Annotated in this window: 48 protein-coding genes, 1 other RNA gene and 1 pseudogene (2 of these 50 running past the window's edge); 28 read left to right on the forward strand and 22 right to left on the reverse strand. The window is 64.8% G+C overall.

What is annotated here, in order from left to right; translation table 11 throughout:
• Positions 1-52, reverse strand: the 5' portion of a protein-coding gene (locus AADZ78_RS07060) for an NADH-quinone oxidoreductase subunit A (RefSeq protein WP_085249770.1). 338 nt of this gene lie to the left of the window's left edge; the window shows 52 of its 390 coding nt (coding positions 1-52); it begins with the start codon at positions 50-52; its stop codon lies beyond the left edge, outside the window.
• A 365-nt stretch (positions 53-417) separates the two neighbouring features.
• Here AADZ78_RS07060 and AADZ78_RS07065 point away from each other — a divergent pair, with 365 nt between their 5' ends.
• A complete protein-coding gene (locus tag AADZ78_RS07065; RefSeq protein ID WP_085249771.1) occupies positions 418-1,725 on the forward strand; it encodes a PPE family protein in 1,308 nt (435 codons plus the stop codon).
• 8 nt (positions 1,726-1,733) lie between these two features.
• On the opposite strand, the gene AADZ78_RS07070 is transcribed toward AADZ78_RS07065, so the two are convergent.
• On the reverse strand, positions 1,734-2,135 hold the full coding sequence (locus tag AADZ78_RS07070; RefSeq protein WP_139828603.1) for a response regulator transcription factor: 402 nt from the start codon (positions 2,133-2,135) through the stop codon (positions 1,734-1,736).
• A gap of 89 nt (positions 2,136-2,224) precedes the next feature.
• Between AADZ78_RS07070 and AADZ78_RS07075 the strand changes: the two genes are divergently transcribed.
• Entirely contained in the window at positions 2,225-2,644 is a 420-nt protein-coding gene (locus tag AADZ78_RS07075; RefSeq protein ID WP_085249811.1) for a DUF6188 family protein, read from the forward strand.
• An 11-nt stretch (positions 2,645-2,655) separates the two neighbouring features.
• On the opposite strand, the gene AADZ78_RS07080 is transcribed toward AADZ78_RS07075, so the two are convergent.
• The 9 genes from AADZ78_RS07080 to AADZ78_RS07120 all read right to left on the reverse strand — a co-directional run bounded on the left by AADZ78_RS07080 (position 2,656) and on the right by AADZ78_RS07120 (position 10,452).
• Entirely contained in the window at positions 2,656-3,192 is a 537-nt protein-coding gene (locus tag AADZ78_RS07080) for a YceI family protein (protein ID WP_085249773.1), read from the reverse strand.
• Between the two features lie 7 nt (positions 3,193-3,199).
• Positions 3,200-3,604 carry a nuclear transport factor 2 family protein gene (locus AADZ78_RS07085; RefSeq protein ID WP_085249774.1) on the reverse strand — a complete coding sequence of 135 codons (405 nt, stop codon included), beginning with the start codon at positions 3,602-3,604 and terminating at the stop codon, positions 3,200-3,202.
• An 11-nt stretch (positions 3,605-3,615) separates the two neighbouring features.
• Positions 3,616-3,939 (reverse strand): DUF6285 domain-containing protein, encoded by a 324-nt coding sequence (locus tag AADZ78_RS07090; protein WP_085249775.1) that lies wholly within the window; start codon positions 3,937-3,939, stop codon positions 3,616-3,618.
• Entirely contained in the window at positions 3,936-4,895 is a 960-nt protein-coding gene (locus tag AADZ78_RS07095; RefSeq protein WP_085249776.1) for a phosphotransferase family protein, read from the reverse strand. Before AADZ78_RS07095 ends, AADZ78_RS07090 begins: the two co-directional genes overlap by 4 nt.
• Complete coding sequence (locus AADZ78_RS07100) at positions 4,892-6,130, reverse strand: acyl-CoA dehydrogenase family protein (RefSeq protein WP_085249777.1); 1,239 nt, start codon at positions 6,128-6,130, stop codon at positions 4,892-4,894. Before AADZ78_RS07100 ends, AADZ78_RS07095 begins: the two co-directional genes overlap by 4 nt.
• Before the next feature lie 10 nt (positions 6,131-6,140).
• The gene (locus AADZ78_RS07105) at positions 6,141-7,043 is read right to left on the reverse strand and encodes a hydroxymethylglutaryl-CoA lyase (RefSeq protein ID WP_085249778.1); all 903 of its coding nucleotides are present in this window, start codon (positions 7,041-7,043) and stop codon (positions 6,141-6,143) included.
• Complete coding sequence (locus tag AADZ78_RS07110; RefSeq protein WP_085249779.1) at positions 7,040-8,245, reverse strand: CaiB/BaiF CoA transferase family protein; 1,206 nt, start codon at positions 8,243-8,245, stop codon at positions 7,040-7,042. The genes AADZ78_RS07105 and AADZ78_RS07110 overlap by 4 nt, the downstream gene beginning before the upstream one ends.
• Before the next feature lie 206 nt (positions 8,246-8,451).
• Positions 8,452-9,423, reverse strand: coding sequence for an NADPH:quinone oxidoreductase family protein (locus tag AADZ78_RS07115; RefSeq protein ID WP_085249780.1), 972 nt, complete (start codon positions 9,421-9,423; stop codon positions 8,452-8,454).
• Positions 9,424-9,444: 21 nt separating this feature from the next.
• The gene (locus AADZ78_RS07120; protein WP_085249781.1) at positions 9,445-10,452 is read right to left on the reverse strand and encodes an acryloyl-CoA reductase; all 1,008 of its coding nucleotides are present in this window, start codon (positions 10,450-10,452) and stop codon (positions 9,445-9,447) included.
• 22 nt (positions 10,453-10,474) lie between these two features.
• Here AADZ78_RS07120 and AADZ78_RS07125 point away from each other — a divergent pair, with 22 nt between their 5' ends.
• The 7 genes from AADZ78_RS07125 to AADZ78_RS07155 all read left to right on the forward strand — a co-directional run bounded on the left by AADZ78_RS07125 (position 10,475) and on the right by AADZ78_RS07155 (position 28,709).
• Positions 10,475-11,341: an oxidoreductase gene (locus AADZ78_RS07125; RefSeq protein ID WP_085249782.1), complete on the forward strand. Its 867-nt coding sequence runs from the start codon at positions 10,475-10,477 to the stop codon at positions 11,339-11,341.
• 491 nt (positions 11,342-11,832) lie between these two features.
• Complete coding sequence (locus AADZ78_RS07130) at positions 11,833-12,378, forward strand: nitroreductase/quinone reductase family protein (protein WP_239655233.1); 546 nt, start codon at positions 11,833-11,835, stop codon at positions 12,376-12,378.
• Between the two features lie 454 nt (positions 12,379-12,832).
• Positions 12,833-19,198: a type I polyketide synthase gene (locus AADZ78_RS07135; RefSeq protein ID WP_085249783.1), complete on the forward strand. Its 6,366-nt coding sequence runs from the start codon at positions 12,833-12,835 to the stop codon at positions 19,196-19,198.
• On the forward strand, positions 19,195-20,577 hold the full coding sequence (locus AADZ78_RS07140) for an aminotransferase class I/II-fold pyridoxal phosphate-dependent enzyme (RefSeq protein WP_085249784.1): 1,383 nt from the start codon (positions 19,195-19,197) through the stop codon (positions 20,575-20,577). Before AADZ78_RS07135 ends, AADZ78_RS07140 begins: the two co-directional genes overlap by 4 nt.
• Positions 20,578-20,586: 9 nt before the next feature.
• Positions 20,587-23,451 (forward strand): RND family transporter, encoded by a 2,865-nt coding sequence (locus tag AADZ78_RS07145; protein ID WP_085249785.1) that lies wholly within the window; start codon positions 20,587-20,589, stop codon positions 23,449-23,451.
• Positions 23,448-24,290: a class I SAM-dependent methyltransferase gene (locus AADZ78_RS07150; protein WP_139828604.1), complete on the forward strand. Its 843-nt coding sequence runs from the start codon at positions 23,448-23,450 to the stop codon at positions 24,288-24,290. Before AADZ78_RS07145 ends, AADZ78_RS07150 begins: the two co-directional genes overlap by 4 nt.
• A 231-nt stretch (positions 24,291-24,521) precedes the next feature.
• Positions 24,522-28,709, forward strand: a complete 4,188-nt coding sequence (locus tag AADZ78_RS07155) for a cellulose binding domain-containing protein (RefSeq protein ID WP_275580681.1) — start codon at positions 24,522-24,524, stop codon at positions 28,707-28,709.
• A 12-nt stretch (positions 28,710-28,721) separates the two neighbouring features.
• Here the strand turns inward: AADZ78_RS07155 and AADZ78_RS07160 are convergent, their stop codons facing one another.
• The 3 genes from AADZ78_RS07160 to hisN all read right to left on the reverse strand — a co-directional run bounded on the left by AADZ78_RS07160 (position 28,722) and on the right by hisN (position 32,229).
• Complete coding sequence (locus AADZ78_RS07160) at positions 28,722-29,927, reverse strand: acyl-CoA dehydrogenase family protein (RefSeq protein ID WP_085249788.1); 1,206 nt, start codon at positions 29,925-29,927, stop codon at positions 28,722-28,724.
• Between the two features lie 21 nt (positions 29,928-29,948).
• Positions 29,949-31,355, reverse strand: a complete 1,407-nt coding sequence (locus tag AADZ78_RS07165) for an acyl-CoA dehydrogenase family protein (RefSeq protein ID WP_085249789.1) — start codon at positions 31,353-31,355, stop codon at positions 29,949-29,951.
• Positions 31,356-31,431: 76 nt separating this feature from the next.
• Positions 31,432-32,229, reverse strand: a complete 798-nt coding sequence (hisN, locus tag AADZ78_RS07170) for a histidinol-phosphatase (RefSeq protein ID WP_085249790.1) — start codon at positions 32,227-32,229, stop codon at positions 31,432-31,434.
• A gap of 24 nt (positions 32,230-32,253) precedes the next feature.
• Here hisN and AADZ78_RS07175 point away from each other — a divergent pair, with 24 nt between their 5' ends.
• From AADZ78_RS07175 to dosS, 4 genes are all read left to right on the forward strand, one after another.
• The gene (locus AADZ78_RS07175) at positions 32,254-32,595 is read left to right on the forward strand and encodes a hypothetical protein (RefSeq protein ID WP_372510557.1); all 342 of its coding nucleotides are present in this window, start codon (positions 32,254-32,256) and stop codon (positions 32,593-32,595) included.
• A 117-nt stretch (positions 32,596-32,712) separates the two neighbouring features.
• Positions 32,713-33,516, forward strand: coding sequence for a universal stress protein (locus tag AADZ78_RS07180; protein ID WP_085249792.1), 804 nt, complete (start codon positions 32,713-32,715; stop codon positions 33,514-33,516).
• Positions 33,517-33,552: 36 nt separating this feature from the next.
• Entirely contained in the window at positions 33,553-34,206 is a 654-nt protein-coding gene (gene dosR / locus AADZ78_RS07185) for a hypoxia response regulator transcription factor DosR/DevR (protein ID WP_085249793.1), read from the forward strand.
• Entirely contained in the window at positions 34,203-35,921 is a 1,719-nt protein-coding gene (dosS, locus tag AADZ78_RS07190) for a hypoxia sensor histidine kinase DosS/DevS (RefSeq protein ID WP_085249794.1), read from the forward strand. Before dosR ends, dosS begins: the two co-directional genes overlap by 4 nt.
• Here dosS and AADZ78_RS07195 read toward each other — a convergent pair.
• A complete protein-coding gene (locus AADZ78_RS07195; RefSeq protein ID WP_085249795.1) occupies positions 35,901-36,896 on the reverse strand; it encodes an Acg family FMN-binding oxidoreductase in 996 nt (331 codons plus the stop codon). The genes dosS and AADZ78_RS07195 overlap by 21 nt on opposite strands.
• Positions 36,897-37,080: 184 nt before the next feature.
• Between AADZ78_RS07195 and AADZ78_RS07200 the strand changes: the two genes are divergently transcribed.
• Positions 37,081-38,433: a WS/DGAT/MGAT family O-acyltransferase gene (locus tag AADZ78_RS07200; protein ID WP_085249796.1), complete on the forward strand. Its 1,353-nt coding sequence runs from the start codon at positions 37,081-37,083 to the stop codon at positions 38,431-38,433.
• 185 nt (positions 38,434-38,618) lie between these two features.
• Here the strand turns inward: AADZ78_RS07200 and AADZ78_RS07205 are convergent, their stop codons facing one another.
• Together AADZ78_RS07205 and AADZ78_RS07210 are read right to left on the reverse strand one after the other, a co-directional pair.
• Positions 38,619-40,385 carry an IS1634 family transposase gene (locus AADZ78_RS07205; protein WP_239655096.1) on the reverse strand — a complete coding sequence of 589 codons (1,767 nt, stop codon included), beginning with the start codon at positions 40,383-40,385 and terminating at the stop codon, positions 38,619-38,621.
• A 129-nt stretch (positions 40,386-40,514) separates the two neighbouring features.
• Positions 40,515-41,432: an Acg family FMN-binding oxidoreductase gene (locus tag AADZ78_RS07210; protein ID WP_085252757.1), complete on the reverse strand. Its 918-nt coding sequence runs from the start codon at positions 41,430-41,432 to the stop codon at positions 40,515-40,517.
• Positions 41,433-41,573: 141 nt separating this feature from the next.
• On the opposite strand from AADZ78_RS07210, the gene AADZ78_RS07215 reads away from it, so the two are divergent.
• From AADZ78_RS07215 to AADZ78_RS07225, 4 genes and pseudogenes are all read left to right on the forward strand, one after another.
• Positions 41,574-42,938, forward strand: coding sequence for an HNH endonuclease signature motif containing protein (locus AADZ78_RS07215; protein ID WP_341343632.1), 1,365 nt, complete (start codon positions 41,574-41,576; stop codon positions 42,936-42,938).
• A gap of 137 nt (positions 42,939-43,075) precedes the next feature.
• A complete protein-coding gene (locus AADZ78_RS07220) occupies positions 43,076-43,330 on the forward strand; it encodes a squalene/phytoene synthase family protein (protein WP_264033278.1) in 255 nt (84 codons plus the stop codon).
• A gap of 54 nt (positions 43,331-43,384) precedes the next feature.
• The gene (locus AADZ78_RS28965) at positions 43,385-43,684 is read left to right on the forward strand and encodes a squalene/phytoene synthase family protein (RefSeq protein WP_372510537.1); all 300 of its coding nucleotides are present in this window, start codon (positions 43,385-43,387) and stop codon (positions 43,682-43,684) included.
• Positions 43,576-43,974, forward strand: a pseudogene (locus AADZ78_RS07225) (squalene/phytoene synthase family protein); the annotation flags it as partial. The gene AADZ78_RS28965 and the pseudogene AADZ78_RS07225, both read left to right, overlap by 109 nt.
• On the opposite strand, the gene idi reads toward AADZ78_RS07225, so the two are convergent.
• Positions 43,897-44,583: an isopentenyl-diphosphate Delta-isomerase gene (gene idi / locus AADZ78_RS07230; RefSeq protein WP_085252754.1), complete on the reverse strand. Its 687-nt coding sequence runs from the start codon at positions 44,581-44,583 to the stop codon at positions 43,897-43,899. The pseudogene AADZ78_RS07225 and the gene idi sit on opposite strands and share 78 nt — an antisense overlap.
• Positions 44,577-45,761 (reverse strand): glycosyltransferase, encoded by a 1,185-nt coding sequence (locus AADZ78_RS07235; RefSeq protein ID WP_139829002.1) that lies wholly within the window; start codon positions 45,759-45,761, stop codon positions 44,577-44,579. The genes idi and AADZ78_RS07235 overlap by 7 nt, the downstream gene beginning before the upstream one ends.
• A 228-nt stretch (positions 45,762-45,989) precedes the next feature.
• On the opposite strand from AADZ78_RS07235, the gene AADZ78_RS07240 reads away from it, so the two are divergent.
• Together AADZ78_RS07240 and AADZ78_RS07245 are read left to right on the forward strand one after the other, a co-directional pair.
• The gene (locus tag AADZ78_RS07240) at positions 45,990-46,193 is read left to right on the forward strand and encodes a hypothetical protein (protein WP_085252752.1); all 204 of its coding nucleotides are present in this window, start codon (positions 45,990-45,992) and stop codon (positions 46,191-46,193) included.
• Between the two features lie 9 nt (positions 46,194-46,202).
• Entirely contained in the window at positions 46,203-47,792 is a 1,590-nt protein-coding gene (locus AADZ78_RS07245; protein WP_085252751.1) for an FAD-binding oxidoreductase, read from the forward strand.
• A 135-nt stretch (positions 47,793-47,927) separates the two neighbouring features.
• Here AADZ78_RS07245 and AADZ78_RS07250 read toward each other — a convergent pair whose 3' ends face one another.
• Entirely contained in the window at positions 47,928-49,286 is a 1,359-nt protein-coding gene (locus AADZ78_RS07250; protein WP_085252750.1) for an FAD-dependent oxidoreductase, read from the reverse strand.
• Between the two features lie 113 nt (positions 49,287-49,399).
• Here AADZ78_RS07250 and prfB point away from each other — a divergent pair, with 113 nt between their 5' ends.
• Entirely contained in the window at positions 49,400-50,515 is a 1,116-nt protein-coding gene (gene prfB, locus AADZ78_RS07255; RefSeq protein ID WP_085252749.1) for a peptide chain release factor 2, read from the forward strand.
• Between the two features lie 118 nt (positions 50,516-50,633).
• On the opposite strand, the gene AADZ78_RS07260 is transcribed toward prfB, so the two are convergent.
• Entirely contained in the window at positions 50,634-52,073 is a 1,440-nt protein-coding gene (locus AADZ78_RS07260) for an ISNCY family transposase (protein ID WP_085251832.1), read from the reverse strand.
• Positions 52,074-52,233: 160 nt separating this feature from the next.
• On the opposite strand from AADZ78_RS07260, the gene AADZ78_RS07265 reads away from it, so the two are divergent.
• The 7 genes from AADZ78_RS07265 (at position 52,234) to ssrA (ending at position 57,056) form a co-directional block, all read left to right on the forward strand.
• Positions 52,234-53,100 (forward strand): mechanosensitive ion channel family protein, encoded by an 867-nt coding sequence (locus tag AADZ78_RS07265; protein ID WP_085249225.1) that lies wholly within the window; start codon positions 52,234-52,236, stop codon positions 53,098-53,100.
• Complete coding sequence (locus AADZ78_RS07270) at positions 53,097-53,561, forward strand: hypothetical protein (protein ID WP_085249226.1); 465 nt, start codon at positions 53,097-53,099, stop codon at positions 53,559-53,561. Before AADZ78_RS07265 ends, AADZ78_RS07270 begins: the two co-directional genes overlap by 4 nt.
• A 44-nt stretch (positions 53,562-53,605) precedes the next feature.
• Positions 53,606-54,295, forward strand: a complete 690-nt coding sequence (ftsE, locus tag AADZ78_RS07275; protein ID WP_085249227.1) for a cell division ATP-binding protein FtsE — start codon at positions 53,606-53,608, stop codon at positions 54,293-54,295.
• Entirely contained in the window at positions 54,296-55,189 is an 894-nt protein-coding gene (ftsX, locus tag AADZ78_RS07280) for a permease-like cell division protein FtsX (protein ID WP_085249228.1), read from the forward strand.
• A gap of 2 nt (positions 55,190-55,191) precedes the next feature.
• Positions 55,192-55,692 carry an SsrA-binding protein SmpB gene (gene smpB / locus AADZ78_RS07285; RefSeq protein WP_085249229.1) on the forward strand — a complete coding sequence of 167 codons (501 nt, stop codon included), beginning with the start codon at positions 55,192-55,194 and terminating at the stop codon, positions 55,690-55,692.
• Between the two features lie 20 nt (positions 55,693-55,712).
• Positions 55,713-56,558: a maleylpyruvate isomerase family mycothiol-dependent enzyme gene (locus AADZ78_RS07290; RefSeq protein ID WP_085249230.1), complete on the forward strand. Its 846-nt coding sequence runs from the start codon at positions 55,713-55,715 to the stop codon at positions 56,556-56,558.
• 130 nt (positions 56,559-56,688) lie between these two features.
• Positions 56,689-57,056: a transfer-messenger RNA gene (gene ssrA, locus AADZ78_RS07295) on the forward strand.
• A gap of 180 nt (positions 57,057-57,236) precedes the next feature.
• On the opposite strand, the gene AADZ78_RS07300 is transcribed toward ssrA, so the two are convergent.
• Positions 57,237-57,671, reverse strand: the end of a protein-coding gene (locus AADZ78_RS07300; protein WP_204803814.1) for an SDR family oxidoreductase. The gene runs 687 nt beyond the window's last position; the window shows 435 of its 1,122 coding nt (coding positions 688-1,122); its start codon lies beyond the right edge, outside the window; the stop codon is at positions 57,237-57,239.

Here is a 57,671-nt window from a genome sequence, read left to right on the forward strand (position 1 = left end):
CAAAGGCTGCGGCGAGTGCCGCCAGCACCAAGATGGGTATGTAGACGTTCAACTCGCTCCATGATCCGTCGTACGGGCCGCCAGCACGGCGGCCAGGCGGTGGCTGGGCTGCCGTGACGGACCGGGCTTGGGGGCCGTCACAGTGACCTTCAACATAGTCGCGCGACGGCCGGAGCACATGGCCGGGGTCCAGGTGCGGAGCGGTTAACTCACCTTGGCGAAAAGCAGCGATACTTATGAGGCGAGTTAAAGATGCACATTTTGGCATTGCGGGAGGACTAGCGGCGGGATTATATGGATGTCGGGCGAACCGGCCGACGGACGGAGCGATCGTTGTTACTCTCAGGTCTCATCGGGTAATCGCATCGTAATCGCGAGGTCAGTGGGGTGCGGCAGCTGATCTGGAAGGACTGAGCTGTGAGTTTTTTTACGCTGCCACCGGAGATCAATTCGTTGCGAATGTTCATCGGCGCAGGCACTGCGCCCATGTTGCAGGCGGCGGCGGCTTGGGAGGGGCTTGCCGAAGAATTGGGGGCTGCGGCGAATTCGTTTGCCTCAGTGACGGCAGGGTTGGCCGGACAGGCGTGGCAGGGTGCAGCGGCGGCGGCGATGGCCGCTGCGGCGGCTCCGTACGCCGGGTGGCTTGCCGCAGCGGCGGCTCAGTCTGCCGGAGCGGCGGGACAGGCGCGCACCGTGGCCAGCATTTTCGAGGCAGCCCAGGCGGCCACCATCCATCCGGGTGCGATAGAGGCCAACCGCAACGCATTCGTGCAACTGGTGATGACGAATTTGTTCGGCCAGAACGCGGGGTTGATCGCGGCTGCCGAGAGCATGTACGAGGAGATGTGGGCCGCGGACGTGGCCGCCATGGCCGGGTACTACTCCGGGGCGTCGGCGGTGGCCCAGCAGATGATGCCGTGGGCGGGTGTGCTCAAGGGCCTTCCCGGTCTGGGCGCTGGTGTTGCCGGCGGCGGCGTTGGCGGTGGTAACACGGGCATCGCCGGCGTGGGCACCGGCAACGCAGGCGCCGGCAGCGCAGGCAGCGGCAGCGCGGGCGTTGGTGATGGTAGCTCCGGGTCTGGTGGTGTGGGCACCGCTAACGTCAGCGGCGGCTACGTTGCCGGCAACGTCGGCAGTGCAGCGGGGACATACGGCGTCGACGGCGCCAGCATTGGCGATCCAACCGTTGGTACTGCGAACGCTACCAGCACCACTAGCCCGACTATGGGCGCCGCTACCGGGTCCTATGCGGGGTCGGTTAATCCCGGGGTCGGCTTCGTTCCGGCCGCGATGATAGCCGGCAGCGCGATGATGGCCGGCAGCAATAGTGCCAGTGCCGGGTTGATCAGCGATAAACCGGCGGTGGCTGGTGACCCGAAGCCGGGAACTGAAAATGCCGGCCCCGCCGCACCGGCACCGGAAGCACCGGCTGCTGAAACTCCAGAAGCCGAAACATCGCTGCCGCAAATCGGTGTATTGCCAACTGCGATGCCGGACGCCGCCGCGAAGGCAGCTCCGTCCTCGGTAACGCGCGCAACACAGGCAACCGTTTCTGGAATTCCGGAGTCGACACTGCGGGCGGCCACACCGCAGGATGCGGAAGCTCCGGAGAATTCGACGGAGGCAGCGGAAACGGTGGCGCCGTTAAGGCCGGAAGCGGCCAAAGGGGAGTTGCGGCCTCGGGTCACGGAAGATGCCCCGCGCCTGCAAGTGCGAGGCGGCTGAACTAGTCGCTAGTGGGTGGGCGCGCGCAGCAGCCCCAGGACCGTGCGGCCCAGCACGATGGGGTCGACCGGATGTGGCACCGCGGCCTCGGCTCGTGACCAACTGGCCAGCCAGGCGTCGTCGGGACGCCCCGTGAGTACCAGGATCGGTGGGCACGCCTCGAGTTCATCCTTGAGCTGTTTGGCGATTCCCATGCCTCCGGTCGGCGTGGCCTCCCCGTCGAGGATCGCCAAGTCGATACCGCCGTTGTCCATCTGCCGTATCACCATCGGACCGGTCGCCACTTCGACGTAGCTCAGCTCCGGCAGATCCGGGTGTAGCCGCTTGCCCAATGCCCGTATCACCTGTTCGCGGGTTTGTACGTTGTCGCTGTAGACGAGGATCCGAAGGTCGTCATTGGAGTCGGGCACGGTGCAGATGGTACTGGTATCGACCTGCGGCCAGGCGCGCGGCGGTTGTGCACGTGACATATAGGGGCCAGGAGGCCAGAGTGGAATATATGACCGAACAGAAAACGATCGAGCAGTGGCTCGAGGGCTGTGCGGTACAGCGGATCATGTTCCGCGACGGTCTGGTGCTCAATTTCGAGGATTACAACGAACTCGTCATCTCGGTACCGATACTGCTGACCCTGCCGGTAATCGAAAGCGCGCCCGCGGAGGTGGTTGCTATCGACCCGAACAATCCGGCCGACCAAGAGCGTCCCCTGTTCGATTTCGCCGGGGCGATGTGCACAGGTGTTCGATGGAACGACACCGGAGACCTCCACCTAGAATTCTCCGACGGTCACCGGATCGACGTGCGCTCAGACGAGCACGTCACCGCGTGGGAGCTGTACGGCAAGTACCACGGATACGCTGCGTGCATGCCGCACGGCACGCTGCGCGTGGTGCGGCACGACGTCGCCGGCGACGAGTGAGCGAGCGACAGCTACCTCGGCGCCCGAACAAAGATCGCGTCCGCAGCGACCGCCGCGGTTTCGGCGATCATGCCGAATCGGTTCCAGTCGACCCCAAACGGGGATCGAACGACCTTGGCTTCTCCCGAGATCTGCACCGAGTTGTCATCGAGCTCGGTGACCGTCACGGGCAGTGGCACGGGTACCGTCTTGCCTTTGATGGTGAAGCTGGCCCGCAGGTCAGCGGCTCCGCCGGTGGTGGGGCGCAGGGCGGTGACGACGACGACGATCTGCGGGAATCGCTCGGCGTCGAAGAAGTCGGCGGAGAGCAGGTGCTTGTCGCGACGGCCGATGCCGGTGCGCAACGACGCAACGTTGATGTCGATTCGCCCGGTTACCTCGCCTTTCTCGGTGAGCTGGCCGGAGCCGCTGAAATCGGTGAACCTGCCGTTGACGTTCAGCAGGCCCCACATGTTCTTGATCCTGAATGTGATCGCCGAGCGATCTGGGACGAGATTCCATGCGCCGGCGGCGTCGGGATCGGTGAGCAGGGTTTCCAGTGTCGTCATCGTCGCCTCATCGGGGTTCGAGCAGGGGAGCGAGCCCGGCCGGGTCGAAGTATTCGTCAATCCGGTTGATCAGTCCATCTTCGTCCAGCTTGATCACGATGCACACCCGCAGCGAGATCGACTGGGCGTCCCGGCCGGTCGCACGCAGCACGTGCTGCTGGACGAACCCGGTTTCTGCGTCGCCGAAGATCTGTCGGTCCAGAACCTCGTAGCGACGCTCGGTGGTGGCCGAGATGAACCAATCGATCACCCGGAGCGCCCGGGCCTTGTCGTTGTCCCGGCGGGCGCCGACCCGCCACACGGCGATGTCGTCGCTCCACAGTCGATCCACCGCCGCCACGTCGCCGTTCTCGATGGCCGTGAACAGCCGATCCGCCACCTCGGCGATGGTCTCGGCAGTGGTAGCGGGCATGTGACTGGCTCCTATTCGTTGTCGTATCCGGGGTGGGCAACCGCCAACCGATGCCGTACCAGTGTGCGCAGACAGGCGATGACCTCGTCGGCGCGCCCATCCAACTCGCCGGCCCGGATCGCGACGGCGAGTGCGGCTTCGTCGGGAAACCCCAGGAGTGCGGTGGTGTGGTCAGGGGCGAGCAGCTCGCGTTCGACGATGCGCAAGGCGTTGGCCGCGACCCGCGCGTGGAAGTTGACCTGCCCGCTGGTGGCCTGCCGGACATCGCTTTCCAGAAATTCGGCCACCGCGGCCACCAGTTCGGCTGTCGTCGGGCGGCCGTAGCGATTGGTCATGGCATGTCCTCGAGCAGCTTGAGCAGATCCCACTCGTTCTCGCAAACCCGGCGCCCGATCGTCGCCAACTCCACCGAACGCACCTGTCCGGTGAGGTGACGCTCGGCCTGGTACCGGCAGATGATTCCCCAGCGCAGCGTGGCCAGCACCCGCCACCAGCGAAACGCCTCGCGATCGACGCCCACCCCGCTGGCCTCCTCGTAGGCCCGCAGAAAGCTGTCGATGCTGCCTAGGCCGCCGGCGCCGCGGCTGGCGGGCGCACCGAACCGCCAGGCGCGCACGCAGAACCAGGCCAGGTCCTCGTATGCCTCGCCGACATGTACCAGCTCCCAATCCAGAACTGCGGCAAGGTCGGATCCGTCGACGATCAGGTTTCCCATCCGGTAATCCCCGTGCACCAGAACTAGGGGTGACGACGCCGGCCGGTGGGCCGCGAGCCAGCGGAACGCCCATTCGAAGGTGGCGGTGGTGTCGCCCATAGCATCGAGCCGCTCGCGTGACTGCACCACCGGGTCTTCGCGAGCCAGGCTAGGGTCACTCGAATCGGCCCGGTGAATGGCCGCAATCGCCTGAGCGCATTGCCGAAGCAGCCGTGCCCGGCCCGGTTCGTCGAGTTGACGCTGTATGCGCCGGACAATGGTCTGGCCCTTGACCTCTTCGCATATCAGAAACGGATTACCCAGCGCCGCAGGGGAATCGGTGGCGGTCAGGACGTAAGGGACGGGTGCCCCGGCCGACGCGGCTGCGGTCTGGATCCGGGCTTCCAGTTCCATCCCGGCGTGCACGTCATCGGGGGGCCCGATGCGCAGGACCAGAGGTCTGGGTCCGGCGCTTGTTACGGCGTCGAACGCCCACGTGCTGCGGCTGGCTCCGCCGGTGAGCGCGCGCAGGTTCTCGACGGCCACCTCGCCGAGTACCGGCCGCAGTACCGCCGGCAAGCTCTCCTGCAGGGTCACCGTTTGCCAAACTTAAACAGCCGCTGCGCCACTCGGCGGATCTGAATTTCCTCGGCGCCCTCGGTGATTCGGTAACGGCGGTGATGGCGGTAGATGTGCTCGAACGGTTCGTGACGGCTGTAGCCGACGCCGCCGAACACTTGCATGGCGCGGTCGGCCGCCTCGCACACCAGCCTATTGGCTCGATAGTTCGCCATCGACACCTTGTCGGACACTTCCATGTGGTGGTTGCGGTCCAGGTGCTCCGCGGCGTAGTACACCAGGAGCCGCACCATCTGCGCCTCGGTCTGCAGCTCGACCAGCGGCCACTGTACGGCCTGGTTCACCGACAGCGGCTTGCCGAAGACTGTGCGTTCGCTGGCGTAGGCGACGGCACGGTCAATGCAGTACTGCGCGGCGCCCAAGCTGCTGGCGGCCTGGCGAATCCTGTTCTCGTGCAGGAAGGTCTGGCCGACCTCGAGACCACGGTCAACCTCGCCGAGCACCGCGTCGTCGGGTACTCGAACGTTGTTGAGTTCGACCTCGCCGTGGTCGGTCGGCATGTTGAACGTCCACCAGTAGTACGGCACGTTGAAGCCGGGGGTGTCGGTCGGGACCAGGAACGCGGTGATGCCCTGCGCCTGGCCTGGCTCACCCGAGGTGCGGGCGAACACCAGGTCATGCGTGGCGCGATGCACGCCGGTGTTGAACCGCTTGGCGCCGTTGATGACCCAGCCGTCGCCGTCTTTCTCGGCGCGGGTCTGCAGCCAAGTGGCATCCGATCCGTGGTTGGGCTCGGTCAGCCCGAACGCCATGGACCGCTCGCCGGTGATGAGCGCCTCGGTCCATTCCCGCTTCTGTGCGTCGGTGCCGAACCGGTCCATCATGATGACCTGAGGGAAGTTGCCGACGATCGATGACTCGTTCTGAAGGTCGTTGTGTAGGCCGAGTCCTTTGTGCGCCAGGTGCTCCCGGATGACGGCCATGTCGATATTGGTGCCGCTCCGGCCGCCGAACTGTGCCGGCAGACCGTAACGCAGCCAGCCCGCCTTATCGGCGCGCCTGCGCATTTCGTCGAGCAGATCCTCCCACTCGCGCCGTGGTATGCCGCCGTTGTCCCAGTCGGTGCGGGCATGTTCTCGGCGATGGTCGAAGTACTGGATGTGTTCGCGCTCGAGCGGTTTGATCTCGGCCTCAATGAACTCGTCCATCTCCGCTAGCAGGCCCGGAAGGTGTTGTGGGAGAGAGAAGTCCATGATGATCTCCTTATGCGCCGTTTCTGATCCGATCTCCCGCGCGTAACATGGCGCTCGGCAAGTCGTGTCCGACAACCGATTTCGCGACGCCAGCAGCGGCGATGGCGGCCTGCAGGTCGACGTCGACATTGAAGCCGCTGTCGGTCAACAGGTACACCAGGTCCTCGGTAGCGATATTGCCGGTGGCGCCCGGTGCGAATGGACAGCCACCGAGCCCGCCGACCGAGGCGTCCAACCGGGTGACGCCGGAGTTGACGGCCGCGTAGGCGCTGGCCAGTCCGGCGCCGCGGGTGTTGTGGAAGTGTCCGCCCAGCGGAAGGTCGCCAATCACCGGACGTAGTCGTGCGATCAATGAAGTCACCCGTCCGGGGGTTGCGGTGCCGATGGTGTCGGCGATCGAGAAGCGATCGACACCCTGGTCGCGGGCGGCCGCGGCGATGTCGAGGACCCGCTGCGGCGGGGTAGGCCCTTGGAACGGGGAGTCCCATGCGGTGGCGACGATGACCTCGACGGTGACGTCGCTATCGTGCGCGATGGTAACAATGTCGCCGATCAGGGCGATGGCCTCGGCGCTGGTGCGCCCGACGTTGGCGGTGCTGAATGAGTCGTCGGCCGCCACCACGTATTCGATAGCGCGCAGTCCGGCGGCGATGGCCCGCTTGGCGCCATTGGGACTGGCTACCAGCGCGGAGAATTCGATGTCGGGGTAGTTGTACAACTCGGCGGCGAGTTCAGCGGCGTCGGCCATCGACGGCACCTTCGACGGCGACACGAATGCCGTCGCCTCCACCTCGCGCACACCGGTGGCCGCAACTGCGCCGAGCAGTTCCAGCTTGGCCGACAATGGAATTGGCTTCTCGATCTGTAGTCCGTCGCGTAGTGAAACCTCGCGGATGTCGACGTGCTCGCTCATAGGACCCCCTCGGCGCGTAGCTCGGCAAGTTCCACGGCCGTCTTGCCCAGCAGCCCGATATAGACGTCGTCATTGTGTTGTCCCGGCCGCGCGGGCCCGGAATTTCGTACGGCGCCTGGTGATTCGGACAGCACCGGCACCACTCCCGGACCCAACACGTTGCGCTCGATGCGTTCGTCGTAGTGATCGACCAACATCCCGCGGGCCCGCAGCTGAGGATCCATGACGACGTCGGCAACCGTGTTGATTGGCCCGGCGATCACCCCAGCGGCGGACAGGGTTTCAATGATCTCGCCGGGTTTGCGTTGCGCGGCCCAATCACCGATGATCTCGTCGAGTTCGTCCTGGTTGCGGCCGCGTGCGCGGTGGTTGGCGAACCGCTCGTCGGTGGCCAGCTCTGGGCGGCCCATCGCTTGACACAGGCGGGCAAAGACGCTGTCCTGGTTGGCTGCGATCACCACCCAGTGGCCGTCGGCACTGCGGTAGATGTTGGAGGGCGCGATGCCCTCCAACCGGGTGCCGGACGGGCCGCGCACCACGCCGGCGATGTCGTAGTCCGGGATCGTGGAGTCCTGGACCGCCAAGCAGGCTTCAGTGAGCGCCACGTCAACCACCTGGCCTTGCCCGGTGATCCCGCGGCGGTACAGCGCGGCCAGAGCGCCCTGGGCGGCGAACATGCCCGCGAGGCTGTCGCCCAGCGACACCGAGAGGCGGGGCGGCGGCCCGCCCGGGAATCCGTTGAGGTGGCGCAGGCCGCTGGCGGCCTCGGCCATGGAGGCGTAACCGGCCTTGTGGGATTCGGGTCCGGTTTGCCCGTAGCCGGACACCCGAACCAGGACGATGCCCGGGTTGCGTTCGCTGAGCACGTCGTAGCCGAGGTTCCATTTCTCCAGCGTGCCCGGGCGGAAGTTCTCCACGATGATGTCGGATTCGTCGACGAGTTCAAGGAACAGCTCCCGGCCGCGTGGCCGGCGCAGGTCGAGCGTGACGGCGCGCTTGTTGCGGGCGTGCACCGTCCAGAAGAAGTGGTGTCCGTCGACTTCGGCCTGGCCCCAGGTGCGCAGCGGGTCCGGAGCGCCAGGCGGTTCGATCTTGATGACGTCGGCGCCCATATCGCCGAGCAGTCGGCCGGCGAACGGACCGGCGATCAAGGTGCCGAGTTCGAGCACCCGGATGCCGTCCAGCGGCCCGATAGGTGTCATTCGACCATCCGCTCGGTGAGGCCGCCGCGGCCCAGGGTGGACAAAGGATTCCATGGCTGGCTCCCGGGGGTCTCTGCCAAATCAAAAGTGACATTACTGTCCAATCGACCAGGCACAAGAGCTGAGCTGTTCGCTCAGACTCAAGCCACGCACACGCTCCGCGGCGTGTCTTGTGTGTGGTGTTAGTGTCGCGGACGCCTCCGGGGCTAATCGCGAACGCGCAGCACGACTTTCCCTTTGGCGCTGCGATTCTCCAGCGATGCGATCGCGGTGGCGGCCTCCTCGAGCGGGTAGACCACCGGCTCGGGCGGGGACAGCTTGCCCGCGGCGAGCAGCTGCTCGAGTGCGGCCCACTGCTCGGTCAGCGCGCCGGGGTGGGTCCCGGCCCAGGCGCCCCAGCCGACACCAACCACGTCAATGTTGTTGAGCAACAGCCGGTTTACCTTCACGGTCGGTATTTCACCGCCGGTGAAACCGATGACGAGCAAGCGTCCCCCCGGCGCGAGCGAGCGGAGCGAGTCGGTGAACCGGTCACCGCCGACCGGGTCGACCACGATGTCGACGCCGCGGCCGCCGGTTAGCTCCTTGGCCGCGTCCTTGAAACCCTCGGCCAGCACCACATCGGTTGCCCCGGCGGCGGTTGCGATTTGGGCTTTTTCCTCGGAGCTGACCACCGCAATGACGCGGGACGCCCCGAGCACCGACGCCAATCGCAGCGCGGAAGTGCCGATCCCTCCGGCGGCGCCGTGCACCAGCACCGTCTCGCCCGGTTGCAATCGGCCGCGCACGGTCAGCGCGAAATAGACGGTCAGGTCGTTGAATAGCACGCCAGCGCCCGATTCGAAGCTGACGTTGTCGGGCAGCTTGAACACCCGATCGGGTGGCAGCACCGCAACCTCAGCCATGCCACCGGTGAGCATGGTCAGGCCGACGACTCGGTCACCGGTTTGCACATGGGCGCCAGACGGCGCAGTGCGAACCACGCCGGCGATCTCGGCCCCGAGCACGAACGGCGGTTCCGGTCGGTACTGGTACAGGCCGCGGGTGAGCAGCGCATCGGGGAAAGCCACCCCGGCGGCGTGTACCTCGACGACGACGCCCTCGCCGGTGGGTTCATCGACCTCGGCCACCTCAACCGTGTCCGGACCATCCAGTCGAGTCACCCGTGCCGCGCGCATGCGCAACAGCGTACTTCCGGTTCAGAATCCGCCGGCGACCCGCACCACAGCCCGGCCAGTGAACGCCCCGGCACGCACCCGGTCAAGCACACCGACAACGTCCTTGACGTCGACCTCGGAGGTGATCTCGTCCAGATGACGCGGCCGCAACGAATCGCCGAGCCGTGCCCACAGTTCCCGTCGCGGACCGATGGCTAGCTGCACGGAATCGATGCCCAGCAATGCAACGCCGCGCAGGATGAACGGCATCACCGTGGTGTGCAGGCTCGCGCCACCGGTGAGCCCGCTGGCGGCCACCGCACCGCGGTAGTCGACGGCGCTAAGCACATCCGCCAGCGTCGCACCGCCTACGCAGTCCACCGCGGCCGCCCAGCGCGCCTTGGCCAGTGGCCGCGGTTTGGCGTCGGGATCGGCGGGCAGCCGCCCGATGACCTCCGCGGCGCCAAGGGCTTTCAGTAGTTCAGCTGCGCTCTCCTTGCCGGTCGATGCCACCACCTGGTAGCCGGCGCCGGCCAGTAGATCCACGCTGACCGAGCCGACGCCGCCGGAGGCGCCGGTGACGACAACGGGGCCAGCGTCGGCCTTGATGCCCCAGTCGACGAGCGCCTGCGCGCTCATCGCGGCGGTGAAGCCGGCGGTCCCGATCGCCGCGCCGTCACGCGGACTGAGCGCGCCCAGCGGCACCACCTGATCGGCCGGCAGCCGCGCGTATTCGGCGTAGCCGCCGTGGTGGCCGGTGCCGATCTGGTAACCGTGGGCAAGCACGCTGTCTCCGACCGCGAAGTCCGATGACCGAGACTCGACGACTTGGCCGGTCAGGTCGATGCCCGGCACCAGCCCTGTTGGGGGGTAGTTGCGCACCACGCCGCCGCCCGGGGTCAGCGCCAGCGCGTCCTTGAAGTTGACGCTGGAATACAGCACCTGGATCGTCACCTCTCCGGGCGGCAGGTCGGACTCGGTGAGTGTCTCGACCGATGCCGTTATCCGGTCGCGCTCTTGGCGCGCCACCAACGCTTGAAACGTGTTCATGATTCGACGCTAGTCTCCGTGTATGGATTCCTTTACGTTTGGTCCACTTGGGCGCTTTTCGGTGGCCCGCATCGGTTTCGGCGCGATGCAACTGCCCGGTCCCGGTGTGATGGGACCGCCGCGGGATCGCGACGCTGCGCTGGCCGTGCTGCGACGGGCCGTCGAGCTCGGCGTCAACCACATCGACACCGCACAGTTCTACGGGCCGGATGTCGCGAATCAACTGATCCGGGAGGCGCTGTATCCCTATCCGGAGAACCTGGCGCTGGTGAGCAAGGTCGGCGCGCGCCGCGATGAGGCCGGCGCCTGGCTGCCGGTCACCGAACCCGCCGACCTGCGCCGGGATCTGGAAGCCAACCTCCGCACCCTCGGCGTCGACCGGTTGGCGGTGGTCAATCTACGACTGATGGGTGGCGAGGGGCCGGATCAGCTGTTCGACGACCAGCTTTCGACGATGATCGCGGCCCGCGATGAAGGGCTGATCGACGGTATCGGGCTCAGTGAAATCACCCGTGAGCAGCTGCTGCACGCGTTGCAGCGTACCGAAATCGCCTGCGTGCAAAATGCTTTCAACCTAGTCCACCGAGCATCGACTCCGGTGCTGAACGAATGCACGGCGCGTGGCATTGCCTTCGTGCCGTTCTTCCCACTGGGATCGGCATTCGTGCAATCGAACCCGGTGTTGGGGAACGACGTGATTCGGCGGGCGGCCGCACAATTGGGCCGTACGCCGGCTCAGATCGCGTTGGCGTGGACGCTGAGTGTGGCACCCAATGTGTTGCTGATCCCGGGTACCTCGTCGGTACAGCACCTGGAGGAGAACCTCGCCGTCGCGGAAATCGAGCTCGACGACGACACCCGCGAGCAACTGAACGCCGTTGCTGGCTGATGCGTGTCCGCTCGGCGACCACGGATGATGCCGCTGGCTGCCTTGGGATCTATCGCCCGTATGTGCTGGATACCGTGATCACCTTCGAGACCGAGGTGCCGACGGTCGAGGAAATGACGGCGCGCATCGTCGCTGCCCCGGGTACTGCACGAATGGCTCGTCCTCGAGGTGGAAGGAGCCGTCGTCGGTTACGCTTATGCACACCAGTTCAATTCGCGCGCCGCATACCGATGGTCGGCAGAGACGAGCGTCTACATGGCGCAGGATCGCCAGCGCTGCGGGGATCACGACGTTGCGTGGTGGCAGCTCGACCTGGTTGGCTCCGACGACGAGGTCGACCCGCCGCCCGAGATCGCTACGTCGGCGGGGGACGCTTGCTCTTTAGCAAATCGCAACCTACGATAGCGCAACCTACGCCTGCATACAGCAATAGTTGCATATAGCAACACTGGCGGAGTTGCTAACCCCTTTTGGAACGAAGTGAGTTCAGGATGAATGATATTGAGCGCGGATCGCACGCCGGTGCGACGGTGAACGGGCTCTATGGCCTTTATGTCCGCATGATGCGGTGGCTGGGCCACTATCGTTGGTTCTCGCTGTATGTGAAGCACATTGGTTCGAAATTCGACCTGGCGCTGCTGCGAGTGACTCGGGGCCGGCTATCGGTGATGGGGCGCGCACTGCCCACGATGCTGCTCACCACGACTGGCAACAGGACCGGCAAACAGCGGACGGTTCCGGTGTTCTACGTACTCGACGGCAAGAACGTGGTCGCGGCTTGCGAGAACCTCGGCCTAGAAGCCGCCAGCGGCTGGCCCAAGAACCTGCGTTCTGATCCAAGGGCACGCATCGAGATCGAGGGCACCGCCGCAAGCTACCTGGCTAGGCCTGCCACGCGGGAAGAGATGGACCGCAACATGCCGAGCCTTATCACAATGTGGCCCGCGCATGACACCTACCTCAAGCGCGGGGGTGCACGTTACGTGTTTGTCTTCGAGCCGGTGGACGTGACGGCCCTCAGGGAAGCGACGGCCTGACCGCTCGGTTTGATCAGCTGCGTGATTGCTAGGCACGGTGCATTCGAGAAGCGCCGCGTCGACAGGCTTGGCCGACCACATTCGGCCAATGACGGCAGATGTTGAATTATGTCGCAGCGCACTGGGTTACCGGGCCACAGTAGCGGTGGCGGTCGCCGTGTAGCGCGCTATCGCCAGACCTTCTGACCTGGCGGACCGCAAACAACTTGTTGCTGGGCTAACAAGCCTCTTGCGTTCTGGCTAGCCGCGTCCTAATATAACCAATCGAGTGATTACATAGGCAACAGTTGCGTATCGCAACGAATGCATATGACAACGTGTGCAATGCAGCCTCACGTCATTGGCGTACCCGGTGGTTGAGATCCCGCGGTGCAAGTAGTCAGTCCCCCGGTGGCCGGGTGGCGCTCAGCGTCAAAAGCCTTATGCCAAAACAATTATCGTAGGAGTGTCGGTAGTGAGTCGTATCGCAATTGTGGGGATCGGGTGCCGGTACGCCGGCGGGATCGATTCCGCGGAGTCGTTCTGGGACTTTGTGGTGCGTAAGGGCGACGGTGTGGTGGACATACCGGCCGAGCGTTGGGACTATCGGCGTTACTACGACCCGGACAAGCGCGCCGCCGAACGGATGTACACCAAGCGAGCCGCATTCTTGGAATGCGATCCGTGGCAGTTCGATTCAGACTTCTTCGGCATCTCGCCGCGCGAAGGAACGACCCTGGATCCACAGCAGCGACTGATCATGGAGGTCGCGTGGGAAGCGCTCGACGACGCCGGCGTGGCCGGCCGGGTATCGGGCCGGCCGGTCGGTGTTTACGTTGGCGCGTTTACCACCGATCACGTGATCAACGCGGTTTCCGGCTCGGCCCTGGCCCACGTCAACATGCACTCGGCTGCCAGCGCGTCGTTCACCATGCTGTCGAATCGACTGGCGTATGCGCTTAACCTGAAGGGGCCCGCGCTCACCGTCGACACCGCGTGCTCGTCGTCACTGGTGGCGTTCCACCTTGCGTGCCAGGGGATTTCCATCGGTGATTGCGAAATGGCACTGGTTGGCGGGGTCAACATGATGCTGCAGCCGGAAACGTTCGTCACGATGTGCAAGGGCGGATTCCTGGCCACTGACGGACGTTGCAAGTCGTTCTCGGCCTCCGCCGACGGCTATGGCCGGGGCGAAGGAGCCGGGATGGTCCTGCTCCGCAAGCTCGACGACGCCGTGCGCGATGGGGACCGGATCTACGCGGTCGTGGAAGCCACCGGTTCCAATCAGGACGGCCGAACGACCGCGATCACCGTTCCCAGCTTGGATTCCCAAGAGGCACTGGCGCGTTCGGTGTGCGAACGGTCCGGCATCGCCCCCCATCGGGTCACCTACGTGGAGGCGCATGGCACCGGAACACCGGTCGGTGATCCGGTGGAGTTGCGCGCGCTCGGACGGGTATACGGCGCCGTTGAAGGGCGCAACGAACCGCTTCCGGTGGGGTCGGTGAAATCGACCTTGGGGCACACCGAGGCGGCCGCCGGCGTCGCCAGCGTGATCAAAGGCGCGCTAGCCGTCTACCACCGGACACTGCCGCCACAAGGCTGGTTCGAGGATCCCAATCCCGACATTCCGTTCGACGATCTGCGGATTGCGGTCCAGCTCGAGGCCGAGAAGGTTGGTGCCGACGTCGAGCGGATGACGGTCGCAATCAATGGGTTTGGGTACGGCGGCACCAATGCACATGCAATTCTCACCGAACCGCAGAGCTCATCAGCCTCGCGGACGCCGCTTCCCCAGGCGTCGAGCCGCCCCAACACAAACGTGTTTCCGCTTTCGGCGCGTAGCGAGGCCGCAGCACGTGCGCTGGCCGGTACGTACGCCGAGTTGCTGGAATCTACGACGGATCTTGACCACTTCCTCGAGGCGGCATGGACGCGCCGGGCGCACCACCGCTATCGTGCCGGACTTGCGTTCGCTGATCCCGCGGATCTCGCCGAGGGGCTGCGCAAGATCTCGTCCGGCGCTGCCCCCGTCGGATCGGTGGTGGGCCGCTCTGCCGGTTCGGTGTTCGTGTTCTCCGGTATGGGCCCGCAATGGTGGGCGATGGGCCGTGACCTGCTTAACGCCGGTGGCGCGTTCGCCTCGGAAGCGGCTCGCATTGACAACGTGTTCAAAGCTATCGCCGGCTGGTCCATCATCGAAGAACTGCTGCGCCCGGAGGACGAGTCACAGATTGCTTCAACGGCAATCGCGCAGCCGGCGAATTTCCTTGTCCAGGTGGCACTCACGCATGAACTCGCCACGTTCGGAATCACGCCGAGCGTTGTGGTCGGGCACAGCGTCGGTGAGGTCTCCGCGGCGTATGTCGCCGGGATGCTGTCATTGGACGACGCGCTGCGGGTTTCCCACCACCGCGGGAGGCTGCAGGCGACGACGGCGGGTACCGGCGGCATGCTCGCAATAGGGTTGCCCGTCGACGAGATACGACCGCTGCTGCACGAATACACCGAAGTCGACATTGCGGCAATCAACAGCCCGTCGTCGGTGACCGTGGCCGGCGATCCGCGTAGCTTGGAAAGCCTCTCCGAGAGCTTAAGTGAGCGTGGCGTTTTCACTCGGATACTGCGGGTAGAAGTGCCGTATCACAGCCGGCGAATGGACCCAATCCTCGACGAACTGCGGGCCATGCTGGCCGACATCGCACCGCAACAACCAAGCGTCCCCCTGTACTCCACGGTCACCGGCGAAGCCGCCACCAACTGGGATGCCGACTACTGGTGCGACAACGTACGCCAACCCGTGCGATTCGCCGATGCGGTCAAGACACTGATCCGTGCCGGACACCGCATCTTTGTTGAGGTCGGCCCACACCCCGTCCTGTCAGCGAACATTCGCGAAATCTTGCTGGCAGAAGGCGAATCGGGCACCACGGTTTCAACCCTGGATCGTAACCGCGCGGACGCTGAAAGCATCCGGCAAACGATCGCCGGACTGTACGTGGCCGGGCATCTGGACCCAGCCGACCTGTTCACGAAACCCGCTGCGCATTACCATCTTCCGCACTACCCCTGGCAGCGACAACTCTTGCACCAAGAGCTACCCGAACACGTGCAAGCCAAGTACGGCACCCCCGACGGTTACTCGATGCTCGGCGACCCAGACCTCTATGACCGGCTCGCCTGGGAACTGCGAGTAAGTGGGCAATCGCTGCCGTGGCTCGCGGATCACGTTGTCAATGGCGCCTGCTTGATTCCTGGCGCAGCGTATCTGGATGCCGCGCTGAGCGCCGCCGCAGCGCGCACCGGAGCCAACACCGTGACGGCCGAAGATGTGCGGTTCGTCGCGCCGTTAATTGTCGACCCTGCAGACGGCACCATACTGCGCACCGAGTTCGATGAACCGAGTCGCCGGTTCACCATTCGCTCTCGCGCCGCCGCCAACACGGCGTGGACGGTCCACGCCACCGGCCGCCTGGTTGACGGAACTTACCTGGTCACCAAACATTCCGTCCCCGACACCCGCGACATGACGGAGATCGCGCCGGCGGCGCTCTACGCGGTTCTGGGTACTCGAGGACTGACCACCGGCCCGAACTTTCAGCGCATCCGGTCGCTACACGCCAGCGCCATCGAGGCGGTCGCCACCGTGGACGCACGGCCAGAGTCCGACGTGACAAGGCACTTGGCTCATCCTTGCGTCATTGATGCTGCGTTGCAAACCGTGGCTCCACTCATTGACCAAGCCGTTGGTCGCACTTACGGAACCGTGGTGCCGATCGCGGTCGACGCGATCCGTGCCTTCGCTCCATTCACCGATGACGTGACCGTGATCGCCCGCCGGCACGTCACCGATCCGATGTGCGCCGACATCGTGATCCTCGACACCGAACAACGCGCATGCATGCAGATTGTCGGCGTTCGATTCGGCTCCATCACTCCCGGACGTGGGGTGCTGGACCACATGGATCCGCTCTTCTACGAAGAGGTTTGGGATCTACGTGATCCGCTCAGCCTCGATGCGCTGGTGCCCGCTGAGCAAACGGCGACGTTGGTGGTGGCAGTTGGGGACGGGCCGCACCCGCGGGCCCAGGAACTGTGCGACAACCTGCCGCACGCCACCTACCACGAGTGGACTGCCGTTGTGGGCCTTGAGGCAGATGCCGAAGCCCAACTCATGCAACAGCTCTGGGACGTATCACGGCATCGTCCGCGACTTCATGTCTGTGTCGTTGCGGGGCATATCACCGACGACACCGGCGCGCTGTGGGCGCTGCAACGGATCGCCATCACCACCGAGAGGTTTCTCGACGAGCAGGCGGGCGCGGGATCCGAGGAGAAGTCGGTGTTCGGCGACGGTTCGGTTGGCGACGACTCCTTCTATGTCAGCCTGGTCACCGAACGAGCGTTTGCCCACCATACCGATGTTTCGGTGCCCAACCCCAGTCATGCCGGCCTGGCCGGAGCACGGCGCGTCATGGTCGGCGAGCAGCCACGGTTGCGTTGGCGTCTGATTGACGTCGACCCGGACACCAACATGGCCGACCTTGTTTCGGAATTGCTGGTGCCCGGCGCATTCAGCAACGACATGGCCGATGAAGTGCTGTTGCGCAGCGGTTTACGGTTCACCCCCGTCATTATGCGTACGCTGCCGCAGCGGCTCGGCGAGATGGCCAAGATCGAGCCGCTCCACGACCCGGAAGCAAACTTCACTGTCGAGGTTCCAAAGTCGCGAATCATGTCCGAACTCGGTTGGCGGCGCTGCCCTCGGCGGTCCCCGGGCCGCGGTCAAGTGGAGCTGCACATGCAGGTCGTCGGCTTGAACTATAAGGACGCCATCAAGGTGCTCGGCCTTCTAGGTGAACGAGAGTTGGCGCCAACACATTTCGGCACTGAGCTGGGCATGGAAGGCGTCGGGGTGGTGACCCGCGTCGGACCCGACGTCAGCGAGCCGCAGGTTGGAGACGTTGTCATCACCGCAGCCAAGGGCATGCTGACCCGGTATCACCTCGCCGAGGCGGCGTTGTGCGGGAAGCTATTGCCGGCCTCCGGGCACGGCGGCATCCGTCCCGAGCACTGCACCAGCATCACCGCGTTTCTCACTGCCGAGCGTTCGCTGCTGACCTTGGCGCGATTGCAGCCGGGTGAGACGGTGCTGATTCATGGTGCTGCCGGCGGCGTGGGATCGGCTGCGATTCAGGTCGCCAAGGCCCGCGGCGCAGCGGTTATCGGTACCGCCCGCACCGATGAACGCCGTGCCTATGCGCTGGCCGCCGGCGCTGACCATGTGATCGATTCACGTTCGCTGAATTTCGTCGAGGACGTGTACGAGATCACCAACGGCCGCGGCGCCGACGTGATCATCAGCAGCGCGCCAGGGGAGATCCTGCGCCACAACTTCGATGCGGTCGCCGAGTTCGGCCGCATCGTGGAGGTCGGCAAGGCCGACATCTACCAAGGTGGCACTTTGGATTTGGCGGCGTTCGACAAGAACGTCGGCTACTTCTCGATCGACATGGACCGAATGCTGGCTCACGACTCGGCGGGCTTCGTGGATCTGATCACCAGCATCTGCGAAAAGTTCAGCAACGGCACCTACCAGCCGCTGCCGGTGGAGGTTTTCGGCACCGCGGACCTAGCCCGGGCATGCGAGGAGGTATTCCGCTCCGACCGGACCGGACGCGTTGCGGTGCGGCTCAACGACGTTGCGCCACCGGTGCGGCCCAGCTGGCAGGAGGTCGTCACCGACCCCGAAGCCGCCTACATGATCACCGGCGGATACGGCGGATTCGGACTGGCAACCGGACGCTGGCTGGTCCGGCGCGGCGCCCGACACCTAATCCTGGTCGGCAGGAGCGGCGCGACAACAGAGATAGCGAAAAAGCAACTGGCGCAGTGGCGGACAGTGGGGATCGAGGTCACCGAGGAATTGCTCGACGTGACCGACGCCGACGCGGTGAACGCGCTGGTGCGCCGCAGCCACCGCGCCGAGCGCCCGTTGCGTGGCATTTTCCATACCGCGGGTGCCGTTGCCGATCAGCGGGTCGCTGATCTGGAACTGGAAAGCCTCAAGCGTGTCTACGACGCCAAGGTCGAGGGGGCTCGCGCGCTGTGGGCGGCCGTCGCCGAGGCTGGTATCACACTTGACCAGTTCGCGTTCTACTCCTCTGGCGGTTCGATGTTGGGCACCATGGGGCAATTCAGTTACACCGCGGCCAATCTCGCGTTGCAGTGTCTTACCGAGGAGATCGTCCGCCAAGGGCAGTCCGCGATCTGCATCGGCTGGGGCCACATGTCCGGTTTGGCGGGCGGTATGGCCTCCGACGAAACCGCCGCGCGGTATCTCAATGCCGCCGGCTTTGATCCGATCGACATGGATGACGGCCCAATCTATTTGGAAGCGGCCATGCGATTGGGCATCACGCAAGCGGCGATCATCCCGATCAACTGGTCCAAGGTGAACGCCACGGTAGGTCACTTACGGAACCTGCTACGCACCGCCGCGCTCGTTTCCGCCGCGGCCGACGCGAATTCGACCGGGGAACGCCTGCGCGCCAACCTGGCCGCGCTCGACGAGGGCAAGCGCGGCGAGGTGGTGGCGTACATGCTCGCGGAACAGTTGGCCGCCGTCATGGGTGTATCGGCCGAGTCGATCGAGATCGACATCCCGGTAACCGAACTCGGCCTGGACTCACTCATGGCCGTGGAGTTCGGTGCCCGCGCCAGTCAAGCGCTTGGTGTGCATCTGGCCACGTTGCAAATGGGACGCACCTTCGACCTTCGGCAGGCGGGATCGCACATCGCCGAAGTCATCACCACGGGAACTGGAGCCGCAGCAGCATGACCGCAGGTCTGACAAGCAATTCCGCGCGCGACATCGCCCGCAGTTTGCTCGCCAATTCAGACGGCACCGACACGGCGGCGTCGGCGGCAGAGGTGACCCCAGTCGTCAAGGCGCCGCCAGAAGTTGGCACGCCGCGGCGCGACACGGGCCGACCGTTCGGCGATCAGCCGGGTGTCGTCGGCGCCCGCGAGCGGGCGGCGCGCGCGCTGGCGATGGGCGAGCTGACCGGGATGCCGAATCCGTTGTTCATCCCGAGGCAAGGGCCCAACACCTCCGTCATCGAAGGTCCCTACGGGGCCACGACCAATTTCTCCAACTACAACTACCTTGGCATGGCGCACCACCCGAAAGTCATTAAGGCAGTTCAGGATGCGGTAGGCCAGTACGGCGCCTCGGCTTCGGCCAGCCGCATCACGTCCGGGGAGATCGAGATCTACCCTCGACTGGAACGCAGGCTGGCTGAAATCTATAACGTGGAATCGGCCATCATCGCCACGAGTGGATACCTCACGAATTCCGGAGTTATCGGATTCCTCCTCGGCGAACGCGACGCCGTCGTGGCGGATGCGCTCATCCACTCGAGTGTGGTCACCGGTGCGCGGTGGGCTGGTGCGCGCAGCATGACGTTCCGCCACAACGACCCGGAGTCCTTACGGGGTGTGCTGCGCATGTCGCGCGAGCGTTTCGACCGGGTACTCGTCGTCATCGAGGGCCACTACAGCATGGACGGTGACGTCGGGAGGCTTCCCGAGATCACAGCAGTTGCACGTGAATTCGACTGTGCGGTAATGGTGGATGAGGCGCACTCGATAGGGGTATTTGGCGCCCACGGGCACGGCGTACGTGAACACTTTGGACTGCCCGGCGACGCCGTGGACATCTGGATGGGCTGCCTGTCCAAGGCGTTGGGCAGTTGCGGCGGGTTCATTGCCGGTAGTGCCGAGATCATTCAAGCCCTGCACACCTCGCCTGTGGCCACCCTTACCGTCGGACCGCCACCGAGTGCCGCAGCAGCCGCACTTGCGGCACTCGAGGTGCTCGACAGCGAGCCTCAGCGGGTTTCGCAGCTGTGGCACAACGCCAAGCTATTCACAGCCGCACTCCGCGAGCGCAATCTCAACCTGGGGTTCTCAGAGGGCACACCGATCGTACCGGTGTTGGTGCCGGGCGAGATTCAAGTGCTGTACGCGTCTTCGCTGCTGCTGCAACGCGGCGTCTACGTCGGCCCGGTGGCAGCTCCGGGCGTCGGCCCGGGGCAGGAACGGCTGCGCTTCTTCGTCACAAGCGAGCACAGCCAGGAGCAATTGGTAACAACAGCCGACCTGGTCGCGGAGGTGGTTGCATTAGCCACCGACGTCGGTGCCGCTCTCACGATGTGAGCCGCGAGCATGGCCAATGCCTTCACCGCGCTCGCACGATATAGCCATCGCTACGCGCTATGGGTCATCGTCGCCTGGGTTCTGGTTGCCGGGGTGGCGAACACCTTTGTCCCGCAACTGGAACGGGTGGTCGCCGCCCGCGAGCGGCCACTGCTGCCTGCCGATGCTGCGAGTTCGCTTGCAGTGCAACGATCCGCAGTGGCACTCTCTCAAAAGGCCACCGACAACATCGGATACGTGGTCCTGCAACGCGGCGCGCCCCTCAATGGTCGTGACCGTAAATTCTACGATCAGCTGATCGCAGCGTTGCGCAGCGATTCGCGCCATGTGAGCGAGGTCATGGACTGGTGGGGCACCCCGGCTACTTCGGAATCTGCGGTGAGCAACGACCACAACGTGGCGATAGCCGTGGTACGTCCATCGGGAATGATCGGCACGTCGCAAGCCAGACAGTCGATAACCGCCATGCGCGGCATCGTGGCACGGCTGAATCCACCTGACGGACTGCACATCTATGTCACGGGTCCTGGCGCTACCGTCGTGGACGAGTTCGGGGCTATCGACAGGCAGACGCTTACCATCACGACGGCAACGGCCGTGGCGCTCCTGGTTCTCTTGCTGATCGTCTATCGATCCCTTGTCACCGCGATGGTGCCGCTGGTGTCGGTCGGCTTGGCGTTGGCGGTGGCCCGGCCGATCCTCGCCATCCTCGGCGATCACAACCTCATTGAGGTCTCACCGTTGTCGATTGCGTTGGGTGCCGGTGTGATTCTCGGCGCCGGCACCGACTTCGGGATCTTCCTGCTCGGGCGTTACCACGAACGGCGCCGGCAACATGTCGCCCCGGCGGAAGCGCTAGCAGACGCCCACCGGGGCGTGGCGCCAGTAATTGTGGGATCGGCGCTGACCGTGGCCACAGCATTCGGGTGCCTGGCATTTGCGCGTATCAGCATTTTTCGCACCAACGGAATCGCGTGTGCCGTAGGTGTTCTCACTGCCATGCTGGCAGCGCTGACGCTGACACCGGCACTGATCGCGGTCGCGGAACGCCGGGGTCTGCTCAAGCCGCAACGTCCTGCGATAGCGCGCCGATGGCGACGCATCGGGGTGGCGGTGGCACGGTGGCCGGGGCCGATACTGGTAACCAGCGGCGCATTGATACTTGCGCTGGCGATTCCGCTGTGCGGGCTACATATTGGTTGGGACGAAACCGCGTCAACCCCTGCCGACGCTGAATCCAACCGCGGGTACCAGGCGGTCGATCGTCACTTCGCCCCCAATCAACTGCTGCCCGACGTCGTCACCATCGCAACGGATCACGACATCCGCAACCCCGCGGGCCTGGTTGCTGTCGAACGAATCACCAGCGCGATTATGGCAATTCCGGGTGTACGCATGGTGCAGTCAGCGAGTCGTCCCGACGGGACGGTTCCGCAGGAAGCTACCCTGACCGCCCAAGCGGGAACCATTGGCGATCGGCTGGACGATGCCCTCCAACAGCTCAACTCGCGGCAGGCGACGTTCAATGACCTGGACGCCTCACTCGGTCAAATGTCAACGGCGCTGGATGGGTTTCGGAGCGGACTGCACCGCGGTGCCGCCGGACTTGGCGAGGTGACGTCGGCCGCCGCGCGGATGCACGACGCGATGACCAGGCTTGCGGGCACCATCGACGATGTCTCGCAGAACTTGGATCCCTTGCGAAGTTTCACCACCCAAATACCGAACTGCTCGACGAACCCATTGTGTGCGGATGTCCAAGGAATGGTGCAGTGGGCGGACATCGTCGTCGAGAGCTCCACGCAGCTGACCAACAGCGCAGGACAGCTCGCCACCGGGTCTGCTACCTCCGAAGCCGGGTTGGCTGAGCTACCAAACGTATTGAACAGCCTCGCCGTTGAACTGCAGCGGGCCCGAACGGCGACGGCAAGCTTGAAGCAACTTGTCGACGGCGTCAGCTCGCCGATACGACAACTGTCCGGATACCTGCACGACCTGGCCGACGCTTTCCAGGGCAGCCCCGGTACCGGCTACTACGTCTCCAGCAAAGCCATGACGGACCCGCTCTTGCGCGAAGTGTTGGACGATTTCATCTCCCCAAACGGACGTGCCACCGTCCTACTGGTCTACGGCGAGGGTCACGAGTGGGGAAGCGAAGGCGCCCAACGTGTTCGTGAGATCAAGTCCGCAATCCGGGAGTCGACCAAGGAGGGCACCTTCAAGCCGACCGACGTCGAGCTGGCGGGCGTCGGGCCGGCCACCCACGACCTTCAGGTCCTGGAGCGCGGCGACGTCACACTGCTTGCGGCCGCAGTGCTGATCGTTGTCTTCGCGATCGTTGCGCTACTGCTCAGGAGCCCGGTCGCCGGCTTCGTGGTGGTCGGCACCGTCGTGATTTCTTACGCCGCGGCGCTTGGCGCGAGCGCGTTGATCTGGCAGCAGCTGCTTGGTCATGAATTGCATTGGGCGGTACCGCCGATCGCGTTCGGCGCGCTGGTAGCTGTCGGCTCCGACTACAACCTGCTCTTGGCGTTACGCATCCGCGAAGAACGTTGCGCGGGGCTACGTATCAGTATCGTCCGAGCGTTCGCCGCCACGGGTGGTGTGGTGACAACCGCCGGACTTGTGTTCGGGATAACGATGTTCGCGCTCGCGTCGAGCAGCGTACTGAGCGTCGCGCAAATCGGCACCACGATCGGCGTCGGGCTGGTGTTGGACACCCTCGTCGTTCGCAGCTTCATCCTGCCGTCGCTGATTGCTTTGCTTGGCCGCTGGTTTTGGTGGCCGCGATGCATCGTCCCAGGATCTGCGGAAGTTCCTGACATTTCTGTGGCTTCGGCAGTCTCCGGGCTCGTGAAAGGTGCAACCAGGTGAGCATTGAAACCGCAAACAGACCAGGCTTGACCCCCGTATCGAGGACCGCCTTCTACTGCTGTGGCATGCGCGCCGTAGACGCGCGGTCGGCGCGATCGATATGCGCCGACATCTACGCCGACGATCTCTTGACTGACGAAGGTCGGGCAATCTTTGCGATGTTCCACGGTTCGGCCCGACAAAACGTCAGCACCGTGGTGCGGTCGCGGATCTTTCAGGATGAGATCGCTGCGCATCTGAAGGCAGATCCGGATCTGCAGATCGTCAACATTGGTGCCGGCTTCGACAGCCGCGCATTTCGGATCGCTGGCGGCCGCTGGTTTGAGATCGATGAACCAGCGATCATCGAGCACAAAAATGCTCGGCTGCCGGAGCGGGACTGCCCCAATCCCTTGCAGCGCATCGCTGTGGAGTTCGACAACGACGAACTGGTCACCGCGTTGCGTGTCTGCGATCCTGGCGCGAACACCTTGATAGTGATGGAAGGGGTGTTTATGTATCTAAAACGCGTGCAAGTAATCGAATTGCTGCAAGCGCTGCGCGAAGCGCTGCCGACGCACACCCTGATCTGCGACCTGATGAACAGAACGTTCTTTGAAAAGCACATGGGCAAGGCTTACGAAGCCATCACCGCCCTCGGCAGTGAATTCAAATTGCGTGAGCCTCAGCCTGAATACTTGTTTCTTGGCAACGGCTATCAGCACAACGGCGATCCGATCTCGATCGTGGGCCGCGCACGCGACTTCGGTGTGCTCTGGGTGCCTGGACTGTTGTTCAGGACCATTCTCAAGAGTGTGCGAGATGGCTACTGCGTGCACAGTTTTCGAACGGCACTCTAGTTTCCCGCTATGTGAGCTCGGGCGACCGCCTGGTGCGCATCGACCGCGTTACTGACCGCCTGAAGCAATAAGTCGAATTGTCACAACGGATAATTGGAAGAATCACAGGACAGTTCGTACACCACCTTTCGACACTTTCGCACAACACCCTAGACATGATGCGACTGTCGGCTTATGGTTGCGATACTCCACCTGCCGCCGATGGTCGTGATCGTTGATAAGGAGTCGGCTATGGCGTATGTGGTGGCGGTACCGGAGATATTGGCTTCGGCGGCGGCAGATTTGGAGGGCATTGGCAGGGCGCTTGGCGCTGCCAATGCGGCGACGGTGGTGTCGGCTACCGGGTTGGCGCCGGCCGCCGCCGACGAGGTGTCGGCGTCAATCGCGGCGTTGTTCCGGACGTTTGGTCAGGAATATCAATCCCTGAGCGCCCAAGTGGCGGCGTTTCAGGCCCGGATTGTGCAGACCTTGACCGGGAATTCGCAGTCGTATGCGACCGCCGAGGCGACCAACGCGTCGCCTTTGCAGGCCGTTGGGCAGGACGCGCTCAGCGATGCAAGTGCTCCCACCGGCAGCAGCGGCGTAACCAGCGGTGGCAACACCACCGCCGCCAGCAGTGGCGGCGGCGCAACGACCAGCGCCGTTACCGCTGGAGGTGTTACCACCAGCGGCGGCACCACTGGCGGAACTGCTAGTGGCGGCACCGCTGGCGGCGGCACCGTAACCAGTGCCGCGACCGGCGGGAGCGCCAGCAGCGGCAGCACCGGAATAGGCGTGACCTACGCGGTCGCGTCGCAGTGGGATAGCGGGTTTGTGGCCAGTTACACGATCAAAAATTCGAGTGTGACTCCGCTGAGCAACTGGCAGGTCGAATTCGATTTGCCCGCAAATGAATCCATCACGAGTGTGTGGAGCGGGCAGGTTGCCCAATCTGGCACGCACTACGTTGTGACCCCTGAGTCGTGGACGCAGACGATTGCACCGGGCGGTTCGGTCACCGTTGGCTTTGAAGCCGCGCAGACTGGCGCTTACTCGCCACCAACGAATTTGGTGGTCAACGGAGAACCGGTCAGCGGTGGCGGCACCAGCGGCGGGGGCACCACAGGCGGGGGAGCTACCGGCGGCACGACCGGTGGCGGCACGACCGGCGGCACGACCGGCGGCACGACAGGTGGCGGGGCCACCGGTGGCGGCACTAGCGGTGGTGGCACAGGTGGGGGGACGGCGGGGGAGTTCTCTCCGTATATCGATATGACGCTGTGGCCTCCGTTGAACGACGCGAACGCCGCGAGCCTGGCCAATGCGGGAGTCGACGATGCCACGCTGGCCTTCATAATCAGCGGCGCGGGGAACCAACCGGCTTGGGGCGGGGTGTACTCGCTCACCGACCCGGTCATTACCTCCCAGATCGCGGCCCTGCACAATGCGGGCATCAACACCACCATCTCTTTCGGCGGTGCCAATGGCGTGGATATCGCCTATAGCGCACCGAACGCCACCGTGCTGGCCGAGCAATACGAAACGGTGGTGAACACCTTCGGAATTCACAAACTGGACTTCGATGTCGAAGGTGGGATGCAGGCCAACATTCCCGTGCTGACCAGGCAGGCGCAGGCGATCGCGATGCTGCAGGCCGAGCAGGCGGCTTTGGGCACTCCGGTTGAGGTTTCCTACACCCTTCCGGTGTTGCCGACCGGTCTGACCAATGACGGGCTGGGGGTGCTGCAGATCGCTAAGGCCAACGGCGTCAACATCACCCGCGTGAACATCATGGCCATGGATTACGGCGAGGCTTTCCACGGCGGCGGAAGTCCGGACATGGGCGACCTGGCGATCTCGGCGGCACAGTCGGTTCATGGTCAGTTGATGACGATGGATCCGTCGCTGACCAGCGAACAAGCGTGGTCGATGATCGGGGTGACGCCGATGATCGGAATCAACGACGTGATGAGCGAGGTCTTCACGGTCGAGGATGCCCACCAGCTGGTTGCCTTCGCTGACCAGCACGATATCGGCGAAATCGGCATGTGGTCAGTCGCGCGGGACACCACCGGCCAGTTGGGTGTCGTCGGGCCCAATGGCAGCGGGGTGGCGCAAACCCCCTATGAGTTCTCTCAGGCCTTCTCGCAGTTCGACGGTACCAGCGACGGCGGCAGCACCGGTGGCGGCAGTACCGGTGGTGGTAGCACGGGTGGCGGTGACACTGGTGGCGGCAGCACCGGTGGTGGTAGCACGGGTGGCGGTGACACCGGTGGCGGCAGTACCGGTGGTGGCAGCACTGGCGGTGGTGACACCGGTGGCGGCAGCACCGGTGGAGGTAGCACGGGCGGCGGTGACACCGGCGGCGGCACCACGGGTGGCGGGACCACCGGCGGCGCTACCGGGGTGGGGGCGACCTATGCGGTGGGGTCGCAGTGGGACGGCGGCTTTGTGGCCAGTTACACGATCACCAATTCGGGCACGACTCCACTGACCGGCTGGCAGGTCGAATTCGACCTTCCCGCAAATGAATCCATCACGGGTCTGTGGAGCGGACAGGTTTCCCAGTCCGCCACTGCGTCGGGCACGCACTACGTCGTGACTCCTGAGTCGTGGACGCAGACGATTGCACCGGGTGATTCGGTCACCTTTGGGTTCCAGGCCTCGCAGACCGGCGCTTACTCGGCACCGACGAATTTGGTGGTCAACGGACAACCCGCCGGCGGCGGCACTACCGGTGGCGGCACGACGGGTGGCGGCACGACCGGCGGCGGCACCACGGGTGGGGGAACCGCCGGTGGCGGCACCAGCGGCGGCGGCACGACGGGCGGCGGCACGACCGGAGGCGGCACGACCGGTGGCGGCAGCACCGGTGGCGGCAGCACTGGCGGTGGCGACACCGGTGGCGGCAGTACCGGTGGTGGCAGCACAGGTGGCGGTGACACCGGTGGCGGCAGTACCGGTGGTGGTAGCACGGGTGGCGGGACCACCGGCGGCGCTACCGGGGTGGGGGCGACCTATGCGGTGGGGTCGCAGTGGGACGGCGGCTTTGTGGCCAGTTACACGATCACCAATTCGGGCACGACTCCGCTGACCGGCTGGCAGGTCGAATTCGACCTTCCCGCAAATGAATCCATCACGGGTCTGTGGAGCGGACAGGTTTCCCAGTCCGCCACTGCGTCGGGCACGCACTACGTCGTGACTCCTGAGTCGTGGACGCAGACGATTGCACCGGGTGATTCGGTCACCTTTGGGTTCCAGGCCTCGCAGACCGGCGCTTACTCGGCACCGACGAATTTGGTGGTCAACGGACAACCCGCCAGCGGCGGCACTACCGGTGGCGGCACGACGGGTGGCGGCACGACCGGCGGCGGCACCACGGGTGGGGTAACCGCCGGTGGCGGCACCAGCGGCGGCGGCACGACGGGCGGCGGCACGACCGGAGGCGGCACCAGTGGCGGTGGCACCACCGGCGGAGGTAGCACCGGCGGCACTACCACGGGATCCTGGGGCGCTCCGGAATTCTCTCCGTATGTCGACATGACGCTGTGGCCGCAGTTCGATTTCGCGGGTGCCGGCGGCCTCGGTGACGTCGACCATGTCGTGCTCGGCTTCATCACCGCCGATTCGCAGGGGCAGGCGGCCTGGGGCGGCTTTGACGCCTACGCGGTCAACGGCGGCAGCCTGCTGTATCAAATCAATGACCAGATCACCGCGATGCATAGCGCAGGTATCGACGCCACCATCTCCTTTGGTGGTGCGGCGAATCAGGAACTGGCTCTGGTCACCCCGGACGTGAACGCTCTGGCCGCGAAGTACCAGTCGGTGATGGATGCCTACGGCTTCCACAAGCTCGATTTCGACATCGAGGGCGCGGCCCAGGGTGACGTCGCATCGCTGACACGTCGCGCGCAGGCGATCACCATGCTGCAGACGGCGGGGAATGCGAGCGGTACCCCGGTGGAGGTTTCGTTCACTCTTCCGGTGCTGCCGACGGGTTTGACCGCCGACGGGATGCGGGTGGTTACCAACGCTATCGCCAATGGCGTGGACATCGCGCACGTCAACATCATGGCGATGGACTATTTTGACCCGAGTCTGCCGTACGAGGGCAAGATGGGTGACTATGCGATTCAGGCGGCAACGGCTGTGCACGATCAGTTGGTGCCGTTGTATCCGTCGAAGACCGATGCGGAGATCTGGGCGATGGTCGATGTGACGCCCATGATCGGCGTCAACGACCATACGGTCGAAGTGTTCACCCTTGCCGACGCGCAGAAGCTCACCACGTTCGCCGAGGAAAAGGGCTTGGGCGGACTGCACATGTGGTCGATCAACCGCGACTACCCGGGTCCAGTGGGCACCCTGTCAAACACCAGCAGTGGCGTCTCGCAAAGCACCTTTGCGTACTCCCAGATCTTCGGGGAGTTCGACGACTGAGAAACCCGGCCGCTATTTGAGTTCGGACGACGACAGGCCCAGCAGTCGGCGGGCAACCACCAGCTGCTGGATCTGCTGCGTCCCCTCGAAGATGTCCAGGATCTTGGAGTCGCGACCCCACTTCTCCAACAGCGTCTGCTCCGAATAGCCAGTGGTGCCGGCCAATTCGACGGTTTTGAGGGTGACGTCGCTGGCCATTCGGCCGGCTTTGGCCTTGCTCATCGACGCTTCTTTGGAGTTGGGGATGTTGTTGTCGGCCTGCCAGGCCGCACGCAGCGACAACAGGTAGCTGGCCTCCCAGTCGGCCTCCATCCGCAAAAACTCTGCCGCAGCCGCGCTTTGGACGTTTGCGGGCTTGTCGTAGTCGATCTCCACCCCGGCGTTGGTGAGGATCTTGCGGATCTCCTCCAGCGCGGCACGGCCGATCCCGACGGCCATGGCGGCAACGATCGGCCGGGTGTTGTCGAAGGTTTCCATCACCCCGGCAAAACCCTTGCCGACTTCGATTTCCGGGTTGCCCAGCAGGTTGTCCTTGGGGATGCGGGCGTTGTCGAACCGGATCACAGCAGTGTCGGATCCCTTGATGCCGAGCTTGTGCTCGAGACGTTCGACCGTGACACCGGGATGCTCGCGCGGCACGATGAACGACTTGATTGCCGGGCGGCCCAAGGACTTATCCAGCGTGGCCCACACCACGATGTGAGTGGCGCGCGAACCGGCGGTGACAAAGATCTTCTCGCCATTGATCACGTACTCGTCGCCGTCCAGAGTGGCCGTCGTCGATACCGCGGCCGAGTCCGAGCCGAATCCCGGCTCGGTGATGGCCATTGCCGCCCAGACCTTGCCCAACCGTTCTAGCTGCTCATCGGTGGCGACTGCCGAGATGGCCGCATTACCCAGTCCCTGATAGGGGATGGACAGCATCATCGCGACGTCGCCCCAGCTGGCCTCCAACGTCTGCAGCAGCGCGGCCATGTTGGCGCCGTTGTGGTTCTTGTCTCTATCTTCCTCGTCGTCGCCAAGCGCATCGGCGCCGGCGAACGCGAACGATTCCGAGGCTCCCTCGAACAGATTGATCAGCGTGTCGAGTTCGACCGGGTAGGCGTGTTCTTTCAGGTCGTACTTGCGGGCGATCGGCCGCACCAGTTCTGCGACGCCCTGATGCGTTTTGTGCATGACCGCTTGCAGTTTGCGCGGTAATTCCAGATTGATTGCCATGACTAAACTTTCAGCTCGTAATCAGATAACGACAACGCCCTCGGCGACACCGATGGCCCGCAGGTCGCGGTACCAGCGTTCGACCGGGTGTTCTTTGGTGTAGCCGTGTCCGCCCAGCAGCTGGACGCCGTCCAGGCCGATTTGCATGCCCTTGTCGGAGCCGAGCCGTTTGGCCAGCGCGGCTTCCCGGGCAAACGGCAGGCCCTGCTCGGCGCGGGACGCGCCGCGCCAGGTGATCAGCCGCAGCCCGTCCAACTCGATGGCGATATTGGCGCACATGAAGGCAACCGCTTGACGGCGGGCGATGGGCTCGCCGAACGCGTGGCGTTCTTTCACATACGGGACGACGTAATCGAGCACGGCGTGCGAGGTACCGACCGCCAGCGCCGCCCAGCCCAGCCGAGCCAGCGCAAGCGCCTCGGAGTAGTCGTCATCGGTGGCTTCGTCCTCGCCCAGCCGGGCGGACAGCGGTACCGAAACACCGGACAGTTCAACGAGGCCGAGGGCTGCCGCGCGAACGCCCATGCTCGGGTCCGCCTTGACGGTCAGGCCTGTGGCGGAGGATTCGACGATGAACAGCGCGGGCTTGCCGTTCAGTTGGGCGCCGATGATGAACAACTCGGCGTTGGCCGCCGCCGGAACCAACGACTTCACCCCATCGAGCCGGTAACCGGACGGTGTGCGCGTCGCGGTGGTCTTGAGCCGGGTCGGGTCGAACAACGGTTGCGGTTCGGCGATCGCCACACAGGCCTGGGGGACATTCTCACCGGCGAACTCTTTGAGATAGGTGGCCTGCTGTTCCGCACTGCCCCAATGCGTTAGCGCCGACGCCACGCCACCGGGTGCGAGGATCGGCAGCGCCAGGCCCATGTCGCCGTACGCCAGGGCCTCGGCCACCAACACGTTGGTGACGCTGGAGCGGTGCTCGGCGATACCGTCGAAATCTTCGGGAATGTTGATTGCGGTGATGCCCAATTCGGCGGCTTTGGCAATCAGATCGGGCGGGTAGGCCGCGGCTTCGTCGGCGTCGTGCGCGGCTGGTCGCAGCACCTCTTTGGCGAATTCATCGACGGTCTCGACGATGAGCTTCTGGTCGTCGTCGGGTGTCAGGTCGAAGTAGTCCTTGCCGCTGGACTTCAGCCGGGTCGGCCCACCGCGCAGGCTCTGCACCCGCTTGAACTGTCGGGTGACGGCGCCGGCGGTGGAGAACGTCGTCTTCACGCCGTAGCGCAGCGCCCGGTTCAGCGGATCGCGCAGGTTGTACTTGTCCAGGAACTCCTGGCCGACCAGCGGAGTCAGGAGCGCTATTGCGATGTCGGTCCCGGTGCGTTTGTGTGGCTGCATCCCGATTCCGGTCTGGCGGCCGGGCCGTTTGGAACGTCGGGTGCGTGAGCGGGTGGTGGGTTTTGCAGATGTGGTGTCGGTCATATCAGCGGCCTCGGTCGTTGGGGCGATGCGAATAACCGTATCTTACTCCGGAGTAAGATAAGTAGCGACGTGTTAACTAATTCACATCCGCTCGAAGGCCGTTCAGCACGCGTTCGTGCAGTAGGCCGTTGGTGGCCACCGCGTCACCGCCGTGCGGACCGGCGGTGCCGTCCAGGCTGGTGAACCGCCCGCCCGCCTCGCGCACCAAGATGTCTAGGGCAGCAAGATCCCACACCGACACTTCCGGTTCGGCAGCGATATCCACGGCTCCCTCGGCCACCAGGCAGTACGACAGGAAGTCGCCGTAGGCGCGTACTCGCCATACGGCGTCGGTCAATTCTATGAAGCGTTCGCGTAAGCCACGCTGCGCCCATCCCGAGAGACTGGAGAATGACAAGCTCGCCGAATCCAGTTGTGCCACAGAGGAAACCGCCAACTGGCGCGGACGTCCACCACCGACCGATACGAACGCGCCTTGGCCGCGCGCTGCCCACCAACGTCGCTGTAGTGCCGGCGCCGTCACAACGCCGACCGATGGCACACCGTCTTCAAGCAAAGCGATCAAACTGGCCCACACCGGCACCCCGCGTACGAAGTTCTTGGTGCCGTCGATCGGGTCGACGATCCACTGCCGTCCGCCGAAGGTGGCCGTTCCGCCGAACTCCTCGCCCAGGACGCTTTCGCCGGGCCGGTCGCGGGCGATCACCTGGCGCAGGTCCGCTTCGACCGTGCGATCGGCATCGGTTACCGGTGTCAGATCCGGTTTGGTCTCGACACGAAGGTCCAGCGCACCGAACCGGGCGCAAGTGGCGACGTCTGCGCGGTCGGCCAACGCCAGCGCAAACGTCAAATCGTCGTCGGTACGGCGGCTCATACCCGCAGTCCTACCATGGGTCGCGTGTGGGAACTTGCTGTACTGATCCTGCTGGTGGCGGTTCTGTTGGTGTTTCTGGCCCCGCGATTCATTCCGCGGGGGCCGCGCGGTGACTTGGCGAGCGGCACGTTATTGGTGACCGGAGTCAGCTCGCCGCCCGACGGTACCGGCGAGCAGTACGTCACCATCGCCGGTGTCATCAACGGACCCACGGTGAGTGAGCACGCTGTGTATCAGCGGATGGTCGTCAGCATCGACCGCTGGCCGACGGTGGGCCAACTGCTTCCGGTCGTATATTCGCCGAACAATCCGGACAACTGGAAGTTCGCGCCCGAGGAGCCGCCTGAGCAGCCGCCGGAGCCGTAAGGGTTGTTCGACACGCTTTAAGGACCAATGGCACTCAGTTGGGGACCAATGTCCCTGGGAGATCGGGGTTCCGAACCGATAACGTGCGAGTTGAGCACTTGGGAAGGAACACCGCAAATGAGCGACATCAATCCGGCTCCGTCAATCGTCGTCGGTGTCGACGGATCTAGGGCGGCAACGCATGCGGCCCTGTGGGCGATCGATGAGGCGGTCAGCCGGGACATCCCGCTGCGCCTCGTATATGTCATCGACTCACTGGACTCTGCTGGCGCAGCAGTTGATGAAGGCCCGCATGCAGCTGCCCGCGCGGCGCTGTTCGATGCCTACCGAGCCGTCGAGGACACGGGCAAACCGGTCAAGATCGAAACCGAGATTCTGTGGGGAAGGCCGCTCACCAAGCTGATGCAGGAGTCGAGGTATGCGGTGATGGTCTGTGTCGGGTCTATTGGGCTCAACCATGCCCGCCGCGGCGGGGGTTCCGTCGCGGCGACCCTGGCCGGGTCGGCCATGTGCCCGGTGGCGGTGATCCATAGGCCACCGGGTGGATCGGCAACACCCGAGGTCAGTGCGGTTGTTGCGGAAGTGGACAATGGTTCTGTGCTGCGACACGCGTTCGAGGAGGCCAGGCTGCGAGGAGTCCCGCTGCGAGCAATCCGCGCACACGTTGCCGAGACACCCGATGATGTCGGTGACGCAAAGCGTTTGGCGCAAGCGCAACTGAGCCGTCGGCTGGCCCGTTGGACGAGGCTGTACCCCGACGTGCGGGTCGAGTCGGCGGTGGTCCGCGGCAGTCTTGGCCGCTATCTGGCCGCCAGCAAGGAAGGCCAGCTGTTCGTCACCGACTCGCGCACCGCTGAGAACCTCTGCGGTGCGTACGGCGCGGGATCCTCGGTACTGACGGTACGTTGCGGCAACCTGTAAGGAGCCAACTACGGGGAAAGGGGCCGGAGAGAAGCGGTGGTAACAGTCTTCTTGGTCGACGATCACGAGGTAGTGCGGCGCGGCCTGATCGACTTGCTCGGTGCGGACCCCGAACTCGATGTTGTCGGTGAGGCTGGCTCGGTCGCTGAAGCAATGGCCCGGATTCCGGCGGCGAGCCCGGATGTGGCGGTACTCGATGTCCGGTTGCCCGACGGCAACGGCATCGAACTGTGCCGTGATCTGTTGTCCCGCATGCCTGATCTGCGTTGCCTGATCCTGACGTCGTATACCTCCGATGAGGCGATGCTGGATGCGATCCTCGCCGGCGCCAGCGGATACGTCGTCAAAGACATCAAGGGCATGGAATTAGCACGCGCCGTCAAAGAGGTGGGCGCCGGCCGTTCGCTGCTGGACAACCGGGCCGCGGCCGCGCTGATGGCGAAACTGCGGGGCGCAACCACTGAGCGGGATCCGCTTTCAGGTCTTACCGATCAGGAACGGACGCTGCTGGGCTTGCTCAGCGAGGGCCTGACCAACAAGCAGATCGCCGACCGGATGTTCTTGGCCGAAAAGACGGTAAAGAATTACGTGTCGCGGCTGCTGGCCAAACTGGGCATGGAGCGCCGGACGCAAGCCGCGGTATTCGCAACGGAATTGAAACGTTCCCGGCCGCCGGGTGATGGACCATGACGGGAGACGATGGGGCATCGGACGTCGGCATGGGTCCGCTGCGCCAAACGCTCTCACAACTACGCCTGCGGGAGCTTCTCGTCGAGGTTCAGGACCGCGTCGAGCAGATCGTCGAGGGCCGCGACCGCCTCGATGGGCTGCTGGACGCCATGCTGGTGGTTACCTCGGGCCTAGAGCTGGACGCTACCCTGCGCTCGATCGTGCATTCCGCGACCAATCTGGTCGACGCCCGGTACGGCGCCCTGGAAGTGCACGACAGGGACAAACGCGTGCTGCACTTCGTCTATGAGGGTATCGACGAGGAGACCGTCCGTCGTATCGGCCACCTACCGGAGGGTCTTGGCGTGATCGGTCTGCTCATCGACGAACCCAAACCGCTACGGCTGGACGACCTTTCGAGGCATCCGGCGTCGGTCGGTTTTCCGCCACACCATCCGCCGATGCGGACTTTCCTTGGGGTACCGGTTCGGGTGCGTGGCGAATCGTTCGGCACTCTGTACCTGACCGACAAGACCAACGGGCAGCCGTTCAGCGACGACGACGAGGTGCTGGTGCAGGCGCTGGCCGCTGCTGCGGGTATCGCCATCGCGAATGCGCGGCTCTACCAGCAGGCCAAGGCGCGTCAGTCGTGGATCGAGGCCACTCGAGACATCGCCACCGAACTGCTGTCCGGAACCGATCCCGCCTCGGTGTTCCGGCTTGTCGCCGAGGAAGCGCTGAAACTGACAGCGGCCGACGCGGCCCTGGTGGCCATCCCCATCGGCGAAAGCATGCCGGCCGATGAGGTGGCGGAGCTGCTGGTAATTGAAACATTAGGTAGCGCTGTGGCTTCCATCGCTGGGCGGACCGTCCCGGTGGCAGGCACTGCGCTTGGAGACGTCTTCGTCAATAGCGCGCCGCGACAGGTCGACCGGCTGGAGCTGGACGGGCTGGCCGACACGGGCGCGGCTTTGCTGCTGCCATTGCAGGCTACCGACGCCGTCGCCGGTGTCGTTGTTCTGCTGCGCCAGAGCAGTCCCGGATCGTTCACCGACGAACAACTTGAGATGATGGCCGCGTTCGCCGACCAGGCCGCGCTGGCCTGGCAGTTGGCCACCTCGCAGCGCCGGATGCGTGAACTCGACGTGCTGACCGACCGCGACCGTATTGCGCGCGACCTCCATGACCACGTGATCCAGCGGCTCTTCGCCGTCGGCCTGTCGCTGCAGGGCACGGTTCCGCGGGCGCGCGATAGCCAAGTGCAGCAGCGACTTTCGGAAGCCGTCGATGAGTTGCAGGGTGTGATCCAGGAAATCCGGACCACCATTTTCGACCTGCACGGAACGTCACAGGGCATCACTCGCCTGCGGCAGCGAATCGACGCGGCCGTCGCCCAATTCGCGGACTCGGGGTTGCGCACCACCGTCCAATTTGTCGGGCCGTTGTCGGTGGTTGGCGGCACGCTGGCCGACCACGCCGAGGCTGTGGTGCGGGAAGCGGTCAGCAACGCCGTACGGCACGCGCGGGCCACCACATTGACGGTGCGCGTCACCGTCGACGACAACTTGAACATCGAGGTGAGCGACAACGGTCGTGGCATGCCCGAGGAGTTCACCGGGAGTGGCTTGGCAAATCTGCGCCGTCGGGCAGAGCAGGCGGGTGGTGTTTTCACGATCGAGGGCATACCCGACGCTGGTGGCACACTGTTGCGTTGGTCAGCGCCGCTGTTGCCGTAGCGCGGGCCATTCAACGACATCGGATAGGGCGCGCCGGGGAGTCGCGGTCAACGGGTCGGCATTGATCGGGGCCCAGCCCACACGGAGCAGCATCTGGGGATAACCGCTGGCGCCGAAGACGTCGCGACGGACCGCCTCACGTGTTTCGGCGATCTCGAGGGGTTCGGTGATGGGGCAGCATGCCAAACCTATCGCCGTCGCGGTCAGCAAGACGACGCTGGTGGCCTCGCCGGCACGCAACCGCGCCAACCGGTCGTCGGTCTCGGTGCCCAGTGCCAGGATCGCCGCACCGTCATCTTCTGGTAAGACGCCGGACGGTTGATCCAGCTTGGGTCCGGCGAAGAGTCGTCCGGGAATCGGGGCGTGCGGGTCAGACCGCGGAGTGCTGCGGGCCGGCACCCCGGCCATCGAACCGTAGCGCCCGCTCCACGTGGTCAGCTCGCGAAGGTATTCCGCATTTGTTGCGTGGTACCGAACAGCTTGCGCCGCAATGTCTTTCATTTTATCCACGGCATCGACCTGGCGTAGCATGACCCCACTGCGGGCCGCCCGGGCAACCAGCTGGGCGATGTCGCCGCCGGCCACCGGCCAGGAACTGTAGGCACGCCGGTCGGTACGTCGCCGCGGTATGGCCGCCGCCAGCGCGATGTCGGCCTGATCGGGCGTGTGGCGCCGGACCTCGATGGTGGCCAGGTGCCACGGGTTGTCGGGATCCGGAAGGCGACTCGCCATGGCCTGCCACCCCATCGACGCCAATGCGACGACGCAATGATGCAACGCGATACCGCAGCTGATGATCAAGTCGCGCCCGTCCGGATCGGTCTTCTGCAGTTGCATGTCCGGTTCGCAGAACAGATCCAGGCTCGTAGCGTTCACCCGCCACCGCCACGGTTGCGTGTTGTGAATGGAGGGCGCTCGGGCGGCCAGGTTGAGGACCGTGCGGAGGGTGCCGGCATCCGGGAATTCGGCGGTCATCTCTGCCTTTCTGGTCGGGCAAGCCCTCCTATCGATGATTGCGGCCATACCCCAGGATCGTCCGCCAACGCCCGCGGCGGCAGAGCACGAAGCCCCCGGCAGCAAAGGACCTTTGGCCCTGCCGCGCCCGGTTGTGCCGGCGGATAGTGGTACTGCAAGTAGCAGATAACTTGGAGGGTCGCGAATGAACCACCTGACGGCACTGGACGCCGGGTTCCTCAAAGTGGAGGACGCCGACAGGCGGGTAAGTATGGCGATCGGCGGGCTCGCGGTCATCGAAGGGCCGGTGCCGGACCAAGACGCGCTGGTGTCGGCGTTCGATCAACGAATTCGCGCCTGTCCCCGGTTTGGGCAGCGGCTGCGGCTGCGCCCGTTCGACCTCGGTGCGCCCGAATGGGTGGACGATCCCGGGTTCGGCATTGAGCGGCATGTGCGCCGCGCAGCGCTGCCGCATCCCGGCGATGAACGAGAGCTGTTCCGGTTGATCGCCGATGTGATGGCGCGGCGTCTGGACCGGAACCGTCCGCTGTGGGAAATCTGGGTCATCGAAGGCCTCAGCGACGACCGCTGGGCGATGCTGATCAAGGTTCACCATTGCATGGCCGACGGAATTGCGGTCACCCACATGCTCGCCGGGTTGTCCGATGACGGGGTCGGCGACAGCTCGGTGCACCACATCCGTGGTCGCGAGGCGGTGACGCCCCAACCTAGTCCGAAGAGCGTGCTAGGTGGTCTGTGGAATGCCTCGACGGCGGTCGTGGCGGGTGCGGCCGAGATCGCGATCGGTCTGATGCGCTCGGCCGCGTCGCCGCTGAACGGGCCGATCGGCGATCTGCGTCGTTACTGCGGCGCGCGAGTCCCACTGGCCGACATCGAATTGGTACGCCAGACGTTCGGCGTCACCGTCAATGACGTTGCGCTTGCCGCGATTACGGAGAGCTTCCGCAACGTCATGGTTGAGCATGGCCAGCGGCCCGATTCGTTGCGTACCTTGGTGCCGGTGTCCATGCGTTCCGTCGACGCGTTTGACAAGACCGACAATCGGGTGTCGGTTATGCTGCCGGACTTGCCGGTTGACGAAGAGAACGCAGTGCGGCGATTACGCACGGTGCACGCGCGATTGTGCCAGGCTAAGGCAGGGGGTCAGCGCGAGGCTGGAAATGCGTTCGTATCCATTGCGAATCGCATTCCGTTTGTGTTGACCGCGTGGGCGATCGGATTGCTGACGCGGATTCCGCAGCGTGGCGTCGTGACCGTGGCGACGAATGTGCCGGGACCGCGCCGGGCGCTGCGGGTCATGGGCAGGCAGGTACTTGGCGTGTACCCGGTTCCGCCGATCGCGATGCAGTTGCGGACCGGTATTGCGATGCTCAGTTACGCCGACGACATGTTCTTCGGGATTCTCGCCGACTACGACGTGGTGGCCGACGTCGACGACCTGGCCAGAGGAATCGAAGCAGCGGTAGCGCGGCTGGTAGCGATCAGCAAGCGGCGCAAGGCGTCTCGTACTCGCGGACCCCTGTCACTGGTTGTGTGACGGTGTGACCCCATCTGGCCCTGCCAGGACCAACGGTTCGCGTTAGCGAATCTCGAGGACAGTGTTGAGTGGCCGCCGTGGTGTCCGGGCGGGAAGTTCTTCTAGTCCGAAGTTGCGGCGTTATGGGTGAGTGGATTTCTAGTTGACCTGGGGTTTTGCTGGTCTTGTTGGGGTGGTGGTTCTGGCTACGCTGCGGTTAGTGGGATCGGGGTGCCGATGAGGTCGAAGGCGCGGCGTTGATCGGGGGTGGGTTCGGCCAAGGTGGGCACCGTGGCGTTGGTGCCGTGGTAGTGAATGTCGTTGCGGGTCAGGGTCGCTAGGTGGTCGAGTAGGCCGCGGAAGCTGCGTAGCGGGTTGCCGTTGGCGTCGTGTTGGGTGGAGGCCTTGGCTTGGGCCTGCGGTGAGCGTTGCGCGGGGGCGACGGGGTTGTCGCGGGTGGGTGGGTGTTCGTCGGTGAAGGTCAGTGGCGCCCAGGCTTTGCGCAGGTGCCAGATGAGGTAGCAGGCTAGCAGGCAGATCAGTACGTGGGCGCGGACGCGCTCGTCGAGGCGGTGGTGAATGGGTCGTAGATCCAGGTCGTCGGTTTTGATGTTGCGGAAGTCGCGTTCGACGTGGGCCAGGTTCTTGTAGCTTTCTACGACCGCGGTCGGATCGAGTTCGGTGGCGGGTACCGGTGTGCGTAGCACGTAGATGCCATCGAGGGCGGCTTCGGCATCGATGGCGGCCTGGTCGCGGTGGTAGGTGAAGGTGGTGTCGGTGATCTCGCGGCGAAAGTGCTTGCCTACTTTGCGTTTGGCGATTACCCGGCCGATGGCCTCGCCGATTTTGCCCGCTCCGCGCAGGCGCCCGGATGCCACCCGGGCGGCGATGGCGGCCAGGTCGGCGTCGGTGGCGGCCAGCAGTTCGTTGCGTTTGCGGGCCCGCTCGGTGGCCAGGGCGGGGTTGCGGCAAGCGATCAACCGTTCCCCCGGGTAGTCGGGGTGGCTGATCTCGGCGAGGTCTTGGGTGTCGAACAGGCTCATTTGCAGCGGTCCCTGCTCGGCGGCCAGTGTGGCGATATCCGGGGCGCGTAGCGCCGTGATCCACCCGAAAGCCGTTGCGGTGTCGGGGCTGTCGTTGAGCTTGCGCAGCGCGTCGATGCGCGCGGAGGTGATCATGCCGCGATCGCCGACCAGCACCAGCCGGGTCAACCCGAAGCGGTCGCGGATCACCTCGACGATGTCGCTGAACGCGACCGGGTCGGCGGTGTCCCCGGGCACTACCCGTACCGCCACCGGGCGCCCGGCCGGGTCGGTGAGCACCCCGTATTCAATCTGCGGCAGGCCCTTCTTGCCGTCGCGGGAATAGCCATAGGCGGCCAGCTCACAGCACCGCCCGGTCACCCACGAGCTGGTCAGATCAAACAACGCCATCCGGCTTGGGTTCGCCTCTGGCCCAAGGTGTTTGGCGGCTAGCTTCTTCTCGATTGCGTCCTGGCGATTGGCCAACCAGTCCATCGCGGCATACACCTCATCGGTAGACGCATCTGCCACCGCCAGGTCGGGCCCCAGGGTGCAATCGGCCCATCGCGACAGCGTGGACAGTTTGGAGGCCGGGCGGATCACCCGCGAGATAATCAACCCCAGCACCAGGTCCCGAGATCGGCAGGCCGGGCCCAACAGGCCCGGAAACCCCAATCGGCGGGCCATCGCGGCGACCGCGGCCACATGCCCGTGCGGCAGCGAGCGAGTGATGGTGCACGCCGCCTCGGCGGGTACCAGTGCCTGCCCCTTCAGCGTTGCCTCGATCGCGGCGATCGCCTCCGCGGGCAGCTTGGACAGATTGGCCAGGGTCTCGTGGCGGACCTTCTTGCCCTCGCGGTAGGTGCGGCGCACCAGCACCGACTCGTAGCGGTGCACGTTGCCGGCCTTGTCCACGTACCTGCTCGGTGTTCGGGCTACATGCATTCGCATCGGCTTCACCATAACCGGATACTACCAGGCAAATTCACCAATATACGTCATCAACACGCCATATTCACTGGCTACATATCCAGGCCCCAAACCCACACAGATCCCAGCTCAACCGCCAAATTCGCCATCTCACCCGACGCAACTTCGGTCTAGTGGTGGGGAAATTCCAACGCGGATCAAGACCTGGGGCTCGCCGCGCTGGCCGATGAGGTCGCGCACGATGTCGCGGCTCTGGCTTGATTCGATCAGGTGGGTCAAGGTACAGGTCGCCATGCCGGACATCGTGCACTCGAGTAAGACGGTGGACAGCGTTTCCCCGCAACGTAATACGTCGGTCCTGGTGTCGTCAGGAGTCGATAGCACAAGAAGTTTCGAGTAGTCGGACGTGACTTCCTTGCGTCGATCCTGGTGGCTGCGGACTGGAAAATCCCGACCCACGTCAACGCGGCGGCGTTCTGCGTCCGAAGGCAGAGCCCCCGGCGGCACACCTTGGGCCAATGCGAATGGTGAAGTCCACCACTCGAGTTCGGCGTGATAGGACGAATCGTCACGCCGCAGGGCTTCACTGAGTCGCGACGCCTCCGCTAATTGCGGCCGTTGATCATCGGAGAGGACCGCCAGCAAGGCAACGCTGCCATCGACCGTGCTGCGCAGGACCGGCTCAAACTGATCCCAGAACGTGGGACGGTCAAAGGGAAGTCGATCGGTTCGGCGCTGCAGGATCGCCCGAGCACGGTTTCGCTGCGCAGCCGTGATGTGATCGACGGGGCTGAATTGGATTGTTGCCAGATGGTCCGGGTTGTTCGGGTTGGGGAAGCGCGTGATACCGGCCCGCCAGCGTGCAGCCAACATGGCGACGCGGAGGTGATCGAGTACCGCACCACAACTGAGGATCGCTTCCCGGCCGGAATGATCTGTGGCGGGAACGGTTCGGCGACGGTCGACGAAAAGGTGGACACCTCCCTTTTCGGCCACCCATCGCCAGGGTTGGCTGTTGTGCACGGACGGCGCCCGACAGGCCAGCTGGACTGCGTTCTTGAGAACCATAATGTCCACGCGCTAACCGTATGGCGGCTTGACCTAGGTTAATAGGGTCGTTGGTCCTCACGGTCAAACCCCGTGTGTCACTTTAGTTTCAGTGGTTTCATTGGACCGATTGTTGTCGGTGGGTGCTCATAGTATGCGGGCATGGGTTCGAGCACGCGTGAGCAGATCGTGGGGGTCTTCGATGCGCTCGATGCCGAGCTGGACCGGTTGTGCGGGTTGACGTTTGAGGTGTTGACCACCCCGGAGCGGTTAGCGTTTCTGGAGCGCTTGGAGCGGGCGGCGCGGCGGTTGCCGGTGCCCGGGCACGCGTTGATCAATCAACTCGCCGAACAATCCAGCGAGCAAGAGCTGGGCGGGAGGTTGTCTGCGGTGCTGGCCGATCGGCTGCGCATCACCCGCGCCGAGGCCGGCCGGCGGGTGGCCGAAGCGCAGGATCTGGGGCAGCGTCGGGCGTTGACCGGTGAGCCGTTGCCGGCGCGGCTAAGCGCCACCGCTAAAGCGCAGCGGGATGGGCTGCTCGGCGGGGACCATGTGCACCAGATCCGCGGGTTCTTTAAGCGGCTGCCCGACGCGGTGGACCTGTTCACCCGCGAGGCCGCCGAAGCCGACCTGGCCAGTAAAGCCAGCCAGTACCGGCCCGACCAGGTCGCCAAGTACGCCCGCGTGCTCATGGATTGCCTTAACCCCGATGGCACCTACACCGACGACGAGCGGGCCCGCCGGCGCGGGATCAGCATCGGCAACCAGGGATTCGATGGCATGTCACGTCTTAGCGGGCTGCTCACTCCGGAGCTGCGGGCCACCCTGGAAGCGGTGTTGGCCAAGCTGGCCGCCCCGGGCATGTGCAACCCGACCGACGAAAACCCTGTGGTCGACGGGGAAGCCCCGGAGGAGGCGGTGCGCCGCGACATCCGCAGCCAGGCCCAGCGCAACCATGACGGGTTGCTGGCCGGGCTGCGCGGGCTGCTGGCCTCAGGGGAGTTGGGTCAGCACAACGGGTTACCGGCCAGCATTATCGCGACCACCACGCTGCAAGAGTTGCAGGCCGCCGCGGGCCGGGGCCTGACCGGTGGGGGCACCATCTTGCCGATGTCTGATGTCATACGTTTGGCCCGCCACGCAAACCAATACCTGGCGGTCTTCGACCAGGGCACAGCGGTCGCGTTGTATCACACCAAGCGCCTGGCGTCGCCGGGGCAGCGAATCGTGTTGTACGCCAAGGAACGCGGCTGCAGCGCACCGGGTTGTGATGTGTCGGGGTATTACTGCGAGGTCCATCACTGCACCCCCTACGCGACCTGTGGCACCACCGACGTCAACGACCTCACTTTCGCCTGCGGCGGGCATCACCCGCTGGCCGAAAAGGGCTGGACCACCCGCAAAAACACCACCGGCGACACCGAATGGATTCCGCCACCGCACCTCGACCACGGCCAACCGCGAACGAATTCCTTCCACCACCCGGAAAAGCACTTGGTGGAAGAAGACGATGGCGAACGGGGCTGATTCTGGGATTGGCGCTATATCGTCGACTACAGTCTCGGCCTACGGGTTTGATGCGCGCTGACGACGTAGCCAAACTCGGGCGCGGAGAGAACTTTCCGGTCGCCCTGCGCGTGCTGCCGGCGTAGCTGCGCAGTGACCTGCATGCCGTGTACGCCGTGGCCCGCACCATCGACGACCTAAGTGACCGGTCAGCTGGCAACCGCACGACGGCCCTGCGCGATTTTCACACCGATCTGCACCGCATCTGGGATGGGGACGCCCCCCAGCGACCGGCTCTGCGGGCGCTGGCGCCGATCGTCCGGGCCCACGGCCTGAGCCCGGAACCGTTCGATCGGCTTATCGAGGCCGGTCTGACCGATCAACGGGTCACCCGTTATGAGACATTCGATTAGCTGCTCGGCTACTGCCGACTCTCGGCTGAGCCGGTAGGCCGGCTTGTTCTTGACATCTTCGGTCAGAACTCGACGGCCGCGACCGAATTCTCTGATCGGGTGTCGGCGGCGCTGGGGCTTCTTGATCTCTGGCAGGATGTCGGCGCAGACCGCCGCGCGGGACGGGTATACCTGCCGGCCGAAGACCTCACCGCATTCGGGGTGCGCGAAACCGACCTGGATGCTGCGCGCGCCAGCCCCGCGCTTCGCGATACGCCGACCAGCTCGGGATCTCCTTGCAGCAGACCAACATTCTGCGTGATGTGCGCGAATACTTGTTGGACGGGCGGATCTATCTGCCGCGCGATGAGCTAGAGCGGTTCGGGGCGCGTCTGGCGGTCGACGGCCGCGGCGAACTCGACGACCCGCAGGCGAATCTTGCAGCGCTGCTGCGTTTATGTGCGGCCCGGGCCGAGGACTGGTACTCACTGGGGCTGCGGCTCATTCCCCACCTAGACTCGCGCAGCCGTGCCTGCTGTCTCGCCATGACAGGCATCTACCGGCAGCTGCTGGCCCGCATCCCTTCCTCACCGGCCCTGGTCTACGACCGGCGACTGTCGCTCTCCGGTCCGGCGAAGGCCCGCATCGCCGTGGCTGCGCTTGCCCGCGCAACGGGCGGCCGTGGGTAGCTGGCAGTCGTCGGCCACGGGCCACTGTGCCGGGTACGGTCCCAGTTTGATCAGAAGTCCCAATTGTGAACGGCACCAGGGAGATACCGGAGCGATGATGCCGGCAGTGACGTCGTCAACGAACTGTTCCCAGGGTATCCAGCGGATCTCGTCGACCTCGAACGAGTTCGGTCGAGGCTGTTGGTCAACCTGGACTCGGTAGACCGGGCATATCTCGTTTTCCATGGTGCCGTCGGCCATGGTCGCTCGGTAGCGGAACCCGGGCAGGATCAAATCAACTGAATCCGTGGGCAGTTCGAGTTCGTCGGCTAGCCGTCGGCGGATTGCGTCTGGCAACGATTCGCCGGGCAGCGGGTGCCCGCAACAACTATTGGTCCACACTCCAGGCCAGGTCCGTTTTGTGGTGGCCCGCCGGGTGATTAGCACCCGGTCCGCGGCGTCGAACACATAGCTGGAAAAGGCGAGATGCAGTGGGGTGTCAGAAGTATGCACAGTGGCCTTGTCGGCGACGCCCACCGCGCCACCCCACTCGTCGACGAGCACCACCCGCTCGTCTGGTGAGGTTGGCTGGGGAGTGATTAGCATGATTCGGCGCCCGTCGGTTGGCGATTGCGGTTGGCGATCATCTCGTCGAGGACCGTCGTGAATTCATCGGCGCCATTGAGGTCGTCTCGGATCCGCTCAGCGAGGCGGGTGGCGGCACTCTGGACGCGGACGCTCCTGACCCGCTCGATGGCGTCGGCGATGGCGGCTGCTGTCAACGCTGGTCGCGGGATCAGCTCGCCGACGCCCAGGTGACGAAGTGCCCGTCCCCAGAAGTATTGGTCAAATCCATGGCTGCACACCACCGATGGTGTGCCGCTGGCTACTGCGGTAGCGACAGTTCCCGCGCCACCGTGGTGCACCAGCGCTACGCAATGCGGGAACAAAGCGGCGTGATCGACCTCAGGCTCGAGCCACATCCGATTCGATTGCGCTGCAATCGCGGTTGTCTGCGACCGGTCGCCCGCGACCACCGCGCGGTAGCCGCGTGAGGCGCAGATCGAATCGAATTCGGTGATCAGTCGGCCGAGTTCCGGCACTGGCATGCTGCCGAATCCGAGATAGACCAACGGTATGTCGCTCGCATCGATCCAGCGGGCCAGATCCGGTGGAAGAGGGGGTGCGTGCTGGCCGGTGGGGCGAATGAAACCGATCCGCCGGCAGTTGTTTCGATCACGTTTGTTGCGAGGCACGATCGCGGTGCCGAACGCCTCGACGATGAGGTGGTCGCTTCGCCGGAACGCAGTCGACGGCCGCAGCATCCTATGCGGGTATCCGACGCGTCGTGCCAAGCTCCGTGTGCTCCGCAGGGTGCTGAAGTCCACGCCCAGATCAAGCGAGTAATACGTGAGCTTGGATAGCTGATACCGAAGCCGTTGGGGACCGGGGCCCAGAAGTGGGTTTGCCACCGGTGCCGACGGCGAGCAGGGGAAGGTGCGAATCGAAACGATCGGCGTGCCGGCGGCGGTGGTGACGATGGCCACCTTCTCCTGCAGCACTCGCCCCGCAATCACGCAGTCGGCACCGCCACAGAGTTCAATCAAGCCGGTATCGACGTCTGCGCTATATCGCTCATACAGCCGGGCGAAGGTCCGCAACTGAGCGACGGTTCCCCCTTCGAAGAACGATCTGCGCCCCTCTTGCGACGTGAGAAACACCCTGATGTCGAGCGACGTATAGACAAACGGGGCGAATCCGAGGCGTTCCAAGATCGATGCCACGTCGGGGTTACACCCGAAGGCCACATCATGGCCCGCTTCCCGAAGACACCGGGCGATCTCGACGAGCGGAAGGGCATCCCCTCGTGAACCGAGGCAAGCGATTGCGACCCGCACCCCCACCCGTCCTCGACTCGATGTCCGACAGTGAGCTCCCGGCGGATCCGTGCAGGCCTCCGACCAGATTTGCGGAAAGCATACAAGAGCTACAGCGTCTGGCATTCTGAACAGATGGCAGGCAAGGAAATCGATCGGATCCGGGCGAAAAGCGCGCTCGAGGTGATCAAGCAGCACCCGATATTGGTGCTCTTCGCGCTGTCGCCCGCGATCGCACTGTTGGGTGTCATCTGGTGGCTCGCCGGCGCCGGCTGGGCTATCGTGGCGGCGCTCGTCCTGCTGGTCGCTGGCGGAGCCCTCGTCGTCCTCAAACGCTGACACGCCGCCATGCGTTCCTGGTGGGGTTGGGGCACCGTCGAGGACGCGCTTTCCGAGCAGGAGACGCGAGATCTGGAGTCACGGGTAGCCACGCTGTTGCCCGGTCATGACCTGACCGACCATCGGCCCCCTAATCCGAACGAGCTGGGCTTGGCCGCGCCGCGCATTGCGCCGCCGGCGTCGCTTGCCGCGATCTGTTCCGCCGACCCGGTCGATCGGGCGGCACACGCGCGCGGCAAGGCCTTTCGCGACGTTGCTCGCAACCTGCAGGGCCACCTCGACCACCTGCCGGACCTGATCCTGAGGCCGCGCCGCGAACAAGACGTTATCGACGCGCTCGATTGGTGCACGCGTGAGGGGATTCCGGCGATCCCCTACGGCGGTGGCAGCTCAGTGGTCGGCGGCGTCGAGCCGCGCTTCGACGGGCCGGCGGTCACGGTGGACGTCTCCGTCATGAGCGCGGTCCTCGAGATCGACCAGGTCAGCCGCGCCGCGCGCATCCAGGCGGGGGCGCTTGGGCCATGGATCGAGCAACAATTGCGCCCGCACGAACTGACCCTGCGCCATTTCCCGCAGTCGTTTGCATTCTCCAGCCTGGGCGGGTGGTTGGCCACCCGCGCCGGCGGACACTTTGCCACGCTCTACACGCACATCGACGACCTCACCGAATCGTTGCGAGTCGTTACCCCGGCCGGGGTCAGCGAGTCTCGGCGGCTGCCGGGCTCCGGCGCCGGACCGTCGTCGGACCGGTTGTTTCTCGGCTCCGAGGGCGCCCTTGGCATCATCACCGAGGCGTGGATGCGGTTGCAGGACCGGCCGCGGTGGCAGGTCACAGCGTCGGTGGCGTTCGAGGATTGGGCCGCCGCAGTTGCGGCAACCCGCATCATCGCGCAGGCCGGCCTCTACCCCGCGAACTGCCGGCTGCTGGACCCGGCCGAAGCCCTCCTCAACGCCGGCACTCCGGTCGCCGGCGGGTTGCTGGTGCTGGCCTTCGAATCGGCCGACCACCCGATAGACCCCTGGCTCAACCGCGCGGTGGAGATCGCCGCCGAACATGGCGGTACAGTCACCGCGCGCCGTAGCCGCGAAACCGAAAGCGACGCAACAGAAGACGACGCTCCCGACGCGTCCAAAACCTGGCGGTCGGCGTTCTTGCGGATGCCCTACCAACGAGATGCGCTGGCGCGCCGCGCAATCATCGCAGAAACATTCGAAACCGCTTGCACCTGGGACGGATTCGACACCCTGCACGCCGCGGTGACGGAAGCTGCGCGGGCAGCGATCCAGCGGGTCTGCGGGACCGGCGTGGTGACGTGCCGGTTCACCCACGTTTACCCCGACGGTCCGGCCCCGTACTACGGCGTCTACGCCGGGGGGCGCTGGGGTTCCCTCGACGCGCAGTGGGACGAGATCAAGGCCGCCGTGTCCGAAGCGATCAGCGCGACCGGCGGCACCATCACGCACCACCACGCCGTCGGCCGTGACCACCGTCCCTGGTACGACCGGCAGCGTCCCGACCCATTCGCTGCCGCCCTGCGGGCCGCGAAGTCCGCGCTGGACCCGGCCGGGATCCTCAACCCCGGGGTGCTGCTCGACTAGATGGTCGCGGCCCGCTGCGCCCGGCTACGCCGCGCTTGCGATCGCCACCGCCGCGCTTGCGATCGCCACGGCCGCGCTTGCGATCGCCACGGCCGCGCTTGCGATCGCCACGGCCGCGCTTGCGATCGCCACGGATCAGCCGTGCCCGATGCGCAGCAGCTCGGCCAGGTTCGGCAGCTTCACCCGCGGACGCCCGTGCGGTTCCCCGGCCGCGCGCTCAAACTTGTCAATGTTCTGCCAGTGCGCCGACGTGACCAGCTTCGGCTGACGTGAGGTCAACCAGTCGGCAAGCTTGTCGGCATGGTCGCCTGGGAAGTCCGCGAGCTCGGCGTTGGCAAGATCGCCGAGCAGGGTGTCGACGGTGTCTTGGGAGTCCTTCTTGTTGGTGCCGATCACACCCGTCGGTCCCCGCTTGATCCATCCCACGACGTATTCGTTGCGCCGGCCATCCACTCGGCCGTCGGTGTTCGGGATGGTTCCGCGTTTGTCGTCGAACGGTAGCCCGGGAGTTGGCACACCGCGGTATCCGACGGACCGCACGATCAACTGGGCCGGCAACTCCTCGCGCTCGCCGGTGTCCTTGGCCGACACCCACCCGGCGTCGTCGGTAACCAGTTCGTTGCGGCCCAACACGATCCGCTCTACTTTGCCGTCGCCCTTGATCTCGATGGGAGATGTCAAGAACCGGAACACCATTCGACGGTGTCCGGGGCGCGGCTCGCGGCCCGCATAGTCGCGCAGCACCTTGATGTTCTGCTTGCAGACCTTGCCCACCGCCGCCGCATCCTCGTCGGTGATCCCGTCGAGCTCGGCCGGGTCGATCACCACGTCAACCCCGTCCAGGTCGGCCAGCTCGCGCAACTCCAGCGTGGTGAACGCCGTCTGCAGCGGGCCGCGCCGGCCGATGATCACCACTTCCTCCACGCCGCGCGGGCGTAACGATTCCAACGCGTGATCGGCGATATCGGTCCGTGACAGCACATCGGGGTCGGTGACCAGAATGCGTGCGACGTCCAGTGCGACGTTGCCGTTGCCGACGACAACTGCGCGAGCGCCAGACAAATTGGGTGACATCTGCTCAAAGTGTGGATGGGCGTTGTACCAGCCGACGAAATCGACGGCGGCGATGCTGCCCGGCAGATGCTCACCCGGAATGTTCAGCGCGCGATCCGACTGCGCGCCGACGGCGTAGATCACGGCGTCGTAGTGTTCGGCGAGTTCAGCGGCCTCGACGTGGTCGCCCACGACCACGTTGCCGTAGAAGCGGAAGCGCGGATCTTCGGCGGTCTTTTCGAATTGCTTGCTGATCGACTTGATCTTGGGATGATCGGGTGCGACGCCGGAGCGCACCAGGCCCCAGGGCGTCGGCAGCATCTCCAACATGTCGACGGCCACGTCGATCTCGTCGGAACTGTCAGCGGCTTTTAGCAAAGACGCCGCGGCGAAGAACCCGGACGGCCCGGAGCCGACGATCGCAACGTGAAATGGACGCATGGGCGAGCCTTCTGTTCGTGCCCGGCTGCGCGCGGGAGGCTGAGCATCGCAGTCGCGGGGTGCACATGATGGTGGTCTGATGCTAATCGCTGATAACGGTAACGTGGGCGGCTGTGGAACCTGACCGTCAAGCCGACATCGCCGCCCTTGACTCCACCCTTACCACAGTGGAGCGGGTGCTCGACGTCGACGGTCTCAAGAGCCGCATCGAAAAGCTCGAGCATGAGGCGTCCGATCCGAAATTGTGGGATGACCAGGCTCGTGCGCAGCGGGTGACCAGCGAGTTGTCCCACACTCAGGGTGAGCTGCGGCGCATCGAGGAATTGCGCCGCCGCCTGGACGACCTGCCCGTGCTCTACGAGCTCGCTGCAGAGGAAGAAGGCGCAGCAGCCGACGAAGCGCTCGCCGAGGCCGACGCCGAACTCAAGGCGCTGCGCGCCGACATCGAGGCCACCGAGGTGCGCACGCTGCTGTCGGGCGAATACGACGAGCGCGAGGCGCTAGTCACGATCCGTTCCGGCGCGGGCGGGGTCGATGCCGCCGACTGGGCCGAGATGCTGATGCGGATGTATATCCGCTGGGCGGAACAACACAAGTACGGCGTGGAAGTGTTCGACACCTCCTACGCGGAAGAGGCCGGGATCAAAAGCGCCACCTTCGCCGTGCACGCGCCGTTTGCCTACGGCACGCTGTCCGTGGAGCAAGGCACCCATCGGCTGGTGCGAATCAGCCCATTCGACAATCAGAGCCGACGGCAGACCTCGTTCGCTGAAGTGGAGGTACTGCCGGTGGTGGAGACCACCGACCACATCGATATCCCGGAGGGCGACATCCGGGTCGACGTCTACCGTTCCAGCGGGCCCGGCGGTCAATCGGTGAACACCACCGACTCCGCGGTTCGTTTGACCCACATCCCGACGGGTATTGTCGTGACTTGTCAGAACGAGAAGTCGCAGCTACAAAACAAGGTGGCGGCGATGCGGGTGCTTCAAGCAAAGTTGTTGGAGCGCAAGCGTTTAGAAGAGCGCGCCGAGTTAGATGCCTTGAAGGGCGAGGGCGGCAGCTCCTGGGGCAACCAGATGCGGTCCTACGTGCTGCACCCCTACCAGATGGTCAAGGATCTGCGCACCGAGTACGAGGTGGGCAATCCGGCGGCCGTTCTGGACGGAGACCTCGACGGGTTCCTGGAAGCGGGCATCCGGTGGCGCAACCGAAAAGATGACGATTAACGCAGGCGTTCTTGCCGTAGCTACTTCGACCTGAAAAAGTGACGGCCCCTGAGTCTGCTGTTGGTGCGCGAATACCGCGTGACTGTGGAGGCAGAGATCCGTGCTTTGGGGCGTCGGGTCATGCTGCGAGGCCGCTGATCTTGACTAGGTTGTGGGCGAGGACGCCGTGTCCGGTCCAGATTCGGGTTCCTTCGGTGCCATCGATGGAGGAGCGGCTCCAACCGTAGTTTCGTTTGAGAGTGCTGATGCGGCCTTCGCTGCCGGTGCGCCACTTGATTGTTCGTCGGAAGGCTGGCCGGTGTTCCTCGGCTTGCCGAGCCTTGCCGGGTTTGCCTTTTCGCGGTATCACGACCGTACGTACACCGAGGTCGTGCAGGTCGTTTTCGACGCGTTCCTCGCCGTAGCCGCGGTCGGCGGTGACGGTGCCCGGGGTACGCCGGGCGCGTTTGGTGACCCGTTTGACCGCGGGCGCTAGTTGCGGCGCGTCGGGTGGATTGCCTTGCTCCACACGGTGGTCCAGGACGATGCCGTCGTCGTTGTCGACGATCTGGGCCTTGTGCCCGAACTCGACCGGCCGGCCCAGCCTGCCCTTGGCGATCGGGCGGGCATCGCCGTCGTGAAGGCTGACCCGCCGACTCGCCCCGTCCGGGATGTGCCCGGCGACGCGCTGCTGGGTCTGCGCCACGATCTGCCGCGTCGCTTCCAGCAGTTTGGCCAGGTCGTTGACCGCACGCACCAGCCGGCCACGTCGCCGGCCGGCTGCTGCATCATGCTCGCCGCGGGCGCGCAGGTCGGCAGCTTTGACCTGGGCCCGGCGCACCGCCCGCTTGGCGTTGACCAGTAGCCGCTCGGCCTCGCGCGCCGCGGTTTTGGCCAGCACAGCCAGCTCCCCGGTGCTGGTCAGCACCGCGGCCTTGGCCTCGTCGCGGCCCAGCGCGGCGCGAGAGCGCAGTTTCGACGCGATCGCGTGCGCGCGCTTGCCCGCCGCGCGGGAGCGGTCCCGCAGCTGGGTGCGCACCGCGCCCCCAGCGGCCTGGATCCGCTTGCCGATCCCGGCGATCCGGCGCGTCGCCTTGGCCAGCAGACTCGAATCGGTCGGATAGGCCACATTAGCCGGCACCACCGTGGTATCCACCCGAATCCGATTAGTACGCAACAACTTCGCCTCAGCCGCCTTGGCCAACAGCACCTCATTGAGCCCGTCGACCGCCGCACTGCCACACCGGGTGGTCAGCTTCATCAACGTGGTCGGATGCGGCACCGACCCATCCAGTCCGATCCGGCAGAACCGGCGCCAAGTGATCGAATCCGCGACTTCTCGGCACAGCGACTCATAGCCCAGCCGGTAACGGAACTTCAAGAACATCAACCGCAGATAGGTCTCCATCGGCGTGGACGGACGCCCGATCCGTGTATCGAAGAACGGCTCGAACGGGGCGAAGAACACCGGATCATCGAGCAGCCCATCGACCCGCGCCAACTCATCGGGCAACTTCAACAACTCCGCGGGAAGCACTGCCTCCCAAAGCGACACCTGATCGCCTACAGTACGAAACACGATGGCCTCAATCCCTTCCGCAACAAGGGCTTGAGGCCATCTTTCCTGTTCAGCACCATCAACCCGCGGATCAACGCGCCGACTTTTTCAGGTCGAAGTAGCTAGGGCCTTCTGGGGGGCTTCCTGGCCGCAGCGGTGGCATGACTTCTGGCGCGGCCAGATCGGCGAATGGATCATCACCAGGGGTCTGCGCATCGTCATGTTGCTCATTGCGGCGGTGCTTGCGGCCCGATTCGTCAATTGGGTGGCGCAACGAGTGACCAAGCAGCTCGACATCGGCTTTGCTGAAAGCGATGCGTTGGTGCGCTCCGAGGCAACCAAACACCGCCAGGCCGTTGCGTCGGTGATCTCCTGGGTGTCGATCGTCATCATCGCGATCGTGGTCGTCATGCAGATCGCCGACGTCCTGCAATTGTCGGTGGGTGGGCTGATCGCGCCGGCGACCGTGCTCGGTGCGGCACTGGGTTTTGGTGCCCAACAACTGGTCAAGGATCTGCTCGCCGGCTTCTTCATCATCGTCGAGCGGCAATACGGCTTCGGAGACCTCGTCAAGCTCACCATTCAGGGGTCGACGACGGATGCGACCGGCACCGTCGAGAACGTGACGTTGCGGGTCACCAAGTTGCGTTCGCCCGACGGCGAGGTGTTCACCGTTCCGAACGGCCAGATCGTCAAGTCGGTCAATCTCAGCAAGGACTGGGCACGCGCGGTGGTGGACATCCCGGTCTCCACCAGTGCCGACCTCAACCGGGTCAACGAGGTCTTGCACCAGGAGTGCGAACACGCCCGTGACAATGCGGCGCTGGGGGAGTTGCTGCTGGACGCACCCACGGTGATGGGGGTGGAACGCATCGAAATCGACACCGTCACATTGCGGTTGGTGGCCCGTACGCTGCCCGGCAAGCAGTTTGAGGCTGGCCGGCAGTTGCGAGTGCTGGTCATCCGGGCGCTGGCCCGCGCCGGCATCGTCACCGCGGCCGATGCGACGGTGGGTGTTGTTGACGATCCAGCGATGCCACAGCGGTGAAGGTCACGCTGAACGTCTTTGCGAAGCGTCGCGAAGACGAGAAACGACGCTGGCCGACCCATTTGTTTGGGGGCCGGGTACGCACCTCGACCTTGGCGTTGATCGTTGCATTCCTCGCGGTCTGGTGGGTCTACGAGACCTACCGCCCGCAAGAGCCGCCCCGTAGCACCACGCCGCCCGCGCAGGTGGTGCCGCCGGGTTTCGTGCCGGACCCCAACTACACCTGGGTGCCCCGCACCCGAGTGGAGCAGCCGGCACCCCCCGTGACGAGGATCCCGACCACCACCACGCCGCCCCCTCCCACCACCGTGCCGCCCTCGACCACCACGACCACCCCGCCGCCGTTCACCCTGCCGTCGCCGCCGTGCGTGCTGCCGCCGCCCTTCTGTCCCCCGAACACCACCCCGCCGCCGGAGCCCAGGCCGGGCCCGGCGCCCAGCCCGACGCCCCCGGCTAGCTGAATTTCGCGTGCCAGCGAATCGCACCGCTACACTGGCGTGCCGTGATGATCACCCTGGACCATGTCACCAAGCAGTACAAATCGTCGGCACGTCCGGCGCTGGATGACGTCAACGTCAAAATCGACAAGGGTGAGTTCGTCTTCCTGATCGGCCCGTCGGGTTCGGGTAAGTCGACATTCATGCGGCTGCTGCTGGCCGCGGACACGCCGACAACCGGCGACATCCGAGTCTCGAAGTTTCATGTCAACAAGCTCCGCGGCCGCCAGGTGCCGAAACTGCGTCAGGTGATCGGCTGCGTCTTCCAGGACTTCCGGTTGCTGCAGCAAAAGACTGTGTACGACAACGTCGCCTTCGCGCTGGAGGTGATCGGCAAACGCACCGACGCCATCAACCGGGTAGTGCCCGAAGTGCTCGAAACGGTCGGTTTGTCGGGCAAGGCCAACCGGCTGCCCAACGAGTTGTCCGGCGGCGAGCAGCAGCGCGTCGCAATCGCCCGCGCATTTGTCAACCGGCCGCTGGTGTTACTGGCCGACGAGCCCACTGGCAACCTCGACCCAGATACCAGTAAGGACATCATGGATTTGTTGGAGCGGATCAACCGCACCGGAACGACGGTGCTGATGGCGACACACGACCACCACATCGTCGACTCGATGCGGCAGCGGGTGGTCGAGTTGTCGCTGGGCAGGCTGGTTCGCGACGAACAGCGTGGTGTCTACGGGATGGATCGCTAGGTGCGATTCGGCTTCCTGCTCAACGAGGTCCTGACCGGCTTTCGTCGCAATGTCACCATGACGATCGCGATGATCCTGACGACAGCGATCTCGATCGGCCTGTTCGGTGGCGGTCTGTTGGTGGTTCTGCTGGCCGACCACTCTCGGGCCATTTACCTCGACCGGGTCGAGACACAGGTGTTCCTCACCGACGACGTCTCCTCCAACGACCCGTCCTGCGACGCCAACCCGTGCAAGGCGCTGCGAGAGCGGATCGAAGGACGGCAAGACGTCAAATCCGTGCGGTTTCTCAACCGTCAGCAGGCCTACGACGATGCCATCCGGAAGTTTCCGCAGTACAAGGACGTCGCCGGCAAGGATTCCTTCCCGGCATCGTTCATCGTCAAGCTGAACAACCCCGAGCAGCACAAAGACTTCGACACCGCGATGCAGGGTCAGCCTGGGGTGCTGTCGGTGCTCAATCAGAAGGATTTGATCGACCGATTGTTCGCGGTGCTAGACGGTTTGAGTAAGGCGGCGTTCGCCGTTGCGTTGGTTCAGGCCATCGGTGCGATTCTGTTGATCGCCAACATGGTCCAAGTGGCCGCCTATACGCGGCGCACCGAGATCGGCATCATGCGCCTGGTCGGCGCGAGCCGCTGGTATACCCAGTTGCCCTTTCTGGTGGAGGCGACGCTGGCCGCGACTTTTGGTGTCGCCATCGCGATCGCCGGCTTGATGTTGGTGCGGGCGTTGTTCCTGGACAATGCGCTCAACCAGTTCTATCAAGCAAATCTGATAGCCCGAGTCGACTATGCCGACATTCTCTATATCTCCCCATTCCTGCTCTTGCTGGGCGTGGCGATGGCCGGCGTGACGGCATACATAACGTTGCGCATATACGTACGGCGGTAGCGGTGTCCAAGAAGCCTGGCGCGGCTAAGGGGACTAGGGGGACTGGCAAACAGATCATCGCCAGCAACCGCAAAGCCCGTCACAACTACTCGATCATCGAGGTGTATGAAGCCGGCGTCTCACTGCAGGGGACTGAGGTGAAGAGCCTGCGGGAGGGGCACGCGTCCCTGGTCGACGCGTTCGCCACCGTCGACGACGGTGAAATCTGGCTGCGCAACCTGCACATTCCCGAGTACCAGCACGGCAGCTGGACCAACCACGACCCGCGACGCAACCGCAAGCTGCTGTTGCACCGCCGCCAGATCGACACCCTGATCGGCAAGATCCGCGAAGGCAACTTCGCGTTGGTGCCGTTGTCGCTGTACTTCTTTGAGGGCAAGGTCAAGGTCGAACTCGCGTTGGCGCGCGGTAAGCAAGCCCACGACAAGCGTCAGGACATGGCCCGCCGCGACGCCCAGCGCGAAGTGCTGCGCGAGTTGGGGCGCCGAGCCAAGGGCATGTGAGTCGGGCCTACTATTCGACCATGGCCGATCGTCCCGTCACCAAAGTCGACAAATCCGATGTACTAGCTGGCCTTTTCGCCGTATGGGACGACATCGGCGTTCTGCTGGACGGGCTGGCCGAAACGGACTGGCAGGCGCCGTCGGCGCTGCCCGGCTGGGATGTGAAAGCCGTGGTATCGCACATCATCGGTACCGAGTCGTTCCTGGCCGGAATCGCCGCACCCCAACCGGACATCGACGTCAAGACGCTTGAGCATGTGCGCAACGACATCGGAGCGATGAATGAGTGCTGGGTGCGCCATCTCAGCGGGGAGTCGAGCGCCGAGCTGGTTGCGCGGTTTCGTGCGGTGACCAACGACCGGCGCAAGGCGCTGGAGAGCATGTCCGACGAGGACTGGAACGCCGTGACCGTGACGCCGGGGGGACCGGACAGCTACGGGCGGTTCATGCGGGTGCGGGTCTTCGACTGCTGGATGCATGAGCAAGACATTCGTGTGGGGTTAGGGCGGCCATCTTCCGATGCCGAGCTCGATGGGCCGGCGTTCCAACTGGCGCTCGACGAGATCTCGTCCACGATGGGGTTCGTCGTCGGCAAGCTCGGGAAGGCGCCCAACGGCTCGCGCGTCCTGTTCGAGCTGACCGGTCCGCTGGCCCGCAGCATCCGCGTCTCCGTCGACGGGCGCGCCCAGGTGGTCGACGACTTCGGCGGGCAGGAGCCGACGGCGACGATCCGGCTGGACGGGCTGCAGTTCACCAGGCTTGCTGGCGGGCGCCCTCTGTGCCCTGGGCGCTCTCCGGATGTCGAGCTCGATGGCGACCGGGATGTTGCTGGGCGGATTGTCGAGCGGCTGAACTTCGTGATCTGACCGTGGCCCTGCGCGCTCGACCGTCGAGTTGTTGGGCTGGAACCGGGGTTTTCCACCCAACAAGTCGACGCTCGCCCTGATCGGGTTGGCGTACCATGGGTTGTCCTGCCGAAAGTCGGCGGGGATGCGAGGGGCTGAACGGTTTCGACTTCGCGCATCGAATCAAGGGAAGCGTGCCGGTGCAGGCAAGAGACCACCGTAAGCGTCGTTGCAACCAATTAAGCGCCGAGAACACTCAGCGCGACTTCGCTCTCGCTGCCTAAGCGACAGCAAGTCCGTCAGACCGGGAAAGCCCTCGACCCGGATCCTGGCGTCATCTAGAGGGATCCACCGATGAGTTCGGTCGCGGGACTCATCGGGACACCAACAGCGACTGGGATCGTCATCTCGGCTAGTTCGCGTGACCGGGAGATCCGAGCAGAGACATAGCGAACTGCGCACGGAGAAGCCTTGAGGGAATGCCGTAGGACCCGGGTTCGATTCCCGGCAGCTCCACCACATGACCGCAGTTCGAAAGGCATCCTTTCCCGCAATGTCGCCCTGCGCGGGCATGCGATTGCCGTCGATGGGCGAGCCACCGGCGGCGAAGTGCTGACTTTCGTTACAGCGTGCAGCCCGCAAGTCGCGAGGGAGTAGCCGGTTGCATCGAAAACGACGATCTCGCTGGATATTTCGGTCCTACCGTCGAGTGGGTGCTGAGCTGTGCGATCCGCTCGGTCGGCTACCGGGCCTGCGGCGGACCAGACCGTCATCGAGCATCTGTTGGAAGTGCTCGGTGACCGTCTGCTCGACGGGCCGATAGGTCAGTCCCAGCTCGTCTAGGCTGCGGCTGTTATCGAATGCCAGCGGATAACCCACGTTGCGGTCGACGAACTTTCGCGTCAGCCCCACAATGGGTGCGACGGCCTTCACCACCACTTTGGGCGTTGTCGTCCTCGGGAACGGATAGAGCGGGCCGTACCGGCGGCGCAGCATCTTGCCGACCTGCAGCAGAGTCAGCGAATCCGCGTTGACGATGTAACGGCCGTGGGCCTCGGGGGTGAAGCCGGCACGCAGATGAGCATCGGCCACATCACGCACGTCCACCACACCCATGGTCAACGCGGGAGCTCC

The sequence above is a fragment of the Mycobacterium riyadhense genome (assembly GCF_963853645.1).
Taxonomy (GTDB): domain Bacteria; phylum Actinomycetota; class Actinomycetes; order Mycobacteriales; family Mycobacteriaceae; genus Mycobacterium; species Mycobacterium riyadhense.

Coding starts and splice junctions, on each gene's coding strand:
- AADZ78_RS07075 (WP_085249811.1), top strand. CDS start 2,225: ATGACCGAACAGAAAACGATCGAGCAGTGGCTCGAGGGCTGTGCGGTA.
- AADZ78_RS07080 (WP_085249773.1), bottom strand. CDS start 3,192: ATGACGACACTGGAAACCCTGCTCACCGATCCCGACGCCGCCGGCGCA.
- AADZ78_RS07085 (WP_085249774.1), bottom strand. CDS start 3,604: ATGCCCGCTACCACTGCCGAGACCATCGCCGAGGTGGCGGATCGGCTG.
- AADZ78_RS07090 (WP_085249775.1), bottom strand. CDS start 3,939: ATGACCAATCGCTACGGCCGCCCGACGACAGCCGAACTGGTGGCCGCG.
- AADZ78_RS07100 (WP_085249777.1), bottom strand. CDS start 6,130: ATGGACTTCTCTCTCCCACAACACCTTCCGGGCCTGCTAGCGGAGATG.
- AADZ78_RS07105 (WP_085249778.1), bottom strand. CDS start 7,043: ATGAGCGAGCACGTCGACATCCGCGAGGTTTCACTACGCGACGGACTA.
- AADZ78_RS07110 (WP_085249779.1), bottom strand. CDS start 8,245: ATGACACCTATCGGGCCGCTGGACGGCATCCGGGTGCTCGAACTCGGC.
- AADZ78_RS07115 (WP_085249780.1), bottom strand. CDS start 9,423: ATGCGCGCGGCACGGGTGACTCGACTGGATGGTCCGGACACGGTTGAG.
- AADZ78_RS07120 (WP_085249781.1), bottom strand. CDS start 10,452: ATGAACACGTTTCAAGCGTTGGTGGCGCGCCAAGAGCGCGACCGGATA.
- AADZ78_RS07125 (WP_085249782.1), top strand. CDS start 10,475: ATGGATTCCTTTACGTTTGGTCCACTTGGGCGCTTTTCGGTGGCCCGC.
- AADZ78_RS07130 (WP_239655233.1), top strand. CDS start 11,833: ATGAATGATATTGAGCGCGGATCGCACGCCGGTGCGACGGTGAACGGG.
- AADZ78_RS07140 (WP_085249784.1), top strand. CDS start 19,195: ATGACCGCAGGTCTGACAAGCAATTCCGCGCGCGACATCGCCCGCAGT.
- AADZ78_RS07145 (WP_085249785.1), top strand. CDS start 20,587: ATGGCCAATGCCTTCACCGCGCTCGCACGATATAGCCATCGCTACGCG.
- AADZ78_RS07155 (WP_275580681.1), top strand. CDS start 24,522: ATGGCGTATGTGGTGGCGGTACCGGAGATATTGGCTTCGGCGGCGGCA.
- AADZ78_RS07160 (WP_085249788.1), bottom strand. CDS start 29,927: ATGGCAATCAATCTGGAATTACCGCGCAAACTGCAAGCGGTCATGCAC.
- AADZ78_RS07165 (WP_085249789.1), bottom strand. CDS start 31,355: ATGACCGACACCACATCTGCAAAACCCACCACCCGCTCACGCACCCGA.
- hisN (WP_085249790.1), bottom strand. CDS start 32,229: ATGAGCCGCCGTACCGACGACGATTTGACGTTTGCGCTGGCGTTGGCC.
- AADZ78_RS07180 (WP_085249792.1), top strand. CDS start 32,713: ATGAGCGACATCAATCCGGCTCCGTCAATCGTCGTCGGTGTCGACGGA.
- dosS (WP_085249794.1), top strand. CDS start 34,203: ATGACGGGAGACGATGGGGCATCGGACGTCGGCATGGGTCCGCTGCGC.
- AADZ78_RS07195 (WP_085249795.1), bottom strand. CDS start 36,896: ATGACCGCCGAATTCCCGGATGCCGGCACCCTCCGCACGGTCCTCAAC.
- AADZ78_RS07200 (WP_085249796.1), top strand. CDS start 37,081: ATGAACCACCTGACGGCACTGGACGCCGGGTTCCTCAAAGTGGAGGAC.
- AADZ78_RS07205 (WP_239655096.1), bottom strand. CDS start 40,385: ATGCGAATGCATGTAGCCCGAACACCGAGCAGGTACGTGGACAAGGCC.
- AADZ78_RS07210 (WP_085252757.1), bottom strand. CDS start 41,432: ATGGTTCTCAAGAACGCAGTCCAGCTGGCCTGTCGGGCGCCGTCCGTG.
- AADZ78_RS07215 (WP_341343632.1), top strand. CDS start 41,574: ATGGGTTCGAGCACGCGTGAGCAGATCGTGGGGGTCTTCGATGCGCTC.
- idi (WP_085252754.1), bottom strand. CDS start 44,583: ATGCTAATCACTCCCCAGCCAACCTCACCAGACGAGCGGGTGGTGCTC.
- AADZ78_RS07240 (WP_085252752.1), top strand. CDS start 45,990: ATGGCAGGCAAGGAAATCGATCGGATCCGGGCGAAAAGCGCGCTCGAG.
- AADZ78_RS07245 (WP_085252751.1), top strand. CDS start 46,203: ATGCGTTCCTGGTGGGGTTGGGGCACCGTCGAGGACGCGCTTTCCGAG.
- AADZ78_RS07250 (WP_085252750.1), bottom strand. CDS start 49,286: ATGCGTCCATTTCACGTTGCGATCGTCGGCTCCGGGCCGTCCGGGTTC.
- ftsE (WP_085249227.1), top strand. CDS start 53,606: ATGATCACCCTGGACCATGTCACCAAGCAGTACAAATCGTCGGCACGT.
- AADZ78_RS07290 (WP_085249230.1), top strand. CDS start 55,713: ATGGCCGATCGTCCCGTCACCAAAGTCGACAAATCCGATGTACTAGCT.